The following is a 57,103-nucleotide window of genomic DNA, read 5'->3' as shown; positions in this document are numbered from 1 at the left end:
GGCTGCGTTATCATCGCGTCTTTTGTTCCGGGGGTTCTGATGGCCAAGGCCAAGCGCATGTACGGCTGCACCGAGTGCGGCGCAACCTTTCCCAAGTGGGCCGGGCAGTGCGGTGAGTGCGGTGCCTGGAACACCCTGACCGAAACCATGATCGAAAGCGGCGGCGCCACGGCCCCTGCCGGGCGCACCGGTTGGGCAGGGCAGCAGGCACAGATCAAGACGCTCGCCGAAGTCAGCATCGAAGAGATTCCACGTTTTTCCACCGCCTCCGGTGAGCTTGATCGCGTACTCGGCGGCGGGCTGGTCGATGGCTCGGTGGTGCTGATCGGCGGTGATCCGGGGATCGGCAAATCGACAATCCTGCTCCAGACCCTGTGCAATCTGGCCAAGAGCATGCCGGCGCTGTACGTCACCGGCGAAGAATCCCAGCAGCAGGTGGCGATGCGCGCCCGCCGTCTCGGTCTGCCGCAGGATCAGCTGCGGGTGATGACCGAAACCTGCATCGAAACCATCATCGCCACTGCCCGCCAGGAAAAGCCCAAGGTCATGGTGATCGACTCGATCCAGACCATTTTCACCGAACAACTGCAATCGGCCCCGGGCGGCGTGTCGCAGGTGCGCGAAAGTGCGGCGTTGCTGGTGCGTTACGCCAAGCAGAGCGGCACGGCGATCTTCCTCGTCGGCCACGTCACTAAAGAAGGTGCGCTGGCCGGTCCGCGTGTTCTGGAACACATGGTCGACACGGTGCTGTATTTCGAAGGTGAATCCGATGGTCGTCTCCGTCTGCTGCGCGCGGTGAAAAACCGTTTCGGCGCGGTCAACGAATTGGGCGTGTTCGGCATGACCGACAAGGGCCTGAAAGAAGTCTCCAACCCATCGGCGATTTTTCTCACCCGCGCTCAGGAAGAAGTCCCGGGCAGTGTGGTCATGGCGACATGGGAAGGCACCCGGCCGATGCTGGTGGAAGTGCAGGCGCTGGTCGATGACAGCCATCTGGCCAACCCGCGTCGGGTGACGCTGGGCCTGGATCAGAACCGATTGGCTATGTTACTCGCGGTGTTGCACCGCCACGGCGGGATTCCGACCCACGATCAGGACGTGTTCCTCAACGTGGTCGGTGGCGTGAAGGTGCTGGAGACGGCGTCGGATCTGGCGTTGATGGCGGCGGTGATGTCGAGTTTGCGCAACCGGCCGCTGTCCCATGACCTGCTGGTGTTCGGCGAAGTCGGCCTGTCTGGCGAAGTGCGCCCGGTGCCGAGCGGGCAGGAGCGGTTGAAGGAAGCGGCCAAGCATGGCTTCAAACGCGCGATCGTGCCGAAGGGTAATGCACCGAAGGAAGCGCCTCCCGGCTTGCAGATCATCGCCGTGACGCGTCTCGAACAGGCTCTCGACGCATTGTTTGAGTGAACGCCGAACCTCTGTGGTGAGGGGATTTATCCCCGTTGGGGCGCGTAGCGGCCCTGAAAAAACGGGTCTGCTGCGCAGCCCAACGGGGATAAATCCCCTCGCCACATAAATCCCCTCGCCACATAAGTCCCTTCACCACATAGATCCCCCTCACCACAGGGCATTCCAATTCGGGGTTGGGGGTGGCGCTAGATTTCGATCAGGGCACCCAGTTCGCGCTCCAGCTCGGCCTCATCCGCCAGATTCAGTTCGATCAAGCGGCGCAGGCGCTGGATCGATTCCAGGCTGATGTGCCGGCAGATGAACCCCAAGTGGCCGTTTTCCTCATGGGCCAGATGCACATCCATCTCGATATCGACGTCTTCGCTCAGATGAATGTCGACGAAGAAGTCCTGGTCTTTATCCCCGAGCCACGGCTCCGGTCGCTCGATCAGCAGGCCCTTGAGCGACAGGTCGATCAGTTTGACCGGCCAGATGTACTCGCCCTGTTTCAGCTCGGTTCGGGCATCGAACGCAATACGTTTGAAACGACGTCGATTGGCAGGGTGCTCGCTCATGGCGCAATCCTCATGAAGGTTCGCTGACTATAGACCGCGAATGCGGGCGTCAGCCAATCGCTCAAGCGTCTAGACCTATGTCGGGGTATGGCCTTTGGCGCCGTAAGCGCTAAACTCGGGGTGGCTGTCTTTCTTGTCCACCCTGGCTGGAATAATAAAATGAAAAATAATAATAGCCTGCTGCGCCACTTACCCTGGCTCGTGCTGGCAATCGTAGGAGCGTGCGCCCTGGGCGTAGTGGCATTGCGCCGCGGCGAGGCGATCAACGCCTTGTGGATTGTGGTCGCTGCCGTGGCCATTTATCTGGTTGCGTACCGTTACTACAGTCTGTTCATCGCCAACAACGTGATGCAACTGGATCCGCGTCGGGCCACCCCCGCCGTGCTCAACAACGATGGTCTGGACTACGTGCCGACCAACAAACACATTCTTTTCGGTCACCACTTCGCGGCCATCGCTGGCGCGGGGCCACTGGTCGGTCCGGTGCTGGCGGCGCAGATGGGGTATCTGCCTGGCACACTCTGGCTGATAGCCGGTGTGGTGCTGGCGGGCGCGGTGCAGGACTTCATGGTCCTGTTCATGTCGACCCGACGCAACGGCCGTTCCCTGGGCGACATGGTGCGTGAAGAGATGGGCCGGATTCCCGGGACCATCGCACTGTTCGGCTGCTTCCTGATCATGATCATCATCCTCGCGGTGCTGGCGCTGATCGTGGTCAAGGCCCTGGCCGAGAGCCCGTGGGGCATCTTCACCGTGATGGCGACTATCCCGATCGCGATGTTCATGGGCATCTACATGCGCTACATCCGCCCGGGCCGCATTGGCGAAATCTCCGTGGTCGGTGTGTTGCTGCTGCTCGGTTCGATCTGGCTGGGCGGGCAGATCGCTGCCGATCCGGTATGGGCCAAAGCCTTCACCTTCACCGGTGTGCAGATTACCTGGATGCTGGTGGGCTATGGTTTCGTCGCTGCATCGCTGCCGGTCTGGCTGATTCTGGCGCCACGTGACTACCTGTCGACCTTCCTCAAAATCGGCACCATCGTCGCCCTGGCGATCGGCATCCTGATCACCATGCCCGAGCTGAAAATGCCGGCGTTGACCCAGTTCGTCGATGGCACCGGGCCGGTGTGGAAGGGCGGTCTTTTCCCGTTCCTGTTCATCACCATCGCTTGCGGTGCGGTTTCCGGTTTCCACGCGTTGATCTCGTCGGGCACCACGCCGAAGCTGCTGGATAACGAAACCAACGCCCGCTACATCGGTTACGGCGGCATGCTGATGGAATCGTTCGTAGCGATCATGGCCATGGTTGCCGCTTCGGTGATCGAGCCGGGCGTGTACTTCGCCATGAACAGCCCGGCCGCAGTTGTCGGCAGTGACGTCGCTTCGGTGGCGCAGGTTGTCACGAGCTGGGGCTTTGCGATTACGCCGGAAGCGTTGCAAGCGGTTGCCCACGACATCGGTGAAACCACCATTCTGGCTCGCGCCGGTGGTGCGCCGACCCTGGCGGTCGGTATCGCGCAGATCCTGCACAGTGTCCTGCCGGGTGAAAACACCATGGCGTTCTGGTACCACTTCGCGATCCTGTTCGAAGCGCTGTTCATCCTCACCGCTGTGGACGCCGGCACCCGTGCCGGGCGTTTCATGCTGCAGGATCTGCTCGGCTCCTTCGTACCTGCGCTGAAGCGCACCGAATCCTGGACCGCCAACCTGATCGCCACCGCCGGTTGTGTGGCGATGTGGGGCTGGTTGCTGTATCAGGGCGTGATCGATCCACTGGGCGGCATCAACACCTTGTGGCCATTGTTCGGCATCTCCAACCAGATGCTCGCCGGTATCGCGCTGATGCTCGGCACCGTGGTCCTGATCAAGATGAAGCGCCAGCGCTACATCTGGGTCACCCTGTTGCCGGCCACCTGGCTGTTGATCTGCACTACCACTGCTGGTTTCATCAAGCTGTTCGACGCCAACCCGGCGATCGGCTTCCTGTCCCTGGCCAAGAAGTACAGCGATGCGCTGGCCAACGGTCAGGTGCTGGCTCCGGCGAAAAGCGTCGAGCAGATGCAGCACGTGATCTTCAACGCCTACACCAACGCCACACTCACCGCGCTGTTCCTGTTCGTGGTGTTCAGCATCCTGTTCTATGCGCTCAAGGTCGGCATCGCCGCCTGGGGCAAAAAAGAGCGTACGGATAAAGAATCGCCATTCCAGGCCCTGCCGGATGCGTAACCAGAGGATTGCAGCATGTTCAATGACCTGAGTCGCCTCGGTAAATACCTCGGTCAGGCCGCGCGCCTGATGGTCGGCATGCCCGACTACGACACCTACGTCGAGCATATGCAAACCAAACACCCGGACAAACCGGTGATGAGCTACGAGATGTTCTTCCGCGAACGTCAGGAAGCCCGTTACGGTGGCAAGGGTGGGCCGAAGTGCTGTTGAGCTGACAGCCTGCGGTTGAGGTAATCCCCTGTGGAAGCGAGCCTGCTCGCGAATACGGAGTGTCAGTTGATGAAGGATTTGACTGACACACCGCTTTCGCGAGCAGGCTCGCTCCCACATTTGTTTTTGTGTTCTTTTCAGGAGATCGGGTTTTGTCTTCTCCCATTCCGGTAACGGTCCTCAGCGGTTTCCTCGGCGCCGGCAAGACCACCTTGCTGCGTCATTTATTGAAAGCCGAGCACGGCCTGAAAATCGCCGTGATCGAAAACGAATTCAGCGACGCCGGCATCGACACTCAGTTGCTGGGTGACGAGCCGGTGCAAGTCATGACCCTGGCCAACGGCTGCGTCTGCTGCACCATTCACACCGACCTGACCAAGGCGCTGTACTTGTTGCTCGAGCGCCTGGACAGCGGCGAGATCGCCTTCGATCGTCTGGTGATCGAGTGCACCGGTCTCGCCGATCCGGCACCGGTGGCGCAGACCTTTTTCATCGATGAAGAGCTGCGCGAGCGTTACCTGCTCGACGGCATCATCACCCTGGTCGACGCCGCCCACGCCGACGTGCACCTGACTCAGACCATCGCCCAGGCGCAGATCGGTTTCGCCGATCGCTTGCTGGTGAGCAAGACCGATCTGGTCGATGAGCCGACGCTCACCGCGCTGAGCGAGCGCCTTACGCGAATCAACCGCCGCGCGCCGATCCGTGTGGTCGAGCATGGCAACATCGATCTGGCTGAATTGCTGGATGTACGCGGCTTCAACCTCAATGCTGACCTCGGCGGCGGTCTGAGCCTGCGTCCGGTGAGCAAGGCACCGTCGATCGATCGCATCTCCAGCCTGGTGCTGCGCACCGATCAGGCGCTGGATATCGATCAGCTCAGCGAGTTCATGAACGAACTGCTGGAAGAGCACGGCAAGCAATTGCTGCGCTACAAAGGCGTGTTGAATATTGCCGGGGAAGATCGGCGGCTGGTTTTTCAGGGTGTGCTGAAACTCTATGGTTTCGACTGGGACACCGAATGGGCCGAGGGCGAGACGCGCGAGAGTGTGATCGTGTTTATTGCCGATGACTTGCCGGAAGAGAAGATTCGAGCGGGGTTTGCCAGGGTAGCTTCTGACTGATGATTTTTCGGTGTCAGCGCTGACGCCATCGCGGGCAAGCCCGCTCCCACAGGTTTATTGGTGTACCCACAATCTGTGAGCGACAAATAACCCTGTGGGAGCGGGCTTGCCCGCGATGACGATTTAACGCACAACACAATGTTGAAAGGTTGTGCCCAGCAGCGTCTGCTCAAGATGATCCAGATGCCGATCCATCAACATGCCGGCTTTGGAAACATCACCTCGCTCCACAATCTCAACCAACGCCAAATGCTCCTGCCATGCGCAACAGCTTCGCGTCGAGCCCTGACTTCGCGCAATCGCCAGCGACGTCAGCGGCACCAGACTGCGCAGAAAATGCGCCAGCGGCAGATTTCCCGCCATTCGTGCCAATTGCAAATGAAACTCCCCCGATAACCGAATCGCCGCCCCCCGACGATCCTGCTCGACGGCGCGCTTCTCGCGCTCTATCAACGTGCGCAAGCATTTCAAATCGTCTGGCTGCGGACGCTGACACGCCAATCGCACCAACGTGCTCTCAGCCAGCCGTCGCGCATGCAAGGTCTGCCGGATCAGTTCCCGATCAGGCGCGGCCACTCGTGGTCGATGATTGGCGCGCAACACCACGATCTGCTCATGGAACAACTGCGTCAGCACCCGCCGCACATCGGCGCGGCTGGCGCTGAACATCGCTTGCAGACTGTGCTCGGTAAACCGGCTGTCTTCATCGATACGCTGTTCGAGGATCGCGTCGAACAGTCGCGGATACAGATCCTCCGTCGGCGTGCCCAGGCGAGAGACGGGCAGGGCGGTCGAATGCGCATGCGAGGCTGAAGCAAAACTGTTCATGGCCGTTCTCCTGGCAAATCAGGTGGGCAGGTTGTCGTCCGGAATGTTCAGCTCAACGCCCATGCGCTGGCCTTCGCGCAGAATGTGCCGACGCATCTCGGCGCTGGCCTGAGCGCTGTTCTTGCTGCGAATCGCGCGGACCACCGCTTCGTTTTCTTCCAGGCGTTCGGCCAGATGTTCCGGTGAATTGCGCAACACTTCGGCACTTTGCTTGAGCGCGTTGCTGGTCTGCTGCACCACGCTCTGGAAAATCGGGTTCGAGGTCAGCGTGAACAACTCTTCGTGGAAGGCGATGTAGGCGCTGACCCCGGCTTCACTGTCACCGGCCTCGAGGGCTTCGCGCATGTCCATCAGGGTCAGGCGCAACTGGCCGACTTCCTTGCTGCTGATCGATTGTGCAACCAGCCCGACGATGAACGGCTCGAGGGTGTAGCGCAGTTGCAGCACATCTTCGAGGCTGGCGCCGGCCACCGCGCTGTCGTGGCTCTGGCTGTCGCTGAGTTGCGCATCGAGGACGACCACGCCTTTGCCCGGCATCGAGCGCACCAGGCCGAGTGTTTCCAGCACGATCACCGCTTCGCGCAGGCTCGGCCGGCTGATGCCCAGTTGTTCGGCCAGTTCGCGCTGGCCCGGCAGCATGTCGCCGGAGCGCCACTGGCCTCGGGCCAACGCGGCGCGGAGTTTTTCCACCACTGAATTGACGACGGTTGAAGTTGTAATCACGTATTGGCTCCCTGCGCCGTGCCTGCGCATTGGCAGGCACGGCACTCATTCAGAATTCTTTGGCCGCCGCCGGAGCGACGGTTTTTCGCGGTTGAAAGTTATAGCCCTGCTCGCCGTTGAGCACCTTGTTCGCGCGCTGCACGTCGATGTCCTTTTCCCAGCGGGCGATGGCCACGGTGGCGACGCAGTTGCCGATCAGATTGGTCAGCGCGCGGCCGATGCCCATGAACCAGTCCACGGCCAACACCAGCACCAGACCGACTACAGGAATCGCCGGGATCGCCGTCAGCGTCGCGGCGAGAATCACCAGCGCCGAACCGGGAATGCCGTGGGCGCCTTTGGAGGTGATCAGCGACACCAGCAGAATCGTCAGCAAATCGGTCATCGCCAGTGGCGTGCCGGTGGCGTTGGCGATGAACACGATGGCCAGGGTCAGGTAGATCGAGAAACCGTCGAGGTTGAACGAATACCCGGTCGGGATCACCAGACCGACCGTCGAGCTGCCAATACCGAGGTGTTCGAGCTTGCGCATGATCTGCGGCAGCACGGCGTCGGAAGAGGCGGTGCCCATGACGATCAGCAGTTCTTCCCGCAGGTACTTGAGCAGCGGCCACATGCGCAGGCCGGAGACGCGCATCACCAGACCGAGGATCAGCGCGACGAAGGCGACGCAGGTCAGGTAGAACAGACCGACCAGACTGCCCAGGTGCTGCAACGAATCGAGGCCGTATTTGCTGGTGGTGAAGGCGATGGCGCCGAATACGCCGATCGGCGCCAGCCGTACGATCATGCCCATGATGCGGAAGATCACGTGGCTGAGTTCGTTGATCAGCCGCGAAATCCCGGAAGCCGCTTCGCCAACCAGATTCAGTGCACTGCCGAACAGCACCGAGAACAGCAGCACTTGCAAGATATTGTTGTCAGCGAAGGCACCGATCACCGAGGTCGGGATCAGATCCATCAGAAATTGCGTGGTGGTGTGTATGTGCTGGCCGCGCTCGGCGAGATCGCCCATGTCGGCGCTGGAGAGCTGCTCCAGATGAATGTTCGCGCCGCTGCCAATGCCTGTGCTGAAGGCGAACACCAGGCCGATCACCAGAGCGATGGTGGTCAGCACTTCAAAGTAGATCACCGATTTGAGGCCAATGCGCCCGACCTTCTTCAGATCGCCCGCGCCGCTGATGCCGCTGACCACCACGCAGAACACGATCAGGCCAATCAGCATCTTGATCAGTTTGATGAAGCCATCGCCGAGCGGTTTGAGCTGAGCGGAGTATTCAGGAAGGGTCAGCCCGCAGACGATGCCGAGCATCAGTCCGAGAACCACTTGAAGGAAGATTGAACGCGAGCACCATCTGAGCATGGGAGGAATCCTGGGTCGGTGTCCTGGCTGCCGCACGCGTTGCGCATCGGATGCAGGACTTAATTATTGTGGTCTTACCGGTATGTCCAGTGCAGGCGCAGTCTAGGCTTGGTTTTTTCCTGATTACAAGAGGAAAACATGAAATTGGCATGACCGGTCTGACCAGCGGCCAAAGCCGCGTCTAGGAGCTGCCGCAGGCTGCGATCTTTTGATCTTTTCAACAGGCGAAAAAAAACCGGCCAATCACTTGGCCGGTTTTTCATGCTGCTGGTTTAACGTCGCGATTAAGCGCCGTACACCGGCAGTTTCTTGCAGATGGCTTTGACTTTCTCGCGAACGGCGTCGATCACCGCTTCGTTGTTCAGGTCAGCCAAGATGTCGCAGATCCAGCCGGCCAGCTCTTTGCACTCAGTCTCTTTGAAACCGCGAGTGGTGACAGCCGGAGTACCGAAGCGCAGGCCGGAAGTCACGAACGGCGAGCGTGGATCGTTCGGCACGGAGTTCTTGTTCACGGTGATGAACGCTTTGCCCAGAGCGGCGTCAGCGTCTTTACCGGAGATGTCCTGCTTGATCAGCGACAGCAGGAACAGGTGGTTTTCAGTACCGCCCGAAACCACGTCGAAACCGCGTGCGATGAACACTTCGGCCATGGCCTTGGCGTTCTTCACCACTTGTTGCTGGTAAGCCTTGAACTCAGGCTGCAGCGCTTCCTTGAAGCAGATCGCCTTGGCCGCGATCACGTGCTCCAGCGGGCCACCCTGGGCGCCCGGGAATACTGCGGAGTTGAGCTTCTTCTCGATCTCGGCGTTGGCACGGGCCAGGATCAGACCGCCACGTGGACCGCGCAGGGTCTTGTGGGTGGTGGTGGTCACGACGTCGGCGAACGGCACCGGGTTCGGGTACACACCAGCGGCAACCAGACCGGCGACGTGAGCCATGTCGACGAACAGGTAAGCGCCGACCTTGTCAGCGATTTCGCGGAAGCGCGGGAAGTCGAGGATCTGCGAGTAGGCAGAGAAACCGGCAACGATCATTTTCGGCTTGTGCTCGACCGCCAGGCGCTCGACTTCGTCGTAGTCGATCAGGCCGTTGGCATCGATACCGTATTGAACGGCGTTGTACAGCTTGCCCGAGGAGGAAACGCTGGCGCCGTGGGTCAGGTGACCACCATGGGCCAGGCTCATGCCCAGAATGGTGTCGCCACCTTGCAGCAGAGCCAGGTAAACAGCAGCGTTGGCTTGGGAACCGGCGTGCGGCTGAACGTTGGCGTAATCGGCGCCGAACAGTTCCTTGGCACGGTCGATGGCCAGTTGCTCAACCACGTCAACATATTCGCAACCACCGTAGTAACGCTTGCCCGGATAGCCTTCGGCGTACTTGTTGGTCAGGACCGAGCCTTGAGCTTCCATCACCGCTGGGCTGGTGTAGTTTTCCGAAGCGATCAGCTCAATGTGTTCTTCCTGACGCTGAGCTTCTTGCTCCATGGCGGCAAAAAGGTCGGCGTCGTACTTGGCAATAGTCAAATCACGGCTGAACATGGCGGTCCTCAAGGATCGGGGGGCAGAAAAGGGGGGCATTCTAACCCAACCGCTTTTGGATGACATATGAAACGACGTCATGTCGCAGACAAGTGGCGTTCATGACAGATGTGCGGTGCTTTTGCCGGCCCCTTCGCGAGCAGGCTCGCTCCCACATTGATCGTTCCCACGCTCTGCGTGGGAATGCAGCCCGTGACGCTCCGCGTCACCTGCCGAAGCGGACGCAGAGCGTCCAGTGAGGCATTCCCACGCGGAGCGTGGGAACGATCGAAGGCTGCGATCTTTTCGGGCGCGCCGCAGATGTTCAGTCGAACATGAACAGCGCGTCGTTACAGAACTGCGCTTCAAACCGTCCCGCCGGCATCGGCCGGCCGAACAGATATCCCTGCACCTCATCGCAACCATGCTCACGCAGGAAGTCCAGCTGCTCGTGAGTCTCCACACCCTCGGCAATCACCGCAAGATTCAGGCTGTGGGCCATGGCGATGATCGCCCGGGCGATCTGCGCGTCCTGTTCGCCGGACGGCAGGCCGTCGACGAAGGTGCGGTCGATCTTCAGCACGTCGATCGGGAATTGCTTGAGGTAGTTCAGCGATGAATAACCGGTGCCGAAGTCATCGACTGCGATGCTCAGACCAAGGTTTTTCAGCCCGGCAAGAATCTGCATCGCCTCGCTGACTTCGCGCATCAGGATGCTTTCGGTCAGTTCCAGCTCCAGACACGCCGGCGGCAGGCCGGTTTCGCGCAGGATCGTCGCGATTCGCGTGCCCAACTGGCCGTCGGAGAACTGCCGTGCGGAAATGTTCACCGACACCTTCGGCACCCGCACCCGTTGCTGGTGCCAGGTTTTCAGCTGTCGACAGGCCTCGCTGATGACCCAGTCGCCAACGTCCACCACCAGGCCGAGCTCTTCCAGCACCGGAATGAAATCACCCGGCGGCACCAGCCCGCGACGCGGATGTCGCCAGCGCAGCAGCGCTTCGGCGCCGGTCAGGCGCTTGCCGTCGCCACTGAACTGCGGCTGGTAATACAGGACGAATTCGTTCTGCTCCAGCGCATGGCGCAGATCGCTTTCCAGTTCCAGACGCTCCAGCGCACTGGCGTTCATGTCGGCCTGATAGAACTGGAAGTTGTTCTTGCCGCGTTCCTTGGCGTGGTACATCGCCGTGTCGGCGTTCTTCATCAACTGGCTGAGTTCGTTGCCGTCCTGCGGACTCAGGGCGATGCCGATACTAGCGGTGACGAAGAACTCGCGGCCCTCGAGCACGAACGGCCGCACCAGGCTGGCGAGAATCTGCTCGGCGACATGAATCGCCCGGTTCAGCGCCAGTTCGCGATTGGAGCGATGCTGCAGCAGCAAGGTGAATTCGTCGCCGCCCATGCGCGCCACGGTGTCGTCGTCATCGACGCAGGCCAGCAGGCGCGTGGCCATGTCCTTGAGCATGCGGTCGCCGGCGGCGTGGCCGAGGGAGTCGTTGATCGGTTTGAAACGGTCGAGGTCGAGGAACATCAGCACCACCCACGACTTCTGCCGTTCGGCCGCTTGCAGCGCGGTGTGCAGACGATCCTGGAACAGCGTGCGGTTCGGCAGGTGGGTGAGGGCGTCGTAATAGGCGAGGCGGTGGATGCGCTGCTCGCTGGCCTTGCGCTCGCTGATGTCGCTGAAGAAACACACGTAACTGGCCAGATCGCCCTCGTCGTCGAGCACGGCAGTAATGCCGACCCACGCCGGGTAATGCTCGCCGTTACGGCGCTTCATCCACACTTCGCCTTCCCAGGTGCTGTGCTCGTGCAACTGCTTGAGCACGTAGCGCAAGTGCGCGTCCTGCTGCTCGTCGACGGTGAGCATGTTCGGCAACTGGTCGAGCACTTCGCCGACGCTGTAGCCGCTGACCCGACTGAACGCTTCGTTGGCCTGGACGATGTAGCCGGCCGGGTCGGTGATCAGGATCGCCGAAGTCGAGTGCTCGAATACCGTAGCGGCCATGCGCAGATCTTTTTCGGCACGGCGCTGCTGACTGATATCGCGGCCGACGCCGAGCACGCCTTCGAACGCGCCGTGTTCGTCCCACACCAGCACCAGGCGCAGTTCGATCGGAATCTTGCGACCGTCGGCGCGCAGGCAATCGAAGAGGAACAGCTGCGTTTGCACCTGACTGCGCAGCAATGCCAGTTGCTCGGGCTTGTCCAGCGCCTTGCTGACGCGGTCCATCAGCACATGAATGCCGTTCAGTTGCCCGGGATTGGCGATGATCGATTGCCAGCCGTTCTGGAAGATCCATTCGGCGTTGTAACCGAGCACGGCCTGCACCGAGGGGCTGACGTAGTTCAGCGAGAGCTTGCTGTCGGTGGAGAAAATCACGTCGCTGATGCTTTCGGCGAGCATGCGGTAACGCTGCTCGCTGTCACGCAACGATTCGCTGGCCTCGATCTGTTCGGTGATGTCCTTGGCCACGCCGATGATGCGCGTGACCTGATCGTGCTTGTCCCGCGCCAGTGCCTGTTCACGAATGTCGAAGCGCCGCCACTTGCCGTCGCGATGACGGAAGCGCAGTTGGCATTGCAACAGCTGGCTGTAACCGGCGTGGCGCTGCAACTGCCGCGAGCGATGGTAATAGTCGGCGTCTTCCGGGTGCAGGAGGATTTCCCAGAAGTATTCGCCCATCTGATGCAGTTCAGTGCGGTTGTAGCCCAGGGTCTGGCCGAGGTGGTGGTTGCTGAAAATCATCCGCTGGCTGATCACGTCCTGCACATACAGATGATCGGGCACGGTGCGCACCACGTCCGACCAGAAGCCTTCGCGCTCCAGCAACGACAGCTCGATCAGCTTGCGGCTGGTGATGTCGTTGATGCTGAGGATCACCGCTTTATAGTCGTGCTGCTCGCTCGGCAGGCGCAAAACCATCCACAGATGCTGGTCGCGACCGTTGCTGTTGGGCAGTTTGATTTCCAGTTCCAGCTGTTTCTGCTGCTGCAGGACGGCGTCGAGGATCTGCTGACCGATCGCGCACTGCGGATGGCGCTGGCCATCGATCAGCAGTTGCCAGGCATCGTCGCAGGAGTGCACATCGAGCAGTTGCAGGGCGACCTGGTTGACTTCGGTGACGCGCATTTCCGCGAGCAACTGCTGGCGCTGCTGCGGTTGGTCGAGCCAGGCCTTGAGCTGGTCGCTGGTCTGGATCTGCGCCTTGTCGAACATCTGCTTGAGGCCGGACAGGTCAAGCACGCACAAGGCCACGCCGGTGCCTTCGAAAATATCCTGATAACGCCGCCGGCCTTCATGTACCTGGCGCTGGCGCCGACGCATGTTCAGCAGTGCAATCACCGGCAACATCGAGAACGCCAGGCCGAGCAGGCATTTGCCGATGAACGCCGGCAGCAGTTCTTCGAGTACGCGCTGGCGGTCGAACAGCCCGCGCAGTTGCCAGTCGCTGCTGCTCAGCGGCACGGTCAGCACGGTGTTGGCGACATCGTCAGGCGTCAGCCCGCCAGCCTTGGCCGAGGGCAGCCCTGCTTCGCGGCTGATGATCTGGTGATTGAGGCGGTTTTCCACCAGCCACAACGGGCGCAGGGCGGTGGCGTCCTGTTTGGTCAGCGAATCGAAGAAGGTTGGCGTCAGGCGCAAGGCCCAGTAACCGCGACTGCTGCCGCTGGCCTGATGCAACAGCAGGTGCACCACCGAGCCGTCATCGGCATTGCTGAAATAATGCGCCTGAGCGCGACTGCGACGCACCAGTTCGGTCAGGTAATCGGCGTCGGAACTGTCGGTGGCGCTGTCGCTGATGATGCGGCCGGAGGGCGAGAGCAGGGCCATGCTGCGCAGGTCGGGCAGCGAGCGTTGCAACTTGCGCAGGAGCATCTGCTGTTCGTCGGCGGTTTGCGGTTGTTCGACGATCGGTAGCAGATTGAGGGCGATTTGCGCATTCAGCGCCATGTTCAGGCTGACCTGAGCGGCGAGGTCGGCGGTGTAGTCGATGGTGTATTGGCGCTGATTTTTCTGAGTTTCGCGCAATTGATCGAGCAGTTGCCAGAACAGCAACGCGAGCAATAACAGCACGAGGGTGGCCAGCGCACCCTTTAATGTCCCGCGCAGGGGCGAGCCGGGCGCCGGTGGGGTGCTGCTCACAGAGGCTGGCGGAGTGACATTGGTCAAGCTGTGATCCTGCGATTTGGCTGGACTGGCGCGACGTGCACTATAAGCCGGACGCCCGAAGGGCGGCTAGCATGCCTTGAGTTGTGGCGAAGTGCCAGCCCCTCTCGGCTGGACTGCCATCGGTCATTAAGGTAGCTTTGCCGGTTACGCGGGGGCGTTCCAGCTCCTAGAATCAGACTTTTTCCGCGCGCACGCATTGATGATCCTCAAGTGAACGACGCGCACCGGTCTGGCCAGGCATCGCCTGCGCTCCAATCATTCATCTGTCACTGACCCAAGGTTCTCCATGGCTCAATACGTCTTCACCATGCATCGGCTGGGCAAAGTTGTTCCGCCGAAGCGGGAAATTCTCAAGAACATTTCGCTGTCCTTCTTCCCCGGCGCCAAGATCGGCGTACTCGGCCTCAACGGTTCGGGTAAATCCACGCTGCTGAAAATCATGGCTGGCGTCGACACCGAGTTCGAAGGCGAAGCCCGTCCGATGCCGGACCTGAACATCGGTTACCTGCCGCAAGAGCCGCAGCTCGACCCTGCCAAGACCGTACGTGAAGTGGTCGAGGAAGCGGTCAGCGTGATCAAGGATGCGCAAGCGCGTCTGGACGAAGTCTACGCGGCCTACGCCGACCCGGATGCCGACTTCGACAAACTTGCTGCTGAACAGGCCAAGCTCGAAGCGATCCTGCAGGCCAGCGACGGCCACAACCTCGAGCGCCAGCTGGAAGTGGCCGCCGATGCGCTGCGTCTGCCGGCCTGGGACGCGAAAGTAGAACTCCTCTCCGGTGGTGAAAAGCGCCGTGTCGCCCTGTGCCGTCTGCTGCTGTCCGCGCCGGACATGCTGCTGCTCGATGAACCGACCAACCACCTGGACGCCGATTCGGTGGCGTGGCTGGAGCACTTCCTCCACGACTTCCCGGGCACCGTGGTCGCGATCACGCACGACCGTTACTTCCTCGACAACGTCGCCGGCTGGATTCTGGAACTCGACCGCGGCGCGGGCATTCCTTACGAGGGCAACTATTCGGGCTGGCTCGAAGCCAAGTCCGATCGCCTGGCCCAGGAATCCAAGCAGCAGTCGGCTCACGAAAAAGCCATGAAAGAAGAACTGGAGTGGGTGCGCAAAGGCGCCAAGGCCCGCCAGTCGAAATCCAAGGCACGTCTGCAACGCTTCGAAGAAATGCAATCGCAGGAATTCCAGAAGCGCAGCGAAACCAACGAGATCTACATCCCGGCCGGTCCGCGCTTGGGTGACAAGGTCATCGAATTCAAGAACGTCACCAAAGGCTACGGCGATCGCGTGTTGATCGACAACCTGTCGTTCTCCATGCCGAAGGGCGCCATTGTCGGTGTGATCGGCGGTAACGGTGCCGGTAAATCGACGCTGTTCCGCATGCTGATGGGCAAGGAAACTCCGGATTCGGGCAGCATCGAAATCGGCGAAACCGTGCAACTGGCCTGCGTCGACCAGAGCCGCGAAGACCTCGACGGCAGCAAGACCGTGTTCCAGCAGATTTCCGACGGTTCCGACCAGATCCGCATCGGCAACTACGAGATCCCGTCGCGCACCTACGTCGGCCGCTTCAACTTCAAGGGCGGCGATCAGCAGAAGTTCGTCAAGGATCTGTCCGGCGGTGAGCGCGGTCGTCTGCACCTGGCGCTGACCCTGAAGGAGGGCGGCAACGTCCTGCTGCTCGACGAACCGTCCAACGACCTCGACGTGGAAACCCTGCGTTCGCTGGAAGAAGCCCTGCTGGACTTCCCGGGCGCCGCCATTGTGATCTCTCACGATCGGTGGTTCCTTGACCGTGTCGCCACGCACATCCTGGCGTACGAAGACGACTCGCAAGCGGTGTTCTTCGAAGGCAACTACACCGAGTACGAAGCCGACCGCAAAAAACGCCTCGGCGAAGCAGCGGCCCAGCCTCACCGGGTGCGTCACAAGAAACTGGCCTGATATCGGGTTGGTTGCATAAAAGAACGGAGCCTTCGGGCTCCGTTTTTTTTTGCCCGGTTTTTCAGGGATACCGAGTTGGATTCATCGCTGGCAAGCCAGCTCCCACAGGGTTTTGTGGGGTGTTCGAGTTATGTGTTTCACCGATGTCCACTGTGGGAGCTGGCTTGCCAGCGATGGCGGTATAACTGTTGGTGCATGGCTTGAATTTGATCTCACCATTCAGGTGCAAAACTGGGCAAAAACCAGCCTGATTTATATCCTGTGCACCATTTAATTTCATAACTGCGACATTTTGCTCTGTTCCTGTGCGCAATTCGTTTGTTACAGTCCGGCCCAATCTCCTCCAACGACAATAAATTTGCCGAGACGTTGCCCATGATCGAATCCGTCGAATCCTTCCTTGCGCGCCTGAAAAAACGCGACCCGGACCAACCCGAATTCCACCAGGCTGTCGAAGAAGTCCTGCGCAGTCTGTGGCCGTTTCTTGAAGCCAATCCGCATTACCTGACTTCAGGCATTCTCGAGCGCATCTGCGAGCCGGAGCGCGCGGTGGTGTTTCGCGTGTCGTGGGTCGACGATCAGGGCAAGGTCCAGGTCAATCGCGGCTTCCGCATCCAGATGAACAGCGCCATCGGCCCGTACAAGGGCGGCCTGCGCTTCCATCCGTCGGTGAACCTCGGCGTGCTGAAATTTCTCGCCTTCGAGCAGACCTTCAAGAACTCGCTGACCTCCCTGCCCATGGGCGGCGGCAAGGGCGGTTCCGACTTTGATCCGAAGGGCAAGAGCGATGCTGAAGTCATGCGTTTCTGCCAGGCGTTCATGAGCGAGCTGTATCGCCACATCGGCGCCGACGTTGACGTGCCGGCCGGTGATATCGGTGTCGGTGCGCGGGAGATCGGTTTCCTCTTTGGCCAGTACAAGCGCCTGAGCAACCAGTTCACCAGCGTCCTCACCGGCAAGGGCATGACCTACGGCGGCAGCCTGATTCGCCCGGAAGCCACCGGTTTCGGCTGCGTGTACTTCGCCGAAGAAATGCTCAAGCGCCGCGGGCAGAGCGTGGAAGGCAAGCGCGTGGCGATTTCCGGTTCCGGCAACGTTGCTCAGTACGCGGCGCGCAAAGTGATGGACCTGGGCGGCAAAGTGATTTCCCTGTCCGACTCCGAAGGCACGCTGTACTGCGAAGCAGGCTTGAGCGAAGCACAGTGGCTGGCGCTGCTGGAGCTGAAGAACATCAAACGCGGGCGCATCAGCGAACTTGCGAGCGCCCATGGTCTGGAATTCCGCGCCGGCCAACATCCGTGGTCGCTGCCGTGCGACATCGCGCTGCCCTGCGCGACGCAAAACGAAGTCGATGCCGGAGCCGCGCGCACGCTACTGCGCAATGGCTGCGTCTGTGTGGCTGAAGGCGCGAACATGCCGACCACGCTGGCGGCTGTGGATATCTTTATCGAGGCCGGCATTCTGTTCGCACCGGGCAAGGCGTCGAATGCCGGCGGTGTGGCCGTCAGCGGTCTGGAGATGTCGCAAAACGCCATGCGCCTGCTGTGGACGGCGGGCGAGGTGGACAGCAAGCTGCACGCGATCATGCAGTCGATCCACCACGCCTGCGTGCATTACGGCGAAGACAACGGTCAGATCAATTACGTCAAAGGCGCGAACATTGCCGGCTTCGTCAAAGTCGCCGATGCGATGTTGGCGCAAGGCGTGGTTTAAGCCGGTTCGATGCGGATCACTTCGATCAGTTGGTCGCCGGCAGGCCGCTGCCATAGCACTTCATCGTTGAGCCGGGCGCCAAGCAAAGCCCGGCCCAGCGGTGAGGCCCAGTTGATCAGGCCCTGACTGGCGTCGGCCTGATCCTCGCCGACCAGTTGCACGCGGTGTTCAGTGTCGTGTTCGTCGGCGAAGGTCACCCAGCTACCGATTTGGACCTTGTCGGTGGAGGTCGCAGCGACTGCGACTTGGGCACTGCTCAGGCGTTGAGTGAAATAACGCAGATCCCGTTGCAGATCGGCGAGACGTTGCTTGTCGGCCTGCTCGCCCTTGGCCGTTTGCTCGGCGTGCAGGTTCTGCAACTCGGCGACTTTCGCCTGCAACTGCGCCAGACCTTGCGGGGTGACGTAGTTGGGCTGCGTGCTGACCTGACGTTCGACCGGCTGATTGGCCTGCGCGGCGGCGTTGTCTTCGTTGACGAATGCGCGACTCATGAAGTCCTCCTGTTAAAGGATTTGGGCCATGGTTGCCGGCATTTGGTTTCAACGGATGTCTGCAAGCGACCTATTGCGAGCGATAAGCCCGCCCGACGTCCTGGGCCTTCTGCTGCTGCCAGGCGCGTTCGCGTTCGTCCCAATGCTCGTTGCGATATTGCTCGCGATCCTTGTTTTCGAGCATCGCCTGACATTGGCGGAAGCCGTCGACCCAGCCGTCGGCGTATTGCTGGTCCTTGAGATAGCGCGGCACATTCTTGCGAAACTCGCCGCTGATCGAGCCCGCTGCTTGCCGGCCGCTGACGCAGCCGTCATCGAAACCGTCGGCGAAGGCCGGTGGATAACCCTTGGCGATCAAGTCTTCATGGGTGGTCTGGCAACCGCCCAGCGCCAATACAACGCCCAACAATCCCACGTACCGCCACATCGCACTCTCCCGCGCCGGTTTTCGGCTGATACGGGAAGTCTAGAAGGCGATTCATGAGGCGGCTGTCGAAGGCCTGTGAAAAATCCATTGCACACCACAAAGCGCCTGTGGGAGCGAGCCTGCTCGCGAAGGCGTCGTGTCAGCCAACACTACTATTGATTGACCCACAGCTTTCGCGAGCAGGCTCGCTCCCACAGGAAGATATGCATGGTTTCGGGATCAGTAGTGATACCACTTCACTTCCAGCATGACTTCCGTCTCGGGGCTGGCGAGCTGGCTGAATTCGCGCTGCGCGCTCAGGCGCAAACCGAGGTTGCGCGACAGCTCCCACTGCTGATTCAGGCTCAGGCTGCGGCGCACTTCGCCGTTGAAGAAGTAGTCGCCCTTGGCCTCCAGGCTCAGATTGCCCAGCGGGTTTTTCCACAGCACGCCGGTGTTGAAGCCACCGGCCGGGGAAACAAACTCGGCGAAGTCGTTGTTGTGCTCCACGCGCACCGTGCCAAGGGCGAAGCCGAGCACGTCTTCGCCCAACTGCCACGTGCCGCCGCCGCCACCGTTGACATGGCTGACCAGCGTTTCGTCGTCATGCTTGCCCGGCACGCGCTCAAGGCCACCGGTGACTTGCCACGACAGCGGCTGCAGCAGCTCGTTGCGCGGTGTCAGCGAACGGATGGTGGCCAGATCCAGTTGCTGCAACTGCCAGTCATTGCCTTCGTACTGGCGCAGCTTCAGTTGCAGGATCTCGATCTGCGCGCCGAGGGGGAAGCTTTCGGCGTTGTCGTTGAGGTCGTGATAGGCCATGCGCAGGCCGTATTCGCCAAAGGCGCGATCGCCTCGCGTACCTAGGCCGGCCTGCCAAGTGCGGGACTCGTGGCCATCTTCGGGCAGACCGGGTTGCGGAATTTCCAGCTCCGGCGCCGGGTTCTTGTTGATCGCCCGCAGCAGTTCGAAACTGCGCTGCGCTCGTTGCGGGTCGCGCTCCTGACCGTTGGCGCGGTAGCGCTCCAGACGATAGGCGGCGTCGACGATCAGCGCCTGACGTGCGCGCGGCAGGGCTTTGAACGTTGGCTCTTGCAGGACTTTTTGATCGGCGCTGACTTTCAGCACCCATTGCTGTTCGTCATCGCTCAACGGCTCGGCGCGGCTGAGCAGCTCACGTTCGCGAGACGGGCGATACTCGATGTGTTCGACCAGCCCGGCCTCTTTCACCGCTTTCACGGTGTCGGTGGGGATTGCGGTCAGCGGGAATTGTTCGGTCAGGCGCAGGCTCGGCCGAGCCACTTGCAGCAGCTCCAGCAAGCGATACGAGCAGTTTTCGTCGAAAAAGAAGTAGTCGAACTGGATCTGCTTGAGCTCCCACACATGCTCGACCATGCGTGCGGTTTCTTCCTGAGTCAGGTTGAGGCGGTATTCCCACAGATCGCGGTTTTCCAGGCTGCGGTATTCCGAGAGTTTTTCCTGGTACGGCACCAGCGCGAACAGCCCCGGGTAGCCGCCCATCAAGCCTTTCCAGGCATACAGAATGCTGTTGTCCGAGCCTTCGATGTAGGCGCCGAAGTTGATCGCGTAGCTGAGCAGCGAGGTCTTGTCGGCCTGCACATCCGCCTGATCGATGCGCAGCAGGGTGTGGCCGAACATCGACGACGGGCTGTTGAGATACGCCGCCGGGAAAATCATCACCGCACTGTGCGGCGAGACGTCCTTGAACCATTGCTTGTATTCGGCGCATTCCGGCGCTGGCAGGTCGGCGAGATTGAGCTGCGCTTTCAGCCAGCGTGTACGCGCCGGGTAAATGCATTGTGCGTGTTGCTCGCCGAGACTGGCCGAGGCGTACAGCGCCTGCACGGTGGCGGCCAGTTCGCGATCCGGATGTTCATTGCCGTCGGGCGCGAGAAAGAACTTCTTGTCGCTGACATAGCTGCGCCAGCCGCCGAGTTTGGCGGTTTCGTAATGACCGAGGGAAATCCAGAAGCGGTCGTTGGCCAGTTGCTGCAAACGTTGAGGATCGATGTGAGGCGCGGCGGACAGCGGGGCGCAGACACAGAGCGCCAGCCAGGCAAGGCGTTTGAGCATAGTCGGCAACTTGAACAGGAAAGAAATAAAAGACCCAAAGAGGGGCGGGCCAAAAAAACAAAACCCGCTTCCCGAAGGAAGCGGGCGGGGTCGAGCTTAAGCCTGAGTTGCGTACTTGGCCAGACGTGGGTCCGATTTCAGTACTGCCAGGGTGTTGGTATGCACGTCTTCAGCGGTCACGTCAGCTTTGCTGAAGATCTGCTGGAAGTGCTCGTGGGTCACTTGCGCGAAGTGCGCACGATCTTCCGGTGCTACGCCCAGGACCACGGCATAAGTGGTCAGCGCTTCGCCGTTGCCTTTGGCCATGTCTTCGGACAGCTCGTTCATCATGCCATTCATGGCGAACCAGGATTTGCCGCCGTAGGTCAGCGATGCGTTGGTCGAGCAACCGTTGGTGCCGGAAGTCATACCGAACGTGGCGTTACCGGAAGTGCCGTTGGTGGTGGAAGCAAGGAAGTGCGCCGGGGTGCCACGCTGACCTTCGAACAGCATGTTGCCCCAACCGCAATCCGGGCCGCCCGGGGCTTGCGCCATTGCGTTGATGGATACAGCGGTGAAGAGAGTACCGAGAAGAATCCGTTTCATAGCTTTGTTCTCTTTATGTGCATACCAATGGACAGGGTTCTGGCCCTTCGCGCTCTGCCCGAGGACAAAGCCGAAAGTGTCAGTGGGCCGGTATTAGTTCCAGCCGCGCAGTTTGGAGTTTAGGCACGTTCCAGCGGTTCCGTGACTTTTTGCAAAATATTTGGAATAAACCTCTGATTTAGCGGGACCCGTCGGCCGGCCGCGCGCTTGTCTATGCTTTGTCATGTGGCGCGCCTTGCCAGTGGGGCACGGGCAGCGCCAGAATGCCGCTACCTGCCCCGCCTGATTGTTAAGGAAGCCCGATGCCTGATCCTGTTGCTGCCAGCCTGCGTCTTGCGCCCGAAGCGCTGACTCGTCCGTTTTCCGCTGAACAGTTCAGCTTCACTAGCACCAATGATCTGGAGCCCTTTCGCGGTGTGCTCGGCCAGGAACGCGCGGTCGAAGCCTTGCAGTTCGGTGTGGCGATGCCACGCCCCGGTTACAACGTATTCGTCATGGGCGAGCCCGGCACCGGCCGTTTCTCGTTCGTCAAACGCTACCTGAAAGCCGAAGGCAAGCGCCTGCAGACCCCGGCGGACTGGGTCTACGTCAACAACTTCGATGAACCGCGCGAACCACGTGCACTGGAGCTGCCATCGGGCACGGCGGCCTCTTTCATCGGCGACATCAACGGTCTGATCGACAATCTGCTGGCGACTTTTCCGGCTGTTTTCGAACACCCGTCCTACCAGCAGAAAAAAAGCGCCATCGACCGCGCCTTCAACCAGCGCTACGACAAGGCGCTGGACATTATCGAGCGGCTGGCCCTGGAAAAAGACGTCGCCCTGTACCGCGACAGCAGCAATATCGCCTTCACCCCGATGCTCGACGGCAAAGCCCTGGACGAAGCCGAATTCGCGCAGTTGCCGGAAGCCGAGCGCGAGCGTTTTCACGATGACATCTCCGGCCTCGAAGAGCGCCTGAACGAAGAACTCGCCAGCCTGCCGCAGTGGAAGCGCGAGTCGAACAATCAACTGCGTCACCTCAACGAAGAGACCATCACCCTGGCCTTGCAGCCGTTGCTGGCGCCGCTGTCGGAGAAATACGCGGAGAACGCCGGGGTCTGCGGTTACCTGCAAGCGATGCAGGTCTACCTGCTGAAAACCGTGGTCGAACAACTGGTCGACGACAGCAAGACCGACGCCGTCGCGCGCAAGTTGCTGGAAGAACAATACGCACCAAGCCTGGTGGTCGGGCATCCGGCCAGCGGCGGTGCACCGGTGGTATTCGAGCCGCATCCGACTTACGAAAACCTGTTCGGCCGCATCGAGTACACCACCGATCAGGGCGCGCTCTACACCACTTACCGGCAGTTGCGTCCGGGGGCGCTGCACCGCGCCAATGGCGGTTTCCTGATTCTCGAAGCGGAAAAAATGCTCAGCGAGCCGTTCGTGTGGGATGCGCTCAAACGCGCCCTGCAATCGCGCAAACTGAAAATGGAATCGCCGCTGGGCGAGATGGGCCGCTTCGCCACCATGACCCTGAATCCGCAGCACATCCCGCTGCAGGTCAAAGTCATCATCATCGGTGCGCGGCAGCTGTATTACACGCTGCAGGATCTCGATCCGGACTTCCAGGAGATGTTTCGCGTTCTGGTCGACTTCGACGAAGACATCCCGATGGTCGACGAAAGCCTCGAGCAGTTCGCCCAGCTCCTGAAGACGCGTACTTCGGAAGAAGGCATGGCGCCGTTGACCGCCGATGCGGTGGCACGATTGGCGACCTACAGTGCGCGGCTGGCCGAGCATCAGGGGCGCTTGTCGGCGCGCATTGGCGATCTGTTCCAACTGGTCAGCGAGGCGGATTTCATTCGCCATCTGGCCGGCGATGAAATGACCGACGCCGGCCATATCGAACGCGCTCTGAAAGCCAAGGCCACCCGCACCGGGCGGGTCTCGGCGCGGATTCTCGACGACATGCTCGCCGGAATCATCCTCATCGACACTGACGGCGCAGCGGTCGGCAAGTGCAACGGGCTGACGGTGCTGGAGGTCGGCGATTCGGCGTTCGGCGTGCCGGCGCGGATTTCCGCCACGGTGTACCCGGGTGGCAGCGGTATCGTCGACATCGAACGTGAGGTCAACCTCGGCCAGCCGATTCACTCCAAAGGCGTGATGATCCTCACCGGTTATCTGGGCAGCCGTTACGCCCAGGAATTCCCGCTGGCGATCTCGGCGAGCATTGCGCTCGAGCAGTCTTACGGCTACGTCGATGGCGACAGTGCGTCGCTGGGCGAGGCGTGCACGCTGATTTCGGCGCTGTCGAAAACGCCGCTCAAGCAATGTTTTGCCATCACCGGTTCGATCAACCAGTTCGGCGAAGTGCAGGCCGTCGGCGGGGTCAACGAGAAGATCGAAGGCTTCTTCCGCCTCTGCGAAGCACGCGGCCTGACCGGCGAGCAGGGCGCGATCATTCCGCAAGCCAACGTCGCCACGCTGATGCTCGATGAGAAGGTCCTCGCCGCCGTGCGCGCCGGGCAGTTCCATGTGTATGCGGTGCGTCAGGCCGATGAGGCGCTGAGCCTGCTGGTGGGCGAGCCGGCCGGTGAACCGAACGCCGATGGCGAATTCCCCGAAGGCAGCATCAATGCGCGAGTGGTCGAGCGCCTGCGCGATATCGCCGAGATGATCAGCGAAGAGGACCTGAAAGAGGCCGAGAAGGAGCTGGCGCAGGAGGCCCTCGCCGAAGCCAAACCGGCCTGACAGGCTTGCAATAAACCCTGTGGGAGCGAGCCTGCTCGCGAAAGCGCTGTTTCAGTCGACGAATGAGTTGGCTGATCCATCGTTTCGCGAGCAGGCTCGCTCCCACAGTGCTTTTCCAGATTGATCTCTGCGGGGATCTTCGGGGAATGTGTCACGAGTCTGGCGCCAATATTCACACAATGACCATTCGGCGCCTTCTGGTTCCATTTGGCTTGCGCGGGACACTTTTCTTCTATTCTCAGGTCAAGGATATCGACAGTATCACTGGATCGAGCCAGTCCTCCCATGGGGGCTGAATACCGGCTTTACCGAGGGTCGCCGCCATGTCGCGCAACCTCTGTCTCACCCGTCAATGCCTGGGTCTGGTGACCCGGATCGAATGCGCCGTCAAGCCGCTGGCCGGCGACAATGGCATGTGGACGCTGCTCTTCGCGGCCGGCATGGCCGGCGAACAACCTTCCGCGATCAAAGCCCAAGGCCCGTTCCATGGCCCGGTGGCGGCCGAGTCGATTCTCGACACCATCGTTGAAAGCCTGACCTTGCATGGTTACGAACTGGCCGATGATCCGCAGATCTGGAGCCTGCACCTGCAAGCGCAGTTGCGGCAGATCAACGGCGGCCGTGGGCGCAGCCTCAACGGTTAAGGTGCTGACTGGTCGACCTGCGCCTTGTCGAGCTTGACCTCAAAACCGTATTGCACGGTGGCGAGGTCGGTGCGCTGATAGGTTTCCACGCGAGTCGGGCGACCGTAAAAATAGTGCACGCCGAGTAGCGCCGGGCCTTCTGCACTGGCGTCGTGGCTGACCGAAAGAATCTGCTTGAGGTAGTGGCCACTGTCGTCCTTGACGAAGAAACGCCATTCGTTGGCCGGGAAGGTTTTCAGGTCGACCACCAGCGTGTTGTCCTTGATCGCCAGGCCTTTGGGCAATGACTGCGCGTCGTAGGATTGCTTGGCCACCGTCGCCAGAAACAACGGCATCGAGCCCACGGCAATCGCCGGGGTTTCCGGAAACAGGTTCAGATCATATGTAATCGTCGCTTGCAGCGGATCGACCTGGTACGCCTCGGGCGGCAGTTCGATCGGCTCGTCGAGTTTGCCGCCGCGCTTTTCCGTGAAGAAAGTCACCGGGCTGACGCCGGGGTTGAGTTCGTCGCCAAGCAATTCGTCATTGAAGGTGCGGCGGTGGGAAAACTCGATACGTGCCGCGCTCGGCTCTTCCACCGATTGATGAATGCGCACGCCGGCCTTCAATTGTTCCTCAGTCAGGTCCGCGCCTTTGAGCCAGTTGGCGGCGAGATCGTCATACACCACCACGGGCAGGTCCAGCGGCTGCACGGCTTTAGCCGTGGTGTGCGGATTGAAGGTGCGCACCGGCAGATCCAGGGATTTGCGCGTCATCGTCGCCGAAGAGAAGTCGAGCACGCTGACTTCCAGAGTCTCGATCGGGCCGTGGAAATACACCTTGTTGTAGCGACGCGGGTGGTCTTTCTCGAAGGCTTGCTGGTCGTCGCTGAGCTGTTTTTCCAGGGTGTCGCTCCAGCTCTTCTGCTTTTGTAACTGCGTCAGTTGGTTCTGGTAAAACTCGACCTGCTCCGGGCTTTCGTTGATCGAGCCGGCGCGCACCAGGTATTGGCCACTGGCGTCGCGGGCCTGGACGATCAGCGGATTGATCCGGGTTTCGGCGACTTCTGCCGCGAGCGGCAGGCTGTTGCTGACTTCGACCTCGGCATAGTTCTTTTCCAGCTTGAGCAGTTTGACGCTGAGGTTGTCGTTGCTGCGGGTTTGGCCGACGTCTTTCTGCGTCAGTTCGAAGCTGTACAGCCGCCGCGGCGCGATGACTTCGACCTGGCCTTGCAGGCTGACCGGTTGCGGCAGGCTTTTCTTGTCGACGTTCAGGCCATCGATGAACGGGTAGGTCACCGTCAGGTCATCGGGGTTGGTCACGTTGGAGCTGGACGGGCTGAGCTGAATGCCCGGATCGGTTTCCGACCACTCCGGCTGCCAGGCGATCACGCGTTTGTTGCTCAGCGTCACCGAACGCCATTCGATGCCGTGCGGAAACAGAAAACCGCCGGGAATGTTCAGGTTGAACGGGAATACCGGTTGCAGATCGGTCAGGTAATCCGAGCTGGCGTCCTTGTGCAGCACGAACAGGCCGTTGATGAAGGTATCGACCAGCGCCTGCGGGGTAGGGTAGTGCTTGAGCACGGCGAGGGCGTCTGCGCCGTATTCGGTATGCGGGGTGATGTCGTCGAGCTTGAGCCGGGCGCGTTCGAGCAACAGCAGCGAACCGCCGAGTTCGGTGATGGCGTCCTTGAGCTTGGGATCGCTGATCGTGTCCAGTGACTGTTCGAAGGTGGCGGTCTTTTCGTCGAGGTTGGCGACGTGCTTTTCATCGCCGGGCGAGCAACCGCCGATGAGCAAGGCGAGGCAGATTCCGGCAGTCGTCAAGGCTGATCGCACATCCATTTCCACGCGTCCTGTCCACTGTCATTGGGCTGTCAATGCTTTGGACACTAGCAGAAAAACTTTGTCACACACACGCAGGTGGCGGATTTTCCGGCGGTTTCTGGCTGTCACAGCGGGCTGTTATACTCGCCGCCATTTCCAGCCCCTTGTGTGAGAGTCAATGGAACGCTTTATCGAAAATGCAATGTACGCCACCCGCTGGCTGCTGGCGCCGATCTACATCGGCCTGTCCCTCGGTCTGCTGGCGCTGGCGTTGAAGTTCTTCCAGGAAATCATCCATATCCTGCCCAATGTCTTCGCCATGGCTGAATCGGATCTGATTCTGGTGCTGCTGTCGCTGATCGACATGGCGCTGGTGGGCGGTCTGCTGGTAATGGTGATGATTTCCGGTTACGAGAACTTCGTCTCGCAACTGGACATCGACGAAGGCAAAGAGAAGCTCAGCTGGCTGGGCACCATGGACTCTTCGTCGCTGAAGATGAAAGTCGCGGCGTCGATCGTGGCGATTTCCTCGATCCATTTGCTGCGTATCTTCATGGACGCCAAGAACGTCGATCCCGAGCATCTGATGTGGTACGTGATCATTCACATGACTTTTGTGGTGTCCGCGTTTGCCATGGGTTACCTGGACAAGGTCACCAAGCACTGATCAGCCGATCAAGGCAAAAAAACCGCCCGTCTGTTGCGAAACAGACGGGCGGTTTCGTTTGTGGCTTGTGCTTTCAAGCGCACCGGCCTATCCCTGTAACGGTGCGATTCGCCACGGTGTGAGGTGCTTCCATGAACCTGCAAGAGTTGAACGCGTTTGCTGTTGCCAGGAAGGTCGACGAGTTGAACCTGATCTCCATGGAAGGAGGCATTTACCTGTTGGAAGCGAGGATGCATGGGACGGCGTATCCGTTGAGCGATCTCAAGGGCAATATGCTGACGCTGCGCTCAGTGGAGCACGCGCGGGATCTGCTGCATGCCTTTCCAGTACTGCCCTTCAATCTTGTGCACACCTCGGTCCATGACGAAATGTGTGGCCTGGTCGGTGACCTCGATGAAAGCCTGAAAGTCCCGCTCGCCTGGCGCTCGGCCCTGTAGGCCCCGGCCCCAAGTCCGGGGTATCTGTGCTAGTCTGCTCGCCCTTTTGGTTCCGGGCGCGCCGGGACGCGCTGTGCACGCACGGCAAGTCCTGTGGCCGTCCGCACAGCGGAGCAGTGTCATGTCCGAAGTAAATCTGTCCACCGACGAAACCCGCGTCAGCTACGGTATCGGCCGTCAACTCGGCGACCAGCTGCGCGACAACCCGCCACCGGGTGTCAGCCTGGACGCGATCCTGGCCGGTCTGACCGACGCTTTCGCCGGCAAGCCAAGCCGTGTTGGCCAGGAAGAAATGTCCGCCAGCTTCAAAGTGATCCGCGAGATCATGCAAGCCGAAGCAGCGGCCAAGGCTGAAGCCGCGGCTGGCGAAGGCCTGGCCTTCCTCGCCGAAAACGCCAAGCGTGACGGCATCACCACCCTGGCTTCCGGCCTGCAATTCGAAGTACTGACTCAGGGCGATGGCGCCAAGCCGACCCGTGAAGACCAGGTGCGTACGCATTACCACGGCACGCTGATCGACGGCACTGTGTTCGACAGCTCCTACGAGCGCGGCCAGCCTGCAGAATTCCCGGTTGGCGGCGTGATCGCTGGCTGGACCGAAGCCCTGCAACTGATGAATGCCGGCAGCAAATGGCGTCTGTACGTGCCGAGCGAACTGGCTTACGGCGCACAAGGCGTGGGCAGCATCCCTCCGCACAGCGTTCTGGTGTTCGACGTCGAGCTGCTGGACGTTCTGTAATACCGAGCCTGCTTGATGGCAGGCCAATGTAGGAGTGAGCCTGCTCGCGAACGCGGTGTGTCAGTTGTTGATTGGCTATCTGACACACCGCTATCGCGAGCAGGCTCACTCCTACAGTTTTGACCGCGTTTCATATTTCGATCTTGTTGTGCAGCTCATTGGTCGGGCGCAACGCCCGGGCATAGCAGAACAGGAACAGATTGCGCACCAGCTCCTTGAGTACCAGCGGCTCGCTGGAATTGAGGCTGCTGACGTCCAGATCGCCTTGATCCTGCAGCTCATGCAAGGCTTCTTCTTCAAGCACCGCACAGACTTCGCCGGTTTCCCGATGGAGGATTCTGAGGTACGGGTGTGGGCGATCCAGCCAGGCGTCGATCAAATAAGTCATGGGTCTCATCTCCTTGAAAGGTTTCAATGAGAATAATTCTTATTCATCAAATAGCAAGTGCCTATTGGCGGATCGTGGATTTTTCCGGGTAAAGATTGTGTCAGGTCAAAATGACTGGCTGATGGCCATGCGCGGATTCATTGAGCCGAAGGGGGGAGGGCAAAGCTCCATCCCACGGCTGGCGCAGGATGGATGACGCAAGGCTCAGACTTTTCTGACGAACTCGGATTTGAGCTTCATCGGGCCGATGCCGTCGATCTTGCAGTCGATGTCATGATCGCCATCGCACAGGCGGATATTCTTGACCTTGGTGCCGACCTTGACCACCAGCGACGTACCCTTGACCTTGAGATCCTTGATCACGGTGATGGTGTCGCCGTCCTGCAGGACGTTGCCGACCGAATCTTTCTTCACGGCATCATCAGCCGCCACTTCGGCTTCGCCGCTGGCAGACCACTCGTGGGCGCACTCGGGGCAGACCAGTTGGGTGCCGTCTTCGTAGGTGTATTCGGAATTGCATTTCGGGCAGGGTGGCAACGTGCTCACTAAGGTTCCTTGGGTATCAGGAGGACTAAAGGGCGCACATTGTATAGGGTTTTACGCGGAGGAGGGCATAGCAAAGAAACTAGTGTGGGAGCGACGGTGCGACGATTCGACCTGCTCGCGAAAGCGCTGTGTCAGTCAACATTGAGTCGATTGGCAGATTGCTTTCGCGAGCAGGCTCGCTCCCACAGGGGCGTGAATCAGTGTGTGCGGGCTACCGCGAACTCGCTCAGTTCCACCAGCGCATCGCGGTATTCGCTGGCCGGCAGCGCCTCGAGGCACTTGATCGCGCGGGCCACGTAATCGCGGGCCAGTTGCGCGGTGTACTCCAGCGAGCCCGACGCTTCGACGGCGATGCGGATGCTTTCCAGGTCTTCGATCCCGCCTTTCTGGATCGCCTGACGCACCAGTGCCGCCTGCTCGGCCGTACCTTCGCGCATGGTGTAGATCAGCGGCAGGGTCGGCTTGCCTTCGGCCAGATCGTCGCCGACGTTCTTGCCCAGGGTTTCCGCGTCGCCTTTATAGTCGAGCAAGTCATCAACCAGCTGGAACGCCACACCCAGGTGATCGCCGAACGTGCGCAGGGCTTCGCTCTGCTCGGCGGTCGCGCCAGCCAGGGCGGCGGCGCTGTGGGTCGAGGCTTCGAAGAGCATCGCGGTCTTGCCGCGGATGACTTCCATGTAGGTTTCTTCGCTGGTGCTGGCGTCACGCACCTTGGACAGCTGCAACACTTCGCCTTCAGCGATGATGCGCGTGGCCTGGGAGAGGATCTTCATCACCGGCATCGAGCCCAGTTCGACCATCATTTCGAACGAGCGCGAGTACAGGAAGTCGCCGACCAGCACGCTCGGGGCATTGCCCCACATGGCGTTGGCGGTCGAGCGGCCACGACGCATGCCGGACATGTCGACGACGTCGTCATGCAGCAGGGTCGCGGTGTGCAGGAATTCGATGGTGGCGGCCAGCAGGCGCATGTCGTCGCCTTCGCGACCCAGGGCCTTGCCACACAGCAACACTAATAAAGGACGCAGGCGTTTGCCGCCGGCCGACGTGATGTAATCGCCGATTTTCGATACCAGCGGCACTCGAGACGTCAGCTGCTTCTTGATGATGCCGTCGACGGCGCTAAAATCGTCCGCCACCGCGCGGTAGAAAGCTTGGGGTTGCATCAGCGAGAGTCGCTCCAGAAGGGTTGCGCGGCATGCTAGGACCCCCATCCAGACCTGTCAAGGCGCGATGGACGGCCACTTGCGCGAGGCGGATTGCTTGCGTACAATCGCGCACCCTGAACTTCCTGGGCAGCACCTGCCTTACGCAATTGCACTTGGGCCGTTCCAGCCCCATGCAGCCATGCCAGCCAATACCTCTTCTTATAAAGAGCTGGGTGAGCAGGATTATCGGAGAAATACCATGTACGCAGTAATCGTTACCGGCGGTAAGCAATACAAGGTCGCTGAAGGTGAATACCTGAAGATCGAAAAACTGGAAATCGCTACTGGCGAATCCGTGACTTTTGATCGCGTTCTGCTGGTCGCCAACGGCGACGACGTGAACATCGGCGCACCAGTTGTTGCTGGCGCAACCGTCAAGGCTGAAGTGATCTCCCAAGGTCGTCACGATAAAGTCCGCATCATCAAGTTCCGTCGCCGTAAGCACCACATGAAGCGTATGGGCCACCGCCAGTGGTTCACCGAGATCAAAATCACCGGTATTCAGGCTTAATTACAGCCTAATTCCTCACTAGGAGAATTGAACTCATGGCACACAAAAAAGCTGGTGGTAGTACCCGTAACGGTCGCGACTCAGAAGCCAAACGCCTTGGCGTGAAGATGTATGGCGGCCAGGTCATCAAGGCCGGCAACATCATCGTGCGTCAGCGCGGCACCCAATTCCACGCTGGCTACGGCGTTGGCATGGGCAAGGATCACACTCTCTTCGCTAAAATCGAAGGCGTGATCAAGTTCGAAGTAAAGGGCGCCTTCGGTCGTCGTTACGTGAGCGTAATCGCGGCTTAATCGCGAGATCGCTGGAGAAGCCCTGTCTTGCGACGGGGCTTTTTCGTTTGTGGGGTGAGTCTCTTGCAAAGCTGTTTGTATGGGCTGTCGGCGTGCGATGCAGGTCGTGTCTTGGGGTCGCTGCGCTCATTTTTGCAAGAGTCTTATGTCTTGATTGTTTTTCGGCTCGTCCGTACGGCGAGAGGCGTTGGTTATGAAGTTTGTTGATGAAGTATCGATTCGCGTAAAGGCCGGTGACGGTGGCAACGGTGCCATGAGTTTCCGCCGGGAAAAATTCATTGAAAACGGCGGCCCGAACGGCGGTGATGGCGGTGACGGCGGTTCCATCTACATGATGGCCGACGAAAACCTCAACACCCTGGTCGACTACCGTTACACCCGTCACTTCGATGCCGAGCGTGGCTCCAACGGCGGCAGCACCGACTGCACCGGCAAGAAGGGCGAAGACCTGATCCTGCGCGTGCCGGTCGGCACCACCGTGATCGACTCTGCCACTCAGGAAGTCATCGGCGACCTGACCAAGGCCGGTCAGAAACTGATGGTAGTGCAGGGCGGCTGGCACGGTCTGGGCAACACCCGTTTCAAATCCAGTACCAACCGTGCGCCGCGTCAGACCACGCCAGGCAAGCCGGGCGAGCAGCGCGACCTGAAACTGGAAATGAAAGTGCTGGCCGACGTCGGTCTGCTGGGCTTGCCGAACGCCGGTAAAAGTACCTTTATCCGTTCGGTCTCGGCGGCCAAGCCGAAAGTCGCCGACTACCCGTTCACCACGCTGGTGCCGAACCTCGGTGTGGTCAGCGTCGATCGCTGGAAGAGCTTCGTCGTTGCCGACATTCCGGGTCTGATCGAAGGCGCTTCCGACGGTGCCGGCCTGGGCATTCGCTTCCTCAAGCACCTGGCGCGTACGCGTCTGCTGCTGCACCTCGTCGATATGGCGCCGCTGGATGATTCCAGTGCTCCGGACGCAGCTGAAGTGATCGTCAACGAGCTGATCAAGTTCAGCCCGTCGCTGGCCGAGCGTGATCGCTGGCTGGTGCTGAACAAGTGCGACCAGATTCTTGAAGAAGAGCACGATGCTCGGGTCAAGGAAATCGTCGATCGCCTGGAGTGGACCGGTCCGGTGTACGTGATCTCGGCCATCGCCAAGATCGGTACCGAGCGTCTGTGCCACGACATCATGCGCTACATGGAAGACCGTGCCGATCGCCTCGCCGCAGATCCTGCGTACAAGGAAGAGCTGGCCGATCTCGATCAGCGCATCGAAGACGAAGCTCGCGCGCAGTTGCAGGCGCTGGACGACAAGCGTGCCCTGCGTCGCAGCGGCGTGAAGTCGGTCCATGACATCGGCGACGATGACTGGGACGAAGAAGATGTGGATGACGAAGACGGTCCGGAAATCATTTACGTGCGTGACTGATCCGTTGCGATAAACTTGAACGCCGCTCAATCGAGCGGCGTTTTAGTATCCGGAAATCGATCGTTGGTCAGCAATCGCCACGATTAACGTCACGGGCAGTGCCAGGTCGCGCTGCCCTCAAGCTAAGGTTGAAGATGATGCGGAGCAAGGTGACAGGTGCGCAGCGTTGGGTCGTGAAGATCGGCAGCGCTTTGCTTACAGCTGACGGCAAAGGGCTGGATCGGGCGGCAATGAGTGTCTGGGTCGAGCAGATGGTGGCGCTGCATGAAGCGGGCGTCGAGCTGGTGCTGGTGTCCTCCGGGGCGGTGGCGGCCGGCATGAGTCGCTTGGGCTGGACCGTGCGACCCAGTGCCATGCACGAGCTCCAGGCGGCCGCTGCAATCGGTCAGATGGGGTTGGTGCAGGCCTGGGAGTCGAGCTTCGCCGAGCATGGCCGGCACACTGCGCAGATTCTCCTGACCCACGACGACCTGTCCGACCGCAAGCGCTACCTCAATGCCCGCAGTACCTTGCGTGCACTGGTCGAGCTGAAAGTCATTCCGGTGATCAACGAAAACGACACTGTGGTCACCGATGAAATCCGTTTCGGCGACAACGACACGCTGGCGGCGCTGGTGGCCAATCTGGTCGAGGCTGATCTGCTGGTGATCCTTACCGATCGCGACGGCATGTTCGACGCTGATCCGCGCAACAATCCCGATGCGCAGCTGATTTATGAAGCGCGCGCCGATGATCCGACGCTTGATGCGGTTGCAGGCGGTACCGGTGGTGCGCTGGGGCGCGGCGGCATGCAGACCAAGTTGCGTGCGGCACGCCTGGCAGCGCGTTCCGGTGCGCACACCATCATCGTCGGCGGGCGGCTTGAGCGTGTGCTCGATCGCCTGAAGGCGGGCGAGCGCATTGGCACGCTGCTATCGCCGGAGCGTGGCATGCTCGCGGCGCGCAAGCAGTGGCTGGCCGGTCATCTGCAAACCCGTGGCACTCTGGTGCTGGATGAGGGGGCGGTGTCGGCGTTGTCCAAGGGCAACAAAAGTCTGCTGCCGGTGGGGGTGAAACTGGTTCAAGGCAGTTTCCGTCGCGGTGAGATGGTCGTCTGTGTGGCGCCGGACGGTCGGGAGATCGCTCGGGGTCTGGCCAATTACAGCGCCCTGGAAGCGCAAAAAATCATCGGTCAGTCGTCGGATGCGATTGTCGGTTTGCTCGGTTACATGGCTGAGCCGGAACTGGTTCACCGTGACAACCTGATTCTGGTCTAAGGAAAATTCGATGCGTGTAGCGAAAGGATTGTTGGGCCTGCTGATGGCCATGCCATTGCTGGTCTCGGCCGAGGAAATCGGTCAGGTGTCGACGGTGTTCAAGTTTGTCGGGCCGAATGACCGGATTGTGGTCGAAGCGTTCGACGATCCGAAAGTCGAAGGTGTGACCTGCTACCTGTCGCGCGCCAAGACTGGCGGAGTGAAGGGTGGTCTGGGTCTGGCCGAGGATCGCGCAGAGGCCTCGATCGCATGCCGTCAGGTCGGGCCGATCAAGTTCAAGGGTGAGCTGAAGGATGGCGATGAGGTGTTCAAGGAGCGCACTTCGCTGGTGTTCAAGACCATGCAGGTGGTGCGTTTCCTCGACAAGAAGCGCAACACGCTGGTGTACCTGGTCTACAGCGATCGCTTGATCGAGGGTAGTCCGCAGAATGCGGTGACTGCCATCCCGATCCTGCCGTGGGTGCCCGTCCAGCAATAAGCGTCATCCATCCGAACTGTGGGAGCGAGCCTGCTCGCGAAGAGGTCATGTCGGTCGATAGAAATATCAACTGGCAGATCGCATTCGCGAGCGGGCTCGCTCCCACACTTTTTTGCCTGTAGCTTGTTAAATCACAGGCAATAAAAAACCGACCCTGAGGTCGGTTTTTTAATGACTACGTCGATTAAGCGGCTTCTTTCAGCGCTTTGACGTGGCCATTCAGACGGCTCTTATGACGAGCAGCCTTGTTCTTGTGGATGATGCCTTTATCGGCCATACGGTCGATAACTGGCACAGCCAGAACGTATGCAGCTTGAGCTTTTTCAGCGTCTTTTGCGTCGATGGCCTTAACTACATTCTTGATGTAGGTACGAACCATGGAACGCAGGCTGGCGTTGTGGCTGCGACGCTTCTCAGCCTGTTTTGCACGTTTTTTGGCGGAAGGTGAGTTGGCCACCGTCGAGCTCCTCGAAAGACTTTTTAGGAAATAGCAAACAAAATAGGCCGCGAATCATGCCGATGAAGACTTGTCTTGTCAAGGGCACTTGAATCGTTCCGCTAAGTGGTAGGTATAAAGAGGCGGGATATTTATTTCCGGCGCTTGACCTGTAAACTCGCGAGCTTTGGCTCTGTGCTGTTGCGGCGCGGAGTATCGCACAAGTAGGCGCATTGTTCGCCTGCTGTTTATCGACAGGCACAAACTCTCTCAATGAATCTGCTCAAATCGTTGGCCGCCGTCAGCTCTATCACGATGCTTTCCCGGATTCTGGGTTTTGTTCGTGACACGCTGATCGCGCGGACATTCGGCGCCGGGATGGCCACGGATGCCTTCTTTATTGCGTTCAAACTGCCCAACCTGCTGCGGCGCATTTTCGCCGAGGGGGCGTTTTCCCAGGCGTTCGTGCCGATCCTTGCCGAATATAAAAGCCAGCAGGGCGAAGAGGCGACGCGCACCTTTATTGCCTATGTGTCGGGCCTGCTGACGCTGGTGTTGGCGGTGGTGACGGCGCTGGGCATGATCGCCGCCCCTTGGGTGATCTGGGCCACAGCGCCCGGTTTTACCGATACCCCGGAGAAATTCCAGCTCACCTCCGATCTGTTGCGGGTGACCTTTCCTTATATATTGCTGATCTCGCTGTCGTCGCTGGCCGGCGCGATTCTGAATACCTGGAACCGCTTCTCGGTGCCGGCCTTCGTACCGACTCTGCTCAACGTCAGCATGATCGTGTTTTCGCTGTTCCTCACGCCGTATTTCGATCCGCCGGTCATGGCGCTGGGGTGGGCGGTGTTGGTCGGCGGTCTGGCGCAGTTGCTGTATCAGCTGCCGCACCTGAAAAAGATCGGCATGCTCGTGCTGCCACGCCTGAACCTGCGCGACAGCGGCGTGTGGCGGGTAATGAAGCAGATGCTGCCAGCGATTCTCGGTGTGTCGGTCAGCCAGATTTCATTGATCATCAACACCATCTTCGCCTCGTTTCTGGTCGCAGGTTCAGTGTCGTGGATGTATTACGCCGACCGTTTGATGGAATTGCCGTCGGGCGTATTGGGCGTGGCGCTCGGCACGATTCTGCTGCCGACACTGGCCAAGACCTACGCCAGCAAGGATCGCCACGAGTATTCGCGGATCCTCGATTGGGGGCTGCGCCTGTGCTTTGTGCTGGTGCTGCCGTGCGCATTGGCGCTGGGGATTCTTGCTGAACCGCTGACTGTTTCATTGTTTCAGTACGGCCAGTTCAGTGGCTTTGATGCCGACATGACCCAGCGTGCGCTGATTGCCTATTCGGTCGGCCTGCTCGGGATTATCGTGATCAAAGTGCTGGCGCCGGGCTTTTATGCGCAACAGAACATTCGCACCCCGGTGAAAATCGCGATTTTCACGCTGGTCTGTACCCAGTTGTTCAACCTGGCGTTGATCGGCCCACTGGCCCATGCCGGCCTTGCCTTGGCGATCAGTGCCGGTGCTTGCCTGAACGCCGGGCTGCTGTTCTATCAACTGCGCAAGCAAAAGATGTATCAACCGCAACCGGGCTGGGGCAAATTCGGCTTCAAGCTGGTCGTTGCAGTGACCGTGATGTCGGCGGTGTTGCTGGCCGGCATGCATTTCATGCCCGCCTGGGATGAGGGGCATATGCTCGAGCGCTTCCTGCGCCTGGGCGCACTGGTGGTGGCCGGTGTGGTGGCGTATTTCGGTATGTTGCTGCTGCTGGGTTTCCGCCTGCGCGACTTCAATCGCAAAGCCTTGAGCTGAGGTTTCAGTCTTTATCGACAGGCACGGGCCGGCGGTTTTGTCGGCTCGTTCACTTTGCGTTACGGTGTTGCCTGTCGTCGGCCGTCGGGTGTGGTTATAATCGACCACTTTATGAGCAAGAAGCGCGTTATGCAGCTGGTTCGAGGCCTCCACAACTTGCGCCCCCAGCATCGGGGCTGCGTCGCCACTATTGGCAACTTTGACGGTGTTCACCGTGGTCACCAGGCTATCCTGGCCCGGCTGCGTGAGCGTGCGCTCGAGTTGGGCGTACCCAGCTGCGTGGTGATTTTCGAGCCGCAGCCGCGGGAGTTCTTTGCCCCCGACACCGCACCGGCACGTCTGGCGCGGTTGCGCGACAAGCTGCAATTGCTGGCCGCTGAAGGCGTCGACCGGGTGTTGTGCCTGGCTTTCAACCAGCGGCTGAGCAAGCTCAGCGCCAGTGAGTTCGTCGATACCATTCTGGTCGATGGCCTTGGCGTGCAGCATCTGGAGGTCGGTGACGATTTCCGTTTCGGTTGCGACCGCCTCGGCGATTTCGATTTCCTCATGCAGGCCGGGCAGGTTCACGGTTTCACCGTCGAAGCGGCGCAAACCGTCGAGCTGGACGGCATTCGCGTCAGCAGCACGCAGGTGCGCAACGCCTTGGCTGCGGCGGATTTTGCCTTGGCAGAACGCTTGCTCGGCCGTCCGTACCGCATCGCCGGTCGCGTGCTGCATGGGCAGAAACTGGCCCGGCAACTGGGCACACCCACTGCCAACATTCAACTCAAGCGTCGTCGCGTGCCGTTCACCGGGGTCTATCTGGTGAATGTCGACATCGACTGCAAGACCTGGCCCGGCGTCGCCAATATCGGCGTGCGCCCCACGGTGCAAGGAGATGGCAAAGCCCACCTCGAGGTCCATCTGTTAGATTTTGCCGGCGATCTGTATGACCGGCGTTTGACGGTGGTTTTCCACCAAAAGCTGCGTGAAGAGCAGCGCTTCGCCTCTCTGGAGGCATTGAAAACGGCGATCAATGCGGATGTCGCCACCGCCCGTGCACTAGCCGCACCTAGCGCCCATCGCTAATGAAGAGCCTTAAATGACCGACTATAAAGCCACGCTAAACCTTCCGGACACCGCCTTCCCAATGAAGGCCGGCCTGCCACAGCGCGAACCGCAGATCCTGCAGCGCTGGGACAGTATTGGCCTGTACGGAAAGTTGCGCGAGATTGGCAAGGATCGTCCGAAGTTCGTCCTGCACGACGGCCCTCCGTACGCCAACGGCACGATCCACATCGGTCACGCACTGAACAAGATTCTCAAGGACATGATCATCCGCTCGAAAACCCTGTCGGGTTTCGACGCGCCGTACGTCCCGGGCTGGGACTGCCACGGCCTGCCGATCGAGCACAAGGTGGAAGTGACCCACGGCAAGAACCTCGGCGCGGATAAGACCCGCGAGCTGTGCCGTGCCTACGCCACCGAGCAGATCGAAGGGCAGAAGTCCGAGTTCATCCGTCTCGGCGTGCTGGGCGACTTCGCCAACCCGTACAAGACCATGGATTTCAAGAACGAGGCCGGTGAAATCCGCGCCCTCGCCGAAATCGTCAAGGGTGGTTTTGTCTTCAAGGGCCTCAAGCCAGTGAACTGGTGCTTCGATTGCGGTTCGGCTCTGGCTGAAGCGGAAGTCGAGTACGAGAACAAGAAGTCCTCGACCATCGACGTTGCGTTCCCGATCGCCGACGAAGCCAAACTGGCTGCGGCGTTCGGTCTGGCCTCGCTGAGCAAACCTGCTGCGATCGTGATCTGGACCACCACCCCGTGGACCATCCCGGCCAACCAGGCGCTGAACGTGCACCCGGAATTCAACTATGCCCTGGTCGATATCGGCGACAAGCTGCTGGTGCTGGCTGAAGAGCTGGTCGAAGCCTGCCTGGCGCGCTATGGCGTGGAAGGTTCGGTCGTCGCCACCACCACCGGTAAAGAGCTGGAGCTGATCAACTTCCGTCACCCGTTCTACGATCGTCTGTCGCCGGTGTACCTGGCTGACTACGTTGAACTGGGCGCTGGCACCGGCGTGGTTCACTCCGCCCCGGCCTACGGCGTGGACGACTTCGTGACCTGCAAGAAATACGGCATGGTCAACGACGACATCCTCAACCCGGTACAGAGCAACGGCGTGTACGTGCCGTCGCTGGAATTCTTCGGCGGCCAGTTCATCTGGAAGGCCAACCCGGCCATCGTCGAAAAACTGACTGAAGTCGGTGCGCTGATGCACACCACCGTCATCGAACACAGCTACATGCACTGCTGGCGCCACAAGACCCCGCTGATCTACCGCGCTACTGCGCAGTGGTTCATCGGCATGGACAAGGAGCCAACCAGCGGCGACACCCTGCGCGTGCGCTCGCTCAAAGCCATCGAAGACACCAAGTTCGTTCCGGCCTGGGGCCAGGCGCGTCTGCACTCGATGATCGCCAATCGTCCGGACTGGTGCATCTCGCGTCAGCGCAACTGGGGCGTGCCGATCCCGTTCTTCCTCAACAAGGAAAGCGGCGAGCTGCACCCGCGTACCGTCGAGCTGATGGAAGAAGTCGCCAAACGCGTTGAAGTCGAAGGCATCGAAGCCTGGTTCAAACTCGACGCCGCCGAACTGCTTGGCGATGAAGCGCCGCAGTACGACAAGATCAGCGACACCCTCGACGTCTGGTTCGACTCGGGCACCACGCACTGGCACGTCCTGCGCGGTTCGCACCCGATGGGCCACGAGAGCGGCCCGCGTGCCGACCTGTACCTGGAAGGTTCCGACCAGCACCGTGGCTGGTTCCACTCCTCGTTGCTGACCGGTTGCGCCATCGACAACCACGCGCCGTACCGCGAACTGCTGACGCACGGCTTCACCGTCGACGAGTCCGGCCGCAAGATGTCCAAATCGCTGGGCAACGTGATCGCGCCGCAGAAGGTCAACGACACCCTGGGCGCCGACATCATGCGTCTGTGGGTCGCTTCGACCGACTACTCCGGCGAAATGGCGGTGTCCGAGCAGATTCTGCAGCGCAGCGCCGATGCCTATCGTCGTATCCGTAACACCGCGCGCTTCCTGCTTTCCAACCTGACCGGTTTCAACCCGGCCACCGACCTGCTGCCGGCCGAAGACATGCTGGCGCTGGATCGCTGGGCGGTGGATCGCACGCTGCTGCTGCAACGCGAGTTGCAAGAGCACTACGGCGAATACCGTTTCTGGAACGTCTACTCGAAGATCCACAACTTCTGCGTGCAGGAGCTGGGTGGTTTCTACCTCGACATCATCAAGGACCGCCAGTACACCACCGGCGCCGACAGCAAGGCCCGGCGCTCGTGCCAGACCGCGCTGTTCCACATCTCTGAAGCGCTGGTGCGCTGGATCGCGCCGATCCTCGCCTTCACTGCTGACGAACTGTGGCAATACCTGCCGGGCGAGCGTAACGAGTCGGTCATGCTCAACACCTGGTACGAAGGCCTCACCGAGCTGCCGGAAGGCTTCGAGCTGGGTCGCGCCTACTGGGATCGCATCATGGAAGTGAAGGTTGCGGTCAACAAAGAGATGGAAATCCAGCGTGCGGCGAAAGCCGTCGGTGGCAACCTGCAGGCCGAAGTGACGCTGTTTGCCGAAGAGGCGCTGAGCGCCGATCTGGCCAAGCTGAGCAATGAGCTGCGCTTCGTCCTGATCACCTCGACTGCCAGCGTTGCACCATTCGTGCAGGCTCCGGCCGATGCAGTGGCCACCGAAGTCAGCGGTCTGAAACTGAAGATCGTCAAATCGGCGTTCCCGAAATGCGCACGTTGCTGGCATTGCCGCGAAGACGTCGGCGTGAACCCGGAGCATCCGGAAATCTGCGGTCGTTGCGTCGACAACATCAGCGGTGCTGGCGAGGTTCGTCACTATGCCTGATGCCATTGGCCGTTTCGGACGGCTGAGCTGGCTGTGGTTGAGCCTGCTGGTCCTGGTCATTGACCAGGCCAGCAAGTTCTACTTCGAAGCCAAGCTCGAAATGTTCCAGCAGATCGTGATCATTCCCGATCTGTTCAGCTGGACGCTGGCCTACAACACTGGCGCTGCTTTCAGCTTCCTCGCCGACAGCTCCGGCTGGCAGCGCTGGCTGTTTGCCCTGATCGCCATTGTCGTCAGTGCCGTGCTGGTGGTCTGGCTCAAGCGCCTGGGCCGCAACGATACCTGGCTGGCCGTCGCCCTGGCGCTGGTGCTGGGGGGCGCGCTGGGCAACCTGTATGACCGCGTTGCCCTGGGCCATGTGATCGACTTCATCCTGGTGCACTGGCAGAACCGCTGGTATTTCCCGGCGTTCAACATTGCCGACAGCGCGATCACCGTTGGCGCGATCATGCTGGCACTGGACATGTTCAAATCGAAGAAAACCGAAGAGGCCGCTCATGACTGAACCGCTATCGACTGAGCAACGCATCGGCCAGAACACCGAAGTCACCCTGCACTTTGCCTTGCGCCTGGAAAACGGTGACACCGTCGACAGTACCTTCGACAAGGCCCCGGCGACGTTCAAGGTCGGCGATGGCAACCTGCTGCCGGGCTTCGAAGCCGCACTGTTCGGCTTCAAGGCCGGCGACAAGCGCACCCTGACCGTCGAGCCGGAAAACGCTTTTGGTCAGCCGAACCCGCAGAACGTGCAGACCATCCCGCGTTCGCAGTTCACCGACATGGAGTTGTCGCCGGGTCTGCTGGTGATCTTCAATGATGCGGCCAATACTGAATTGCCAGGTGTGGTGAAGGAATTCGATGACACGCAAGTGACCGTCGACTTCAACCACCCGCTGGCGGGCAAGACGCTGACCTTTGACGTGGAAATCATTTCCGTCAAAGCGATCTAAAAATGCAGGAGTGAGCTTCTGTGGCGAGGGGATTTATCCCCGCTGGGGTGCGAAGCGCCCCAGACCAGTCAACGGATTCTGAGATAAGTCCGTTGACGGTCTACGACTGCTAAGCAGCCGAGCGGGGATGAATCCCCTCGCCACAACAAGCAGGTCTCCACAGTCTGTTTTCCATTGTTTTCGCGCGCAAGACACGAGGCACAGCATGCAAATCAAACTCGCCAACCCCCGTGGCTTCTGCGCCGGTGTGGACCGGGCGATCGAAATCGTCAACCGCGCCCTGGAAGTCTTCGGGCCGCCGATCTATGTGCGTCACGAAGTGGTGCACAACAAGTTCGTCGTCGAAGACCTGCGCAGCCGTGGCGCGATTTTCGTCGAAGAGCTCGATCAGGTACCCGATGACGTCATTGTCATCTTCAGCGCCCACGGTGTTTCCCAAGCCGTGCGCAACGAAGCTGCAGGTCGTGGCCTGAAAGTCTTCGATGCAACCTGCCCGCTGGTGACCAAGGTGCACATCGAGGTCGCCAAATACAGCCGCGACGGTCGCGAGTGCATCCTGATCGGCCACGCCGGTCACCCGGAAGTCGAAGGCACCATGGGTCAGTACGACGCCAGCAATGGCGGCGCGATCTACCTCGTCGAAGACGAGAAGGACGTGGCCGCATTGCAGGTGCGCGATCCGGAAAGACTCGCTTTCGTCACCCAGACAACCTTGTCGATGGACGACACCAGCCGTGTGATTGATGCCCTGCGCACGCGCTTCCCGGCCATCGGTGGCCCGCGCAAGGACGACATCTGCTACGCCACACAAAACCGCCAGGACGCCGTCAAGCAACTGGCCGACGAGTGCGACGTGGTGCTGGTGGTCGGCAGCCCGAACAGTTCCAACTCCAACCGTCTGCGTGAACTGGCTGAGCGTATGGCGACTCCGGCCTACCTGATCGACGGTGCCGAGGACCTGCAACAGAGCTGGTTCGATGGCGTCGAGCGCATTGGCATTACCGCTGGCGCCTCGGCACCGGAAGTGCTGGTCCGGGGCGTGATTCAGCAACTGCAGGCCTGGGGCGCGACCGGTGCCGATGAGCTGGCTGGCCGTGAGGAGAACATCACGTTCTCGATGCCGAAAGAGCTGCGCGTCCGTTCGATCTGACGCTTCTGCTTTTGTCGCACAGCGCCTGTTCGGTCTCCTGACTGCTCAGGCGCACGCGACCGGTCGCCGCCAGCACGATCTGCCGCTGGCTGACCGGTTCGCGCGGCGAGCAGATGTGTATTGTCCCCGCCTGAAATCGCCGCCCCGGCATCAGTGGCTGCCCCAGATGACTGAACCGCACATAGCGGCTCACCCACCAGTTGCCGACAATCGGCACTTTCGCCTCACTGGCGCGTTCAACCAGCAGCGGATTGCTGCTGTCCTCCGGCCCCTTGCCGCTTCTATCCAGAATGATCCGCCAACCCTGACTCCAGTCACTGCCGATGCCATGGATCACCACGCTCTGATTGTGCGTGATGGCCAGTGTGCGAGCGTGGCGGATGCCTTCGAGCAGCGACTGCGCCGCGTGGTCGCGTTGAGTCGCTTGCTTGAGCGCGGCGAACGCCGGGCTGACCAGCAGCAGAACAATTGCGCCAATCGCCAGTCCCATAAGCAGTTCAATCAGGCTGAAACCGTGTTGCGGCATGAAAAATCCCTCCGTGGAATGGTATGAGCAGCGCAATCCGTGCGCCGCGCAGGGCAAATCAGTCGGCGCGTGCCGAGCGAATGTTCTAGCGTGTAAAAGCAGGTATAGCCGACGGCAACGGAGGGCACCGATGGATCTTCGTACAAAAGGTTTCACGCTGGTCGAGTTGCTGGTCGCCATTGCGGTGTTCCTGATACTGATCACGCTGGCGGTGCCGGCCTTTACCCGTACGATCCAGAGCAGCAAGGCGGATACCGAAGTCGGCGACTTGCAGCGGGCAATCAATTTCGCTCGCCTCGAGGCAATCAATCGCGGCGTGACCACGCGTCTGCGTCCGACCGCCGGCGGCAGTGTATGGACCGGTGAGCTGGCGGTCTACGACAGTACTGGCAATCCGGCCAATGTGTTGCGGGTTGTTCCAGCAATGAGCAGTGGCGCGACTCTGACGCTACCCTCAGGAGTGACCGCACTGGATTTCAACAACCTCGGCGGTCTGGCGGCACCGTCGACGGCGGTGGTCATCGGTTACACGCTGGGCACGCAAAGCAGGACGCTGAACGTGTGTTTGAACGGACGTATTCAACTGGGTGGAAATTGCGGATGAGGGCAGGGAGCAAAAACGCACAGGAGGGCATGACGCTGATCGAAGTGCTGGTCGCGCTGCTGATTCTCACCGTAGGGCTGTTGGGCGCAGCGGCGGTGCAGCTCAATGCGCTGAAGTACACCGACAGTTCGCGGATGACCAGTCAGGCCAGCTTCATCGCCTATGACATGATGGATCGCATCCGCGCCAATTCCGGCGCCAACTACACCGTTACGCCACCGACCTCGGGCAATCTCAGTAATGCGCGGGACCAGGATCTCTACGATTTCACCACCAATATCGCCAACTTCGGCGGTCCGACCGCGACGGGCAGCATCACCCTCAACCAGCGGGTCTACACCATCACCATTACCTGGAGCGACGCGCGCGCGGCCAACGCTGCCAGTGCCCAGCGCAGTTTCGTCCTGAGCAGCCGTGCGGCGGTCGATCCGGTGGCCACACCATGAAGCACACCAGCCGTGGTTTCGGCCTGATCGAGTTGCTGATTGCCCTGGCTTTGGGGTTGATCGTCGTACTCGGTGTGGTGCAGATTTTCATCGCCGCAAAAAACACCTACGTCAGCCAGAACAGCGCCGCAGCGATGCAGGAAGATGCGCGCTTCGTCCTCAGCAAAATGATTCAGGAAATCCGCATGGTCGGCATGTTCGGCTGCCTCGGCACCATCGTCGACTCCAGCTCAGCAGGGGATTTCAACACTGCGCAACTCATCCCGATCAGCTGGGATAACGCCAATCTCAAGCTGACCATGGTCACCGCCGATGTCGGCAGCGGCGGGGGAACGCCGACCTGGACGGTGATTTCCGACTGTCGCAACAGCGCGGTCGCCTACAGCGGATTGCGCAGCCCGACCATGGGGCAGATCGCGTTCCCGATCCGGCGCCTGATCTACAGCTTCAGCAATAACCAGATCCTCATGGGCACTGGCAGCGGCAATCCGGCGCAGCAAGTGCTGGTGAACAATGTCAGCGCCTTCAACGTCACCTTCGGCCTGGCCAGCTCGGCAACCGACGTCGCAGCCTCAACCTACAGCAGCAACCCTGGCGATCCCGCGCGCATCCGCAGCGTGCGCCTGAGCCTGACCCTCACCGACCCGAACAATCGGGTGCGCAATCAAACCTTCAACGTGGTTGCGGCATTGCGCAACCGCTTGCCATGAGGGGGCGGCGATGAGGATTTCCTTGCAACAACGTCAGGCCCAGCGCGGCATGGTCCTGTTGGTGAGCCTGGTGTTTCTGCTGTTGCTCACATTGATCGGTTTGTCCTCGATGCAGAGCGCCAACCTGCAAGAGAAAATGGCCGGCAGCGTAAGCCTGCGCAATCAATCGTTTCAGGCTGCGGAAGCGGCGTTGCGTATCGGCGAAAGTGCGGTGCAGCTGGACAGTTACTCGTTGGCGGTGTGCAGCGGCACGAACCAATGTCTGCCGCCGGCGGAGTCGTCAGTGGTCAGCTCGGCCGGCTTCAATTCGACCTCCGGGGTAACCTGGATCGCCGCCGGTAATGGCTTTTATGGCGTGCAGAACATCGGCACGACTCTGACGGCGGTGAACGTGCCGAGTAACACTTCGGCGACGTTGTATCGAGTCACTGCGGTCGGCATCGCCGGCAATTCGCGTAGCGTGGTGGAGAGTGTCTATGCGAAGTATTGAGCGCGGCGTGTCGCTGCTGATCGGCATGCTCCTGAGTTGTTACCTGGCGGCACCGGCCTGGGCTTTCACGCCTTCCGATTCGCCATTGCTGAGCGCGGCTGCGGTGGCGCCAAACGTGATGCTGCTGATCGACGACTCCGGCAGTATGAACAGCATCATCTACGCCGCCGGATTCGACCCGAACGTCAACCGCACTCCCGCCCGGCAGTGCAATGCCTTCCTCGGATTGTGCTCTGCACTCAACGCGCCGCAGATTACCGGCGACACGGTGTTTCTATCGAGCCTGCCGACTTCCGGGTGCTCGGGAGGCGCCTATGCGTTCTACAACAACAGCGTGGCGCCGTTGTGCCTAAAACTGCCCGACCCCGTAGGAAACGAGAACACTCGGTATTCCGCCGATTACATTTCCTACATAGTCAGCCTCGCCAACAGCAACGGCACCCGCGACTTCACCACGGGGGCGATTCCCAACGATTACCGGATGAACGTGGCGCGCAACGTTTCCACCGCACTGGTGAGCAGCAACCGCACCTTGCGCATGGGCCTGTCGACATTCAATCCGGCCACCAGCAGCAACCCGGGCAACGGCGGTTTCATCGCCCGCTCGATCACCGATTTGTCACCCGTCGCGGGCAGCGTCACCCAGGCCCAGGCAGACACCAACTACAACGCGCTGATTTCATCGATCAACGGCTTGAACGCCGTGGCCAACACGCCATTGGCCGAGAGCTACTACGAAGTCACGCGCTACATGCGTGGCTTGGCGCCTTACTACAACGGCACACCGGCGACCTATACCAGTCCGATTCAATACCGCTGCCAGAAAAACTACGGCGTGGTGATTACCGATGGCTTGCCGACCTATGACCGTTCCTTCCCGACCAACGATCCGCTGGGAGGCAGTCGCTTACCGAACTGGGATGGCGTGAATAACGATGGCGACAACCTCAACGGTGACGGTGAAGGTGACACTCTGTATCTGGATGACATTGCCAAATTCGCCTTCGACATCGACATGCGCTCGACCGGCACCGACGCAGCCGGCAAGAGCTGGAACGCGGTGGATTTTCCCCGGCAGAACATGAACACCTATACCGTGGGTTTCGCTGCGGATAACGACATGTTGTCCGACGCCGCCAGTTACGGGCAGGGCAGGTATTACCAGGCGACCGACAGCTCCGGGCTCAATGCGGCGTTATCGTCGGCATTGAGCGATATCACTTCCAAGGCCGGCTCCGGTGGTGCCGGTGTTGCCAGCAGCAGCACGTTGACCAGTGGCAGCAGTTTCTACCAGACCACTTACGATCCCAAGGATTGGCGCGGCACGATCAGGTCGTTCGGCTTTACCTCGACCGGCACGGTGAATACCTCGGCGGCGCAATGGTCGACCGACACCACCATCGTGCCCTCTGCCACAGCGCCGACTTTCCAGTCATGGAACACCTTGAGCAACACGCCCATTGCTCTGGCATTCGGCAGCTTTTCCCCAGCCCAGCAGAACACGCTGAATCAGGGCTTGCCCGCCGGAATCAACGGCAATGATCTGGTGGAGTGGAGCAAAGGGACCAACAGGGCCGGGCTCAAAGTTCGCAGTGCGCTGTTGGGCGACATCATTAATTCGCCGCTGGTGCTCGCCTCGCCTTCGGACAAGACCGCATCCGATCTGACGGGTGACAGCAGTTACACCAACTATCTGACGACCAAGGCTGCGAACATGAACACCAGTCTGGTGGTGAACGCCAACGACGGTTTCGTCAACGTGATCAATTCGGCGAACGGCACCCGCCGTTATGCCTATATGCCCTCCAGCGTGCTGCCTTCCCTGCGACTGATCGCGGACACCAACTACGTCAACGGCGTCAGCCACAAATTTCTGGTGGATGGTCAGGTCGGCGTGTTCGATGCGCAGGCCGGTACCACCTGGAAAACCCTGGCCATTGGCGGAACGGGGGCCGGCGGCAAAACCTTCTATGGGCTGCAACTGTTCGATGCCTCGGCAGGCAACGTGATCAAGGCACTGTGGGAAGTCAGTGCGCCGGCTACGGCGAATGCGTCGAATGCTTTCAATGATCTGGGTTACGCCTACGCGCGTCCGGAAGTGGCACGCTTGGCCAATGGTCGCTGGGCGACATTCATCGCCAATGGTTACGGCAGCAATTCGGGGGTTGCGGCTTTGTATGTACTGGATGCAATGGATGGTTCGCTGATCAGGAAAATCGTCATCGACAGCACGGAAACCACTAACGGTCTGTCTTCGGTAAAACTCAGGGTCAATTCCTCGAACGTGGTGCAGGCTGCCTACGCTGGTGACCTGAAGGGGCGTATGTGGAAATTCGACTTGAGCGCACCCGGGGCAGAAAGCTGGGGCGTGGCGTTTGCCGGCAAACCTCTGTTCACCGCCCCGGGTGGGGCAACGCAGCCGATCACTGCGCAACCGCTGCTGGCGGACAACCCACAGGGCGGCAAGCAGGTGTTCTTTGGCACCGGCAAGTTCAACGAAACCGCCGACAAGACCAACAAGGATCTGCAGGCGTTCTATTCAATCTGGGATGCAGAAGGTGGGGCCGGACAAATCACCGTCAGCAGCTTGCAGGCGCAGGCGATTACCGGTTCGTTCTCCGGCAGTACCGGGCAGTTCCTGACCACTAGCCAGAATGAAACCACTTACCCGGCAGAAAAGGGCTGGTATCTGCCGCTGGTGTATAACAACGTGCTGACCGGCGAGCGCGTGATCAACCAGGCCAGCATTGTGTTGGGACGAGTTGTTTTCACTACTGCCAGCGTTGATACCACTGACCCTTGTTCGAGCTTTGGTACGGGCAGGTTGGTCGAACTGGATGCGTTCAACGGTAAGATGCTCAACTACGCCGTGATCGACACCACGGGTGACCGTTTGGTCGACAGCAATGACACGATATCCAGTGGCGTGGTATTCACCGGTGGCATTCCGACCCTTAACGTCATTTCCCGAGATGCCAAGACCAAGCTCGTGAGCGACACCAGTGGTGCCATCACCACCGTTGTAGAAAAAGGTGGCGGCGGCAGCCGTCGTATCATGTGGCGACAAATCCAGTAAGCGAGAATTTGAGGCATGCGCAGAACCAGCCGAGGTTTTACCCTGATCGAGATCATGATCGTCATCGCGATTATCGGGATCATCCTCACCATCAGTATCCCCAGCTACAACGAATACGTGAAGAAGGGCCGTCGCGCCGAAGTGGTCTCGCTGCTCTCGGAGCAGGCGCAGACCCTCGAACGCTTCTACACCCGCAACAATGTCTACACCGGCGTCACCGGGCTGAGCTCGGGCAATGATTTCTACACTATCATCCCGACGCTGACCGACCAGACCTTTGTGCTCACCGCTGTGCGTAAAACCGGCTCGGCCATGGCCACCGACAAATGCGGGGATTTCACCCTGACCAACACTGGCGTGCGAAGCATGAACAACGCGACCACCGGAGTGACCGCCAAGGATTGCTGGGGCCGCTGACGCATTTTTTTTCGGGCGCCTTTTGCGCCCACTGTCTTTTTTACGGTTGGATCAAACATGACCAGGCAACAGCAAGTGGTGATTGTCGGCGGCGGGGTGATTGGCCTGCTCACTGCCTACAATCTCGCCTCCGAAGTGCGCAGCGTGGTGCTGCTGGATCGCTCGAATGTCGGCCAGGAATCGTCCTGGGCTGGCGGCGGCATCGTCTCGCCGTTATACCCGTGGCGCTACAGTCCGGCAGTCACCGCGCTGGCGCATTGGTCGCAGGATTTTTATCCACAGCTCGGCGAACGCTTGTTTGCCGACACTGGGGTTGATCCTGAAGTCCACACCACCGGCCTGTACTGGCTGGACCTGGACGATGAAGCCGCAGCCCTGGCCTGGGCCGAGCGGGAAAATCGACCGCTGCGGGCTGTGGATATCTCGGCGGCGCATGACGCAGTGCCGGTGCTCGGCAGCGGTTTCAGCCGGGCGATCTACATGGCCTATGTCGCCAACGTGCGCAATCCACAGCTGGTCAAATCGCTGAAAGCCGCGCTGCTGGCGCTGCCGAATGTGACGATTCATGAGCAATGCGAAGTAAGTGGCTTCGTCCGCGAGGGCGAGCGCGTGGTCGGCGTGCAGACTCCGACGGGCGTGATCAACGGCGATCAGATTGTGCTGACAGCGGGGGCGTGGAGCGGTGATCTGCTCAAGACGCTGAGCCTGACGTTGCCGGTCGAGCCGGTCAAAGGCCAGATGATTCTCTATAAGTGCGCGGCTGATTTCCTGCCGAGCATGGTGCTGGCCAAGGGGCGATATGCGATCCCGCGTCGCGACGGTCACATTCTGATCGGCAGCACGCTGGAGCACGAAGGTTACGACAAGACCCCGACCGATGTAGCGCTGCAAAGCCTCAAGGCCTCGGCGATCGAATTGTTGCCGGCGCTGGCGGATGCCGAAGTGGTCGGGCACTGGGCGGGGCTGCGGCCGGGGTCGCCGGAAGGCATTCCGTTTATTGGCCGGGTGCCCGGGTTCGATGGGTTGTGGCTGAACTGCGGGCATTACCGCAACGGGCTGGTGCTGGCGCCGGCGTCGTGTCAGTTGTTTGCTGACGTGATGCTGGGGCGGGCGCCGATTATTGATCCGGCGCCGTATGCGCCTGAGGGCCGTATTTAGTCAGAGGCTGGTAGACCGCCTTCGCGAGCAGGCTCGCTCCCACAGGAATACTCATTCCAAATGTGGGAGCGAGCCTGCTCGCGAAGGGGCCTTTAATCCAGGCCCAACTTCTTCAGCCGATAGCGCATCGACCGAAACGACAGACTCAACCGCTGCGCCGCCGCCGTGCGGTTCCAGCGGGTTTCCTCCAGCGCCTGCAAAATCAGTTTGCGCTCGACGCTCTCCAGATAATCCTCGAGATTGTCGATCTGCGTCAGATCGGCCATCGCCCCGTCCGCCGTGCAATTGCCTTCGCTCAAGCGCAGATCCTGCGCCTCGATCGTACGGTTTTCACACAGGGTGTGCGCGCGTTCGAGGACGTTCTCCAGTTCGCGCACATTGCCGGGAAAGCGATAGTTCTTCAGCGCCTCCAGCGCTTGCGGGTGCAGGCGCGCTTCGGGTTGTCCGGTGTCTTTGGCCAGGCGCTTGAGCACGTGCATGGCAAGCGCCTCGATGTCGTCGCGGCGTTCGCGCAGGGACGGCACGCGCAGTTCGATGACGTTGAGCCGGTAATACAGATCCTGGCGGAAGCGTTCGGCCGAAACTTCGGCTTCAAGGTCTTTGTGCGTGGCGCAAAGGATGCGCACGTCCACCACCGTTTCCTGCTGGCCGCCGACGCTGCGCACGGCTTTTTCCTGAATCGCTCGCAGCAGTTTTACCTGCATCGACAGCGGCAGGTCGGCGACTTCATCGAGAAACAGAGTGCCGCCATGGGCCGCTTGAAACAGCCCGGGCTTGTCCTCGACGGCACCGGTGAAGCTGCCTTTGCGGTGACCGAAGAACTCGCTTTCCATCAGCTCTGACGGAATCGCCCCGCAGTTCACCGGCACAAACGGCTGGCTGGCGCGCGGACCTTGTTCGTGGATCAGACGGGCGACCAGTTCTTTACCGCTGCCGGATTCACCGCTGATGTACACCGGCGCCTGACTGCGTGCGAGCTTGTCGATCTGCCTGCGCAGATTGGCCATCGGCGGCGAGTCGCCCAGCAAGCGTCGCTCGATTGCCGTGCTCAAGCCGCCCGCTGTCGGCAGGCGCAGCGCCGAGCTGACCAATTCGCGCAAGCGCGGCAGTTCCACCGGTTTGGTGAGGAAGTCGAACGCCCCGGCCTTCAGCGCATTGATCGCAGTTTCCAGGCTTCCGTACGCCGTGATCATCGCCACCGGCAGGTGTGGAGCGCGTTGCTGAATGTGTTGCACCAGCTCCAGCCCGGTGCCGTCGGGCAGGCGCATGTCGGTCAGGCACAGGTCAAAGTGCTCACGCTGCAACAGCGCCTGAGCTTCGCCCAGATTGCGTGCGCTGAAGGTCTCGAGTTTCATCCGTCCCAGGGTGATTTCCAGGAGCTCGCGGATATCCGGTTCGTCGTCGACGATTAGAATTTTTTGCCGTGGGCTTGTATTCAACTTTGTTTCCGTCCGTGAGCAAAAGTGATGCAAAAGCAGCCGCCGCCTTGGCGTGATTTGAAGTCTAGGCGTGCCTGGTTGCTTTCGCACAGCTCACGGGACAGATAAAGGCCAAGACCGGTGCCCTGGCTGCTCGTAGTGAAGAACGGCTCAAACAGATGCGCCTGTTCATCGGCCGACACGCCGGGGCCGTTGTCCTGCACTTCGAGCACTGCCAATTGGCTGTCGGGGTCGACGAACAGTGCCAGCCATACTTCGGCCTGCTCGTGCAGTTGGGCACTGTGACGCCAGGCGTTGCGGATCAGATTGTCGAGAATCTGCCGCAGCTGGTTGGGGTCCATCAGCGTGGTGAAATCGCCGGAATTGATTCGCAGATGAATGTGCTGGCGCTCGTTGGCCTGCTCGCGGGTTTCGCCGACGAAGTCTTCCAGCCACGGCTTGAGGTCCAGCCGTTGCGGCGCGCTTTGTTGGCGGCGGGACAGTTGCAGGACGTTTTCGATGACTCGGTTCATGCGCTGGGAGTGGTCTTGAATAATCTGCGTCAGACGTCGATCTGCGCTATCGAGTTCCTCGGACTCGGCCAACAGCTGCGCGGCATGACTGATCGCGCCCAGTGGATTGCGAATTTCATGGGAGATGCCGGCGGTCAAACGCCCGAGCGCAGCGAGCTTGAGTTGCTGGGCTTGTTGGGTGATTTGCGCCAGGTCTTCGAGAAACACCAGCGTCTGCTGGTTCGGACTCTGCTCGAGAGCGATGAAGCTGGGTTGCAGCTCAAGGCCATTGCCGGGGATTTTCAGGCTCTGCGGGCGCAAGGTCGGGTTGTTGCGCCACAGTTGCAGACGCTCGACGAGTGCTGGTGAATATTCGTCGATCAAATGACCTTGCAGGTGACTATGGCCGAGCAGATTCTGCGCACTGTGATTGGCCAGTTGCACCCGGCGTTGCTCGTCGAGCACCAGAATGCCGGTGCGCATGCGTTGCAGGATCAACGCATTCAACGCCTCCAGGCTGACCACCTCGCTTGCGCGCTGTTCGGCCAGGGTCTCGCTGACTTCGAGGCGACGAATCAACCCTTGCACCAGCAGCGAGGCGGCAAAGCACAGCGCGCCGAGGGTGCCGGCTTGCAAGTAGGCGTTGGCGCTCAAGGGGCGGCTGAGACCCAGCAGAAAGCTCAGGCCGACAATGCCGATCGCCGCGATGGCGGCAATCAGCAGGCCGATGCGTCGGCGCAGCATGGTGTTGCTGATTGCCACCGAGACCACCAGCAGATTGCCCAGCGCACTGGCCACGCCGCCGGCCGCGTAGAACAGGCCGCACAACAGCAGCACGTCGACGAGGGCCAGGGTGAACAACTGCGCCGGGCGCCGGGTGTTTTCGAGGAACACCACCAGCAGCATATTGATGATCAGGTACAGCCAGCTGCCGCCGCGCAGCAGATCGTCGTTGGCCGACGTCAGCAGGCGGTTGTCCATGTTGCTGGAGATCAGCAACACCAGAGTGATGCCGACACTTAAACGGTACAGGTGATAAAGGCGCAGCAGACGCTGCGCCTGTTTCTGGTCGGCGTTGACCGCCTCAGCGACCACTGGCGCCCGGGCCTTGCTCGAGATGAGCCTGGCTGCAATACCACAGTTGCTGGTTGCCCAGCGCGCGGTCGCGCGGCAGGTGCACGCCGCAGTGGGCGCAACGCACCATCGGCGGCGCGTCCTGTTCGCGCGGCGATCGGGTGGACGAGGCGGGGGCCTTGAATTTGCGCCAGAGCCAGATGGCGGCGAAGATCAGGGCAATCCAGAACAATAAACGAAGCATGATGAGCGGCTTTTCGACTGATGATCCGGCAGTTTAGCCAAGGACCCGATCAGCGCACAGCCTATTAAAGCGCGGCAATAAAAAAGGGAGATCCGCAGATCTCCCTTTTCGTACAGCCGGTGTGATCAGTCGAACACGCCGAAGGTCATGTAGCTGAACCACGAGCGGTCGGTGTCGCTGGATTCCGGCTCTGGCTCTTCGATCACGTCGCCGTTTTCGTCTTTAGGCTTGAGCTCGTTCGGGATCGCATCTTTCGCGTCCTGGAACTGCTTCTGCACGTCCTGGTTGGCGCGGGTTTCGCCCGGCGGCAGCGGTGGACGCGATTCGATCAGGCCCAGAGTCGCCTTGCTCAGGAACGAACGGTTGTCAGCTTCGGCTACGCGTGGCACGAACTGGCCATCTTCCAGGCTCGGGTGATCCGGGTAGTTGAGCTTCAGGGTTTCCAGGCTGGTGGCTGCCAGATCGTCGAGGTGCAGACGCTGGTAGGCTTCGGTCATCACCGCCAGGCCGTCGCCGACCGATGGGGTTTCCTGGAAGTTTTCCACGACGTACTTGCCACGGTTGGCAGCCGCTACATAAGCCTGACGGGTCAGGTAGTAGTCGGCGACGTGGATTTCGTAGGCGGCCAGCAGGTTGCGCAGATAGATCATGCGCTGCTTGGCGTCCGGCGCGTAGCGGCTGTTCGGGTAGCGGCTGGTCAGCTGCGCGAACTCGTTGTACGAGTCGCGGGCGGCGCCCGGGTCACGCTTGGTCATGTCCAGCGGCAGGAAGCGCGCCAGCAGGCCGACGTCCTGGTCGAACGAGGTCAGACCCTTGAGGTAGTACGCGTAATCCACGTTCGGATGCTGCGGATGCAAACGAATGAAACGCTCGGCGGCAGACTTTGCAGCTTCCGGCTCGGCGTTCTTGTAGTTGGCGTAGATCAACTCCAGCTGAGCCTGATCGGCGTAGCGACCGAACGGATAACGCGACTCCAGAGCCTTCAGCTTGGCTGTGGCGCTGGTGTAGCTGTTGTTGTCCAGGTCAGTCTGAGCCTGCTGATACAGCTCGGCTTCGCTGAGGTTTTCGTCTACGACTTCCTTCGATGAGCAAGCAGCGGTCAATGCGAGGATGGCGATCAGCAGCAGGTGTTTCACTTGCATGGCGGCTTGCGTCCCTATGACGGCCGCTGTCTTGGGCGGGGCCGTCCTGTTATGATGAGCGCCCCGTTGAAAAGCCTCGGGGCAAAAGACGCCGTATTTAACCACAAGCGCGCAGCCGAAACCAAAGGCTGTGCCGACGCCCAGTCCGAGCATGTCCGATAAAATTGAACTTCGCGCAGAGGTGCCGTCCGAATTGGGCGGCCAACGCCTCGATCAAGTCGCCGCCCAACTCTTCGCTGAGCACTCACGCTCGCGCCTTTCCGCCTAGATCAAAGAAGGTCGCCTGACTGTGGACGGGGCGGTGATCCGCCCGCGCGACATTGTGCATGGCGGTGCCGTCCTTGAGCTGACTGCCGAGCAGGAAGCCCAGGGCGAGTGGATCGCCCAGGACATCGAGCTCGACATCGTCTATGAAGACGACGACATCCTAGTGATCAACAAGCCTGCGGGCCTGGTGGTGCACCCGGCTGCCGGTCATGCCGATGGCACCCTGCTCAACGCTTTGTTGCACCATGTGCCGGACATCATCAATGTCCCGCGCGCCGGCATCGTGCATCGTCTGGACAAGGACACCACCGGTCTGATGGTGGTGGCCAAGACCATTCAGGCGCAGACCAAACTGGTTGCGCAATTGCAGAGCCGCAGTGTCAGCCGCATCTATGAGTGCATTGTCATTGGCGTGGTCACCGCCGGTGGCAAGATCAATGCGCCGATCGGTCGTCACGGCCAGCAACGCCAGCGCATGGCAGTGATGGAAGGCGGCAAGCCTGCTGTCAGCCATTACCGCGTGCTCGAGCGTTTCCGTTCGCACACGCATGTGCGGGTGAAACTGGAAACCGGTCGGACCCACCAGATCCGCGTGCACATGGCGCACATCAACTTCCCGTTGGTCGGCGATCCGGCGTACGGCGGGCGTTTCCGCATTCCGCCTGCGGCCAACCCGACCATGGTGGAATCGCTCAAGCACTTCCCGCGTCAGGCGCTGCACGCGCGCTTCCTTGAACTCGATCACCCGACGAGCGGTGAGCGCATGAGCTGGGAATCGCCGCTGCCGGAAGATTTCGTCTGGCTGCTGACCCTGCTCAAGCAGGATCGCGAGGCCTTCGTCGGATGAACTGGCTGACGCCGGACTGGCCTGCGCCGGCCAGCGTCAAGGCCTGTGTCACCACCCGCGAGGGTGGTGTCAGCGAGGCGCCGTTCGACAGCCTGAATCTGGGTGATCACGTCGATGATCGTCCGCAGGACGTTGCCGAGAACCGTCGGCGTCTGACCGAGCACTTTTCTATACAGCCTGCCTGGTTGCAGCAAGTGCACGGGATAGCCGTGGTTCATGCTGATCCGGGCATTGTTGCGACGGCAGATGCCAGCTGGACGGCAACGCCGGGAGTCGCCTGCGCGGCGATGACGGCGGATTGCTTGCCGGCGTTGTTCTGCGATCGTGCGGGCACTCGGGTTGCGGCAGCCCATGCCGGTTGGCGCGGTCTGGCGGCGGGTGTGCTTGAGGCAACTCTCGACAGCCTCGATGTTCCTGCTGACGAGGTACTGGTCTGGCTCGGCCCGGCCATTGGCCCCAAAGCCTTTGAAGTCGGTCCGGAAGTACGGGAAGTCTTCATCAATCAATTGCCTGAAGCGGCGACAGCCTTCTTGCCGAGCCACAATCCCGGCAAGTACATGGCCGACATCTACGAACTGGCGCGCCTGCGTCTGGCTGAACGGGGTGTCACGGCTGTTTATGGTGGCGGTTTCTGCACCGTGACCGATCCGCGTTTCTTTTCTTACCGCCGTGCGTCGCGCACCGGTCGTTTCGCCTCCCTTGTTTGGCTCACCCGCTAAACTCTCTGATCTGCATCAACTCTCCGACGCTTGAATCTCCCAGAATCGACCGCATCTACAGTGGTATCTGGCAGGTTTCTTTATTCAGGATGGTTTCTTAGGTCCGGCCTGCTCAAAAGGAAGGTGACCCATGCGTATTGACCGTTTAACCAGCAAATTACAGTTGGCCCTGTCCGACGCCCAGTCGTTGGCGGTTGGCCACGATCATCCGGCCATCGAGCCGGCGCATTTGATGCAGGCCATGCTTGAACAGCAGGGCGGTTCGATCAAGCCGTTGCTGATGCAAGTAGGCTTCGACGTCAACAGCTTGCGTAAAGAGCTGACCAAAGAGCTCGATCAACTACCGAAAATCCAGAACCCGACCGGCGACGTCAACATGTCGCAGGATCTGGCGCGCCTGCTCAATCAGGCTGACCGTCTCGCTCAGCAGAAGGGCGACCAGTTCATTTCCAGCGAACTGGTGCTGCTCGCCGCGATGGACGAGAACAGCAAGCTCGGCAAGTTGCTGCTCGGCCAAGGCGTGAGCAAGAAAGCCCTGGAAAACGCGATCAACAACCTGCGTGGTGGCGAAGCGGTAAATGACGCCAACCACGAAGAGTCGCGGCAGGCGCTGGACAAGTACACCGTCGACCTGACCAAGCGCGCCGAAGAAGGCAAGCTTGATCCGGTGATCGGCCGTGACGACGA

The 57,103-nt window shown here is 60.4% G+C and carries 51 protein-coding genes and 1 pseudogene (1 of these 52 running past the window's edge); 32 read left to right on the top strand and 20 right to left on the bottom strand.

What is annotated here, in order from left to right:
* Window positions 1–39 precede the first annotated feature (39 nt).
* Complete coding sequence (radA, locus tag BXA01_RS11725; protein WP_076564176.1) at window positions 40–1,407, top strand: DNA repair protein RadA; 1,368 nt, start codon at window positions 40–42, stop codon at window positions 1,405–1,407.
* Window positions 1,408–1,595: 188 nt separating this feature from the next.
* Here radA and BXA01_RS11720 read toward each other — a convergent pair whose 3' ends face one another.
* Entirely contained in the window at window positions 1,596–1,964 is a 369-nt protein-coding gene (locus tag BXA01_RS11720; RefSeq protein ID WP_039761738.1) for a PilZ domain-containing protein, read from the bottom strand.
* Window positions 1,965–2,123: 159 nt separating this feature from the next.
* Between BXA01_RS11720 and BXA01_RS11715 the strand changes: the two genes are divergently transcribed.
* The 3 genes from BXA01_RS11715 (at window position 2,124) to yjiA (ending at window position 5,527) form a co-directional block, all read left to right on the top strand.
* Window positions 2,124–4,190 (top strand): carbon starvation CstA family protein, encoded by a 2,067-nt coding sequence (locus tag BXA01_RS11715; RefSeq protein WP_076564175.1) that lies wholly within the window; start codon window positions 2,124–2,126, stop codon window positions 4,188–4,190.
* Between the two features lie 15 nt (window positions 4,191–4,205).
* A complete protein-coding gene (locus tag BXA01_RS11710) occupies window positions 4,206–4,403 on the top strand; it encodes a YbdD/YjiX family protein (RefSeq protein ID WP_003228401.1) in 198 nt (65 codons plus the stop codon).
* A 152-nt stretch (window positions 4,404–4,555) separates the two neighbouring features.
* Window positions 4,556–5,527 (top strand): GTPase, encoded by a 972-nt coding sequence (gene yjiA / locus BXA01_RS11705; protein ID WP_076564174.1) that lies wholly within the window; start codon window positions 4,556–4,558, stop codon window positions 5,525–5,527.
* 123 nt (window positions 5,528–5,650) lie between these two features.
* Here the strand turns inward: yjiA and BXA01_RS11700 are convergent, their stop codons facing one another.
* The 5 genes from BXA01_RS11700 to morA all read right to left on the bottom strand — a co-directional run bounded on the left by BXA01_RS11700 (window position 5,651) and on the right by morA (window position 14,132).
* Window positions 5,651–6,355, bottom strand: a complete 705-nt coding sequence (locus tag BXA01_RS11700) for a GntR family transcriptional regulator (protein WP_076564173.1) — start codon at window positions 6,353–6,355, stop codon at window positions 5,651–5,653.
* A gap of 18 nt (window positions 6,356–6,373) precedes the next feature.
* A complete protein-coding gene (locus BXA01_RS11695) occupies window positions 6,374–7,078 on the bottom strand; it encodes a FadR/GntR family transcriptional regulator (RefSeq protein ID WP_016773102.1) in 705 nt (234 codons plus the stop codon).
* Between the two features lie 49 nt (window positions 7,079–7,127).
* The gene (locus tag BXA01_RS11690) at window positions 7,128–8,441 is read right to left on the bottom strand and encodes a C4-dicarboxylate transporter DctA (protein WP_076564172.1); all 1,314 of its coding nucleotides are present in this window, start codon (window positions 8,439–8,441) and stop codon (window positions 7,128–7,130) included.
* 284 nt (window positions 8,442–8,725) lie between these two features.
* A complete protein-coding gene (gene glyA / locus BXA01_RS11680) occupies window positions 8,726–9,979 on the bottom strand; it encodes a serine hydroxymethyltransferase (protein ID WP_076564171.1) in 1,254 nt (417 codons plus the stop codon).
* Between the two features lie 304 nt (window positions 9,980–10,283).
* Complete coding sequence (gene morA / locus BXA01_RS11675) at window positions 10,284–14,132, bottom strand: cyclic di-GMP receptor MorA (protein ID WP_041477787.1); 3,849 nt, start codon at window positions 14,130–14,132, stop codon at window positions 10,284–10,286.
* 286 nt (window positions 14,133–14,418) lie between these two features.
* Here morA and ettA point away from each other — a divergent pair, with 286 nt between their 5' ends.
* Together ettA and gdhA are read left to right on the top strand one after the other, a co-directional pair.
* Entirely contained in the window at window positions 14,419–16,083 is a 1,665-nt protein-coding gene (ettA, locus tag BXA01_RS11670) for an energy-dependent translational throttle protein EttA (protein ID WP_076564170.1), read from the top strand.
* Window positions 16,084–16,458: 375 nt separating this feature from the next.
* Entirely contained in the window at window positions 16,459–17,796 is a 1,338-nt protein-coding gene (gene gdhA, locus BXA01_RS11665) for an NADP-specific glutamate dehydrogenase (RefSeq protein WP_076564169.1), read from the top strand.
* Here the strand turns inward: gdhA and BXA01_RS11660 are convergent.
* The 4 genes from BXA01_RS11660 to BXA01_RS11645 all read right to left on the bottom strand — a co-directional run bounded on the left by BXA01_RS11660 (window position 17,793) and on the right by BXA01_RS11645 (window position 21,372).
* Window positions 17,793–18,287 carry a GreA/GreB family elongation factor gene (locus BXA01_RS11660; RefSeq protein WP_076564168.1) on the bottom strand — a complete coding sequence of 165 codons (495 nt, stop codon included), beginning with the start codon at window positions 18,285–18,287 and terminating at the stop codon, window positions 17,793–17,795. The genes gdhA and BXA01_RS11660 overlap by 4 nt on opposite strands.
* A gap of 70 nt (window positions 18,288–18,357) precedes the next feature.
* Window positions 18,358–18,714, bottom strand: coding sequence for a hypothetical protein (locus BXA01_RS11655; RefSeq protein WP_076564167.1), 357 nt, complete (start codon window positions 18,712–18,714; stop codon window positions 18,358–18,360).
* 219 nt (window positions 18,715–18,933) lie between these two features.
* Window positions 18,934–20,787, bottom strand: coding sequence for an Lnb N-terminal periplasmic domain-containing protein (locus BXA01_RS11650; RefSeq protein WP_076564166.1), 1,854 nt, complete (start codon window positions 20,785–20,787; stop codon window positions 18,934–18,936).
* Between the two features lie 96 nt (window positions 20,788–20,883).
* Window positions 20,884–21,372, bottom strand: a complete 489-nt coding sequence (locus BXA01_RS11645) for a DUF3015 domain-containing protein (RefSeq protein ID WP_016773112.1) — start codon at window positions 21,370–21,372, stop codon at window positions 20,884–20,886.
* Between the two features lie 302 nt (window positions 21,373–21,674).
* Here BXA01_RS11645 and BXA01_RS11640 point away from each other — a divergent pair, with 302 nt between their 5' ends.
* Window positions 21,675–24,113 carry a Lon protease family protein gene (locus BXA01_RS11640; RefSeq protein WP_016773113.1) on the top strand — a complete coding sequence of 813 codons (2,439 nt, stop codon included), beginning with the start codon at window positions 21,675–21,677 and terminating at the stop codon, window positions 24,111–24,113.
* Between the two features lie 323 nt (window positions 24,114–24,436).
* Window positions 24,437–24,757 carry a PA4575 family protein gene (locus BXA01_RS11635; RefSeq protein WP_016773114.1) on the top strand — a complete coding sequence of 107 codons (321 nt, stop codon included), beginning with the start codon at window positions 24,437–24,439 and terminating at the stop codon, window positions 24,755–24,757.
* Here the strand turns inward: BXA01_RS11635 and BXA01_RS11630 are convergent.
* Window positions 24,754–26,583 carry a hypothetical protein gene (locus BXA01_RS11630; protein ID WP_076564165.1) on the bottom strand — a complete coding sequence of 610 codons (1,830 nt, stop codon included), beginning with the start codon at window positions 26,581–26,583 and terminating at the stop codon, window positions 24,754–24,756. The genes BXA01_RS11635 and BXA01_RS11630 overlap by 4 nt on opposite strands.
* Before the next feature lie 160 nt (window positions 26,584–26,743).
* Here BXA01_RS11630 and BXA01_RS11625 point away from each other — a divergent pair, with 160 nt between their 5' ends.
* The 3 genes from BXA01_RS11625 to BXA01_RS11615 all read left to right on the top strand — a co-directional run bounded on the left by BXA01_RS11625 (window position 26,744) and on the right by BXA01_RS11615 (window position 28,408).
* A complete protein-coding gene (locus BXA01_RS11625; protein ID WP_016773116.1) occupies window positions 26,744–27,232 on the top strand; it encodes a TIGR00645 family protein in 489 nt (162 codons plus the stop codon).
* A gap of 131 nt (window positions 27,233–27,363) precedes the next feature.
* A complete protein-coding gene (locus tag BXA01_RS11620; RefSeq protein ID WP_056790499.1) occupies window positions 27,364–27,669 on the top strand; it encodes a DUF6482 family protein in 306 nt (101 codons plus the stop codon).
* A gap of 121 nt (window positions 27,670–27,790) precedes the next feature.
* Window positions 27,791–28,408 carry an FKBP-type peptidyl-prolyl cis-trans isomerase gene (locus tag BXA01_RS11615; RefSeq protein ID WP_016773117.1) on the top strand — a complete coding sequence of 206 codons (618 nt, stop codon included), beginning with the start codon at window positions 27,791–27,793 and terminating at the stop codon, window positions 28,406–28,408.
* A 130-nt stretch (window positions 28,409–28,538) separates the two neighbouring features.
* Here the strand turns inward: BXA01_RS11615 and BXA01_RS11610 are convergent, their stop codons facing one another.
* From BXA01_RS11610 to BXA01_RS11600, 3 genes are all read right to left on the bottom strand, one after another.
* On the bottom strand, window positions 28,539–28,796 hold the full coding sequence (locus tag BXA01_RS11610; protein WP_016773118.1) for a PA4570 family protein: 258 nt from the start codon (window positions 28,794–28,796) through the stop codon (window positions 28,539–28,541).
* Window positions 28,797–29,000: 204 nt separating this feature from the next.
* Complete coding sequence (locus tag BXA01_RS11605) at window positions 29,001–29,342, bottom strand: zinc ribbon domain-containing protein YjdM (protein WP_016773119.1); 342 nt, start codon at window positions 29,340–29,342, stop codon at window positions 29,001–29,003.
* 197 nt (window positions 29,343–29,539) lie between these two features.
* Window positions 29,540–30,508 (bottom strand): polyprenyl synthetase family protein, encoded by a 969-nt coding sequence (locus tag BXA01_RS11600; protein WP_016773120.1) that lies wholly within the window; start codon window positions 30,506–30,508, stop codon window positions 29,540–29,542.
* 241 nt (window positions 30,509–30,749) lie between these two features.
* On the opposite strand from BXA01_RS11600, the gene rplU reads away from it, so the two are divergent.
* The 5 genes from rplU (at window position 30,750) to BXA01_RS11575 (ending at window position 34,505) form a co-directional block, all read left to right on the top strand.
* Window positions 30,750–31,061: a 50S ribosomal protein L21 gene (rplU, locus tag BXA01_RS11595; protein ID WP_007924746.1), complete on the top strand. Its 312-nt coding sequence runs from the start codon at window positions 30,750–30,752 to the stop codon at window positions 31,059–31,061.
* Window positions 31,062–31,096: 35 nt separating this feature from the next.
* Entirely contained in the window at window positions 31,097–31,354 is a 258-nt protein-coding gene (rpmA, locus tag BXA01_RS11590; protein ID WP_016773121.1) for a 50S ribosomal protein L27, read from the top strand.
* Window positions 31,355–31,547: 193 nt separating this feature from the next.
* Window positions 31,548–32,771 carry an Obg family GTPase CgtA gene (gene cgtA / locus BXA01_RS11585; protein ID WP_076564164.1) on the top strand — a complete coding sequence of 408 codons (1,224 nt, stop codon included), beginning with the start codon at window positions 31,548–31,550 and terminating at the stop codon, window positions 32,769–32,771.
* A 137-nt stretch (window positions 32,772–32,908) separates the two neighbouring features.
* Window positions 32,909–34,027: a glutamate 5-kinase gene (gene proB, locus BXA01_RS11580; RefSeq protein WP_076564163.1), complete on the top strand. Its 1,119-nt coding sequence runs from the start codon at window positions 32,909–32,911 to the stop codon at window positions 34,025–34,027.
* A 10-nt stretch (window positions 34,028–34,037) separates the two neighbouring features.
* Window positions 34,038–34,505 carry a CreA family protein gene (locus tag BXA01_RS11575; protein ID WP_041477794.1) on the top strand — a complete coding sequence of 156 codons (468 nt, stop codon included), beginning with the start codon at window positions 34,038–34,040 and terminating at the stop codon, window positions 34,503–34,505.
* Window positions 34,506–34,689: 184 nt separating this feature from the next.
* Here BXA01_RS11575 and rpsT read toward each other — a convergent pair whose 3' ends face one another.
* Window positions 34,690–34,962: a 30S ribosomal protein S20 gene (gene rpsT, locus BXA01_RS11570; protein ID WP_003228351.1), complete on the bottom strand. Its 273-nt coding sequence runs from the start codon at window positions 34,960–34,962 to the stop codon at window positions 34,690–34,692.
* A 252-nt stretch (window positions 34,963–35,214) separates the two neighbouring features.
* On the opposite strand from rpsT, the gene murJ reads away from it, so the two are divergent.
* The 6 genes from murJ (at window position 35,215) to ispH (ending at window position 42,766) form a co-directional block, all read left to right on the top strand.
* The gene (gene murJ / locus BXA01_RS11560; RefSeq protein WP_076564162.1) at window positions 35,215–36,753 is read left to right on the top strand and encodes a murein biosynthesis integral membrane protein MurJ; all 1,539 of its coding nucleotides are present in this window, start codon (window positions 35,215–35,217) and stop codon (window positions 36,751–36,753) included.
* Between the two features lie 129 nt (window positions 36,754–36,882).
* Window positions 36,883–37,821, top strand: a complete 939-nt coding sequence (gene ribF, locus BXA01_RS11555) for a bifunctional riboflavin kinase/FAD synthetase (RefSeq protein WP_076564161.1) — start codon at window positions 36,883–36,885, stop codon at window positions 37,819–37,821.
* A 13-nt stretch (window positions 37,822–37,834) separates the two neighbouring features.
* Window positions 37,835–40,666 (top strand): isoleucine--tRNA ligase, encoded by a 2,832-nt coding sequence (gene ileS / locus BXA01_RS11550; RefSeq protein ID WP_076564160.1) that lies wholly within the window; start codon window positions 37,835–37,837, stop codon window positions 40,664–40,666.
* Entirely contained in the window at window positions 40,659–41,171 is a 513-nt protein-coding gene (gene lspA / locus BXA01_RS11545; protein WP_041477796.1) for a signal peptidase II, read from the top strand. The genes ileS and lspA overlap by 8 nt, the downstream gene beginning before the upstream one ends.
* Window positions 41,164–41,616 (top strand): FKBP-type peptidyl-prolyl cis-trans isomerase, encoded by a 453-nt coding sequence (gene fkpB, locus BXA01_RS11540; RefSeq protein ID WP_016773128.1) that lies wholly within the window; start codon window positions 41,164–41,166, stop codon window positions 41,614–41,616. The genes lspA and fkpB overlap by 8 nt, the downstream gene beginning before the upstream one ends.
* Window positions 41,617–41,821: 205 nt before the next feature.
* A complete protein-coding gene (gene ispH, locus BXA01_RS11535; protein ID WP_016773129.1) occupies window positions 41,822–42,766 on the top strand; it encodes a 4-hydroxy-3-methylbut-2-enyl diphosphate reductase in 945 nt (314 codons plus the stop codon).
* Here ispH and BXA01_RS11530 read toward each other — a convergent pair.
* Window positions 42,723–43,292, bottom strand: a complete 570-nt coding sequence (locus BXA01_RS11530; RefSeq protein WP_076564159.1) for a GspH/FimT family pseudopilin — start codon at window positions 43,290–43,292, stop codon at window positions 42,723–42,725. The two genes, ispH and BXA01_RS11530, sit on opposite strands and share 44 nt — an antisense overlap.
* 130 nt (window positions 43,293–43,422) lie before the next feature.
* On the opposite strand from BXA01_RS11530, the gene BXA01_RS11525 reads away from it, so the two are divergent.
* Genes BXA01_RS11525 through thiO form a run of 7 tightly spaced genes read left to right on the top strand, consistent with a single transcriptional unit; the run spans window position 43,423 to window position 50,193 of the window.
* Window positions 43,423–43,896, top strand: a complete 474-nt coding sequence (locus tag BXA01_RS11525; RefSeq protein WP_041477800.1) for a GspH/FimT family pseudopilin — start codon at window positions 43,423–43,425, stop codon at window positions 43,894–43,896.
* Window positions 43,893–44,342, top strand: coding sequence for a type IV pilus modification protein PilV (pilV, locus tag BXA01_RS11520; RefSeq protein WP_071173641.1), 450 nt, complete (start codon window positions 43,893–43,895; stop codon window positions 44,340–44,342). The genes BXA01_RS11525 and pilV overlap by 4 nt, the downstream gene beginning before the upstream one ends.
* The gene (locus tag BXA01_RS11515; RefSeq protein ID WP_076564158.1) at window positions 44,339–45,052 is read left to right on the top strand and encodes a PilW family protein; all 714 of its coding nucleotides are present in this window, start codon (window positions 44,339–44,341) and stop codon (window positions 45,050–45,052) included. The genes pilV and BXA01_RS11515 overlap by 4 nt, the downstream gene beginning before the upstream one ends.
* Before the next feature lie 10 nt (window positions 45,053–45,062).
* Entirely contained in the window at window positions 45,063–45,542 is a 480-nt protein-coding gene (locus BXA01_RS11510; protein ID WP_041477802.1) for a pilus assembly PilX family protein, read from the top strand.
* A complete protein-coding gene (locus BXA01_RS11505) occupies window positions 45,529–48,618 on the top strand; it encodes a pilus assembly protein (protein ID WP_076564157.1) in 3,090 nt (1,029 codons plus the stop codon). Before BXA01_RS11510 ends, BXA01_RS11505 begins: the two co-directional genes overlap by 14 nt.
* Window positions 48,619–48,633: 15 nt before the next feature.
* Window positions 48,634–49,035: a type IV pilin protein gene (locus BXA01_RS11500; RefSeq protein WP_076564156.1), complete on the top strand. Its 402-nt coding sequence runs from the start codon at window positions 48,634–48,636 to the stop codon at window positions 49,033–49,035.
* 57 nt (window positions 49,036–49,092) lie between these two features.
* Window positions 49,093–50,193, top strand: coding sequence for a glycine oxidase ThiO (gene thiO, locus BXA01_RS11495; protein ID WP_076564155.1), 1,101 nt, complete (start codon window positions 49,093–49,095; stop codon window positions 50,191–50,193).
* A 92-nt stretch (window positions 50,194–50,285) separates the two neighbouring features.
* On the opposite strand, the gene BXA01_RS11490 is transcribed toward thiO, so the two are convergent.
* The 4 genes from BXA01_RS11490 to BXA01_RS11475 all read right to left on the bottom strand — a co-directional run bounded on the left by BXA01_RS11490 (window position 50,286) and on the right by BXA01_RS11475 (window position 54,583).
* Window positions 50,286–51,632: a sigma-54-dependent transcriptional regulator gene (locus tag BXA01_RS11490; RefSeq protein ID WP_076564154.1), complete on the bottom strand. Its 1,347-nt coding sequence runs from the start codon at window positions 51,630–51,632 to the stop codon at window positions 50,286–50,288.
* Window positions 51,629–53,218, bottom strand: a complete 1,590-nt coding sequence (locus BXA01_RS11485) for a sensor histidine kinase (RefSeq protein ID WP_076564153.1) — start codon at window positions 53,216–53,218, stop codon at window positions 51,629–51,631. Before BXA01_RS11485 ends, BXA01_RS11490 begins: the two co-directional genes overlap by 4 nt.
* A complete protein-coding gene (locus BXA01_RS11480) occupies window positions 53,208–53,441 on the bottom strand; it encodes a PP0621 family protein (RefSeq protein ID WP_016773138.1) in 234 nt (77 codons plus the stop codon). The genes BXA01_RS11485 and BXA01_RS11480 overlap by 11 nt, the downstream gene beginning before the upstream one ends.
* A gap of 125 nt (window positions 53,442–53,566) precedes the next feature.
* Entirely contained in the window at window positions 53,567–54,583 is a 1,017-nt protein-coding gene (locus BXA01_RS11475) for an outer membrane protein assembly factor BamD (RefSeq protein WP_056790462.1), read from the bottom strand.
* Between the two features lie 151 nt (window positions 54,584–54,734).
* Here BXA01_RS11475 and rluD point away from each other — a divergent pair.
* The 3 genes and pseudogenes from rluD to clpB form a co-directional block, all read left to right on the top strand.
* Window positions 54,735–55,697, top strand: a pseudogene (gene rluD / locus BXA01_RS11470) (23S rRNA pseudouridine(1911/1915/1917) synthase RluD).
* Window positions 55,694–56,416: a peptidoglycan editing factor PgeF gene (gene pgeF, locus BXA01_RS11465; protein WP_076564152.1), complete on the top strand. Its 723-nt coding sequence runs from the start codon at window positions 55,694–55,696 to the stop codon at window positions 56,414–56,416. Before rluD ends, pgeF begins: the two are co-directional and overlap by 4 nt.
* A 130-nt stretch (window positions 56,417–56,546) precedes the next feature.
* On the top strand, window positions 56,547–57,103 hold the beginning of the coding sequence (gene clpB, locus BXA01_RS11460) for an ATP-dependent chaperone ClpB (RefSeq protein ID WP_056790458.1). It continues 2,008 nt past the right edge of the window; only the first 557 of its 2,565 coding nucleotides appear in the window; it begins with the start codon at window positions 56,547–56,549; the stop codon falls past the right edge of the window.

The sequence above is a fragment of the Pseudomonas sp. B10 genome (assembly GCF_900156235.1).
GTDB classification, from domain to species: domain Bacteria; phylum Pseudomonadota; class Gammaproteobacteria; order Pseudomonadales; family Pseudomonadaceae; genus Aquipseudomonas; species Aquipseudomonas siliginis.
Note: the sequence above shows the minus strand (reverse complement) of the source record. Positions and strands in the feature narration are given on the sequence as shown.

Bases quoted from the DNA above. Each gene is read 5' to 3' on its own strand.
- BXA01_RS11615 (WP_016773117.1), top strand. From the start codon at position 27,791: ATGTCCGAAGTAAATCTGTCCACCGACGAAACCCGCGTCAGCTACGGT.
- rplU (WP_007924746.1), top strand. From the start codon at position 30,750: ATGTACGCAGTAATCGTTACCGGCGGTAAGCAATACAAGGTCGCTGAA.
- BXA01_RS11650 (WP_076564166.1), bottom strand. From the start codon at position 20,787: ATGCTCAAACGCCTTGCCTGGCTGGCGCTCTGTGTCTGCGCCCCGCTG.
- fkpB (WP_016773128.1), top strand. From the start codon at position 41,164: ATGACTGAACCGCTATCGACTGAGCAACGCATCGGCCAGAACACCGAA.
- ettA (WP_076564170.1), top strand. From the start codon at position 14,419: ATGGCTCAATACGTCTTCACCATGCATCGGCTGGGCAAAGTTGTTCCG.
- BXA01_RS11660 (WP_076564168.1), bottom strand. From the start codon at position 18,287: ATGAGTCGCGCATTCGTCAACGAAGACAACGCCGCCGCGCAGGCCAAT.
- BXA01_RS11600 (WP_016773120.1), bottom strand. From the start codon at position 30,508: ATGCAACCCCAAGCTTTCTACCGCGCGGTGGCGGACGATTTTAGCGCC.
- BXA01_RS11480 (WP_016773138.1), bottom strand. From the start codon at position 53,441: ATGCTTCGTTTATTGTTCTGGATTGCCCTGATCTTCGCCGCCATCTGG.
- BXA01_RS11620 (WP_056790499.1), top strand. From the start codon at position 27,364: ATGAACCTGCAAGAGTTGAACGCGTTTGCTGTTGCCAGGAAGGTCGAC.
- cgtA (WP_076564164.1), top strand. From the start codon at position 31,548: ATGAAGTTTGTTGATGAAGTATCGATTCGCGTAAAGGCCGGTGACGGT.
- lspA (WP_041477796.1), top strand. From the start codon at position 40,659: ATGCCTGATGCCATTGGCCGTTTCGGACGGCTGAGCTGGCTGTGGTTG.
- BXA01_RS11505 (WP_076564157.1), top strand. From the start codon at position 45,529: ATGCGAAGTATTGAGCGCGGCGTGTCGCTGCTGATCGGCATGCTCCTG.
- proB (WP_076564163.1), top strand. From the start codon at position 32,909: ATGCGGAGCAAGGTGACAGGTGCGCAGCGTTGGGTCGTGAAGATCGGC.
- BXA01_RS11715 (WP_076564175.1), top strand. From the start codon at position 2,124: ATGAAAAATAATAATAGCCTGCTGCGCCACTTACCCTGGCTCGTGCTG.
- rpmA (WP_016773121.1), top strand. From the start codon at position 31,097: ATGGCACACAAAAAAGCTGGTGGTAGTACCCGTAACGGTCGCGACTCA.
- BXA01_RS11500 (WP_076564156.1), top strand. From the start codon at position 48,634: ATGCGCAGAACCAGCCGAGGTTTTACCCTGATCGAGATCATGATCGTC.
- thiO (WP_076564155.1), top strand. From the start codon at position 49,093: ATGACCAGGCAACAGCAAGTGGTGATTGTCGGCGGCGGGGTGATTGGC.
- BXA01_RS11575 (WP_041477794.1), top strand. From the start codon at position 34,038: ATGCGTGTAGCGAAAGGATTGTTGGGCCTGCTGATGGCCATGCCATTG.
- ribF (WP_076564161.1), top strand. From the start codon at position 36,883: ATGCAGCTGGTTCGAGGCCTCCACAACTTGCGCCCCCAGCATCGGGGC.
- BXA01_RS11530 (WP_076564159.1), bottom strand. From the start codon at position 43,292: ATGCCGCAACACGGTTTCAGCCTGATTGAACTGCTTATGGGACTGGCG.
- ispH (WP_016773129.1), top strand. From the start codon at position 41,822: ATGCAAATCAAACTCGCCAACCCCCGTGGCTTCTGCGCCGGTGTGGAC.
- pilV (WP_071173641.1), top strand. From the start codon at position 43,893: ATGAGGGCAGGGAGCAAAAACGCACAGGAGGGCATGACGCTGATCGAA.
- BXA01_RS11645 (WP_016773112.1), bottom strand. From the start codon at position 21,372: ATGAAACGGATTCTTCTCGGTACTCTCTTCACCGCTGTATCCATCAAC.
- ileS (WP_076564160.1), top strand. From the start codon at position 37,835: ATGACCGACTATAAAGCCACGCTAAACCTTCCGGACACCGCCTTCCCA.
- BXA01_RS11700 (WP_076564173.1), bottom strand. From the start codon at position 6,355: ATGAACAGTTTTGCTTCAGCCTCGCATGCGCATTCGACCGCCCTGCCC.
- murJ (WP_076564162.1), top strand. From the start codon at position 35,215: ATGAATCTGCTCAAATCGTTGGCCGCCGTCAGCTCTATCACGATGCTT.
- BXA01_RS11475 (WP_056790462.1), bottom strand. From the start codon at position 54,583: ATGCAAGTGAAACACCTGCTGCTGATCGCCATCCTCGCATTGACCGCT.
- BXA01_RS11515 (WP_076564158.1), top strand. From the start codon at position 44,339: ATGAAGCACACCAGCCGTGGTTTCGGCCTGATCGAGTTGCTGATTGCC.
- gdhA (WP_076564169.1), top strand. From the start codon at position 16,459: ATGATCGAATCCGTCGAATCCTTCCTTGCGCGCCTGAAAAAACGCGAC.
- BXA01_RS11690 (WP_076564172.1), bottom strand. From the start codon at position 8,441: ATGCTCAGATGGTGCTCGCGTTCAATCTTCCTTCAAGTGGTTCTCGGA.
- glyA (WP_076564171.1), bottom strand. From the start codon at position 9,979: ATGTTCAGCCGTGATTTGACTATTGCCAAGTACGACGCCGACCTTTTT.
- BXA01_RS11635 (WP_016773114.1), top strand. From the start codon at position 24,437: ATGTCGCGCAACCTCTGTCTCACCCGTCAATGCCTGGGTCTGGTGACC.
- radA (WP_076564176.1), top strand. From the start codon at position 40: ATGGCCAAGGCCAAGCGCATGTACGGCTGCACCGAGTGCGGCGCAACC.
- pgeF (WP_076564152.1), top strand. From the start codon at position 55,694: ATGAACTGGCTGACGCCGGACTGGCCTGCGCCGGCCAGCGTCAAGGCC.
- BXA01_RS11720 (WP_039761738.1), bottom strand. From the start codon at position 1,964: ATGAGCGAGCACCCTGCCAATCGACGTCGTTTCAAACGTATTGCGTTC.
- BXA01_RS11625 (WP_016773116.1), top strand. From the start codon at position 26,744: ATGGAACGCTTTATCGAAAATGCAATGTACGCCACCCGCTGGCTGCTG.
- BXA01_RS11525 (WP_041477800.1), top strand. From the start codon at position 43,423: ATGGATCTTCGTACAAAAGGTTTCACGCTGGTCGAGTTGCTGGTCGCC.
- BXA01_RS11510 (WP_041477802.1), top strand. From the start codon at position 45,063: ATGAGGATTTCCTTGCAACAACGTCAGGCCCAGCGCGGCATGGTCCTG.
- BXA01_RS11630 (WP_076564165.1), bottom strand. From the start codon at position 26,583: ATGGATGTGCGATCAGCCTTGACGACTGCCGGAATCTGCCTCGCCTTG.
- BXA01_RS11710 (WP_003228401.1), top strand. From the start codon at position 4,206: ATGTTCAATGACCTGAGTCGCCTCGGTAAATACCTCGGTCAGGCCGCG.
- BXA01_RS11655 (WP_076564167.1), bottom strand. From the start codon at position 18,714: ATGTGGCGGTACGTGGGATTGTTGGGCGTTGTATTGGCGCTGGGCGGT.
- BXA01_RS11610 (WP_016773118.1), bottom strand. From the start codon at position 28,796: ATGACTTATTTGATCGACGCCTGGCTGGATCGCCCACACCCGTACCTC.
- BXA01_RS11640 (WP_016773113.1), top strand. From the start codon at position 21,675: ATGCCTGATCCTGTTGCTGCCAGCCTGCGTCTTGCGCCCGAAGCGCTG.